Here is a 57,671-nt window from a genome sequence, read left to right as displayed (position 1 = left end):
AAGCGTTGCGGTCCGGCTCGGTTTCGGCACCGTTTGGAAGTGCTACCCCGTAATCGTCAAAATCCAAGCCGTTTTTGGTGGTAAGCAGATTCCACGTCGTATGATTCCCGTAATCTCCGCCGACTCTTTGATCATGGAGATAGTAGAGCTTGTACTCTCCCTGGTCATAGAACGGGATTACGTCTCCGATCCATCCGTCTTTCGGTTTGTAAAATACTTTTTTCATCTTGTCATCTCCATTTAGTAAAACGTTTTACAAGAATTATGATAAACACCTTCTTTTGTTTTGTCAACGATTACATAGGCCTTAAATGGCGATTATCTAAACCAAATATAAGAAAATAAAAAACCATATGGTAAAACGTTTATCAAAAAGGTAAAATAATAGTGGAAACACTTACAATTCAGGAGGGATCCACATGAGAATCGGTGCGATTGAAGCAGGAGGCACGAAGTTTATATGCGGCATCGGCAATGATAAGGGGGAAATTCTGGACCGGATCAGCTTTCCGACGGAGGCGCCGGAACAAACGTTGGAGCAAGCGGTTGCGTTTTTTGGGGACAAGGGCGTTGAGGCGATCGGAATCGGGTCCTTTGGGCCGATCAACCTGGATCGTTCCAATCCCGCTTACGGGCGGGTGACCACGACGCCGAAACCGGGATGGGCGGGGTTTGACTTCGTCGGGTATATGAAGCGCTTTTTTCCAGTACCAGTCGGTTTCGATACCGACGTGAACGCAGCGGTTTTCGGCGAGGCGAAGTGGGGCGCGGCCAAAGGACTGGATAGCTGCGTTTATTATACAATCGGGACGGGCGTCGGCGTCGGGGTGTACGCGGAAGGCAAACTGGTGCATGGTCTGGTCCATCCGGAAGGGGGACATATTTTAACCCGGCGGCATCCGGAGGACAATTTCATAGGGGCGTGTCCTTTTCATGGCGACTGTTTGGAGGGCATGGCCAGCGGACCCGCGATCGAGAAACGCTGGGGAGTGAAAGGAAGTGAATTGCCGGGCGATCATAAAGCATGGGAGATGGAAGCTTATTATCTTGCCCAGGCCCTTTCGGGGGTGATTTTGTTGTTATCACCGAAAAAAGTTATTCTCGGAGGCGGGGTCATGCATCAGAAGCAGTTGTTCCCGTTCGTCCGCAAGGAAGTTGCCCGAAACTTAAACGGATATGTTGCATCCCCGGCAATCCTGGACGATATGGACAACTATATCGTGCCGCCTGGCTTGGGCGATAACGCCGGATTATGCGGCGCCCTTGCGTTGGGAATCGAGGCGAGCAGCGCTTCGGCATGAGTTCATGTTGTGACAGGTTAGCATGAGGGCTAACCATCCACCTTAGTATAAAGAAGGGGCTTTTTCGGGGAGCTTTTATCCCTTAGGCGGGACTGCCCCTTTGGCTTATACTTTGGGTGTTTAACCAGACCTCGCGAACTTGACTGCGGAAGGGGAGGAGAATGATGTACCACGTGCTTGTAGCGGACGATGAGCCACGGCATCGCCGCGGCATCGCGGAGATGATCAAGATGTTCCGACCGGATTATCGTTTATTTATGGCCAAGGACGGGGTGGAAGCCCTGCGTATCGCTACGGACACCCGGATTGATATTATGTTCACGGATATTCATATGCCCAATATGGATGGTCTTACGTTGATCGAGCATTTAAGGGAACGCAGCGAATCGATGAAAATCGTCATCCTGAGCGTATACGGGCACTTCGATTATGCCAGGCAGGCGCTTAAGCTCGGCGCGTTCGATTACTTGCTCAAACCGCTGGAATCCAAAGATATCGCGGAGATGCTGAACAAACTGGACATGGCCATCGAGAAAGAGCGGGTGCGCCTTCAGGTTGGAGCAAGTCTCAAGGAAAAGCTGAATTCGGCCATTCCCGTCTATGAGCAACACCTGTTAAGCCGTTGGTTACGGTCGGCCGCGAATGAAGACGAGCTTCGGGAAATCGAAGGCCTGGTACCGAAGAAACAGGCCGGATTTGTATGGATCTCGAAGTTTTCCAAGTCCGAGGTTGACAAGGCATACCTTGCCGAGGAATTCGCAGAAGTCATAACCAGCATCAAGAGCTGGATGCTTCAAGTTACTGAACCGGTAGGTCCGGCTATTACCTTTTACCTGGAGGGGGACGAGTCTATGCTTGTTTCCGTCATTGCGCCATCGCATTCTTTGGAATGGCTGATGAAGAAGGACGTAGAACGGCTATCGCAATTCATCGAGCAGGTTCGTCTGGAATTCGGGCTTACCCTATCCATAGGTGTAGGCGACGGCGTAGTCGACCTCTACCGGCAAGCGCCCCGTTCCTTCAAGCAAGCTTTGCATGCGCTGGACTATACCTTTTACTGCGGCAGCGGGAAAGTTGTCGTCAATGATGGAATCGCTTACAACCCGTACAAGCCATCGCTGGAATTGGTTCCCGCCGATACCGGAATCGCGGCCGCTGTGATGAACAGGGACCGGGAGAAGGCGATGGAGGCCTTGAGCTTGTTGATCCGGCAGCTTCTGGATGGCGACTATCCATCTCCCGCCCACTTAAAGCACAGCATTTTGTTCGTCCTGGTGAACCTGGTTAAAGTAAGCGAAGCGTCATTGCGGAGCGAGGAAGCCGGCAATTTCATTTCCGAGATGGAATTTCAGATTCCCGCCTGCGCGACGCTTGATGAAATCCAGAAGAAAGCGGATCATTATTTGAACCGGATCATCGACAGCATCGAAACCCGGAGAAACAACAAAAACGAGCGGATCATTACGATGTGCAAGGCGTATCTTGCAGAACATTACATGGAGGATCTTTCGTTGGAGCTTGTCGCCAAACGGTTCTTTTTTAGCGCTGCTTACTTCAGCAGTTTTTTCAGATCGCATACTTCGATGACGTTTACCGAATATTTGCTGCAGATCAGAATGGATAAAGCCAAGCGAATGTTGGAGGGCGGGAACCGGAAAATTTCGGAGATTGCGTTAAGTGTGGGATTCAGGGACGCGGGTTATTTCACCCGGATTTTCAAGCGGGAAACCGGCCTGTCACCGGAGGAATTTCGCAAGAAAGACCTGCTGTAGGTGACGCTATGAGACTGAAAAACAAGCTGATTTTGTCTTATATCATCTTGATTACGCTACCCCTTGTCATCTTAGGGACAGGATCCTTTTATGCCAGTAAAAATATCATGCTTAAGCTGGCCCGGGATAACGTGACGGAAATCGTGCAAAAAAACAACCAAATCATCGACGAGCGGCTGAAAATTATTCAGGACGATAGTCTTTCCCTTATGGTCGAATGCGACCTGTTTCAAATTTTCGACGGCGCCGCTCCTGCCCAAAGCGAACTGTTGGCGACGAATAAACGGGTTACGGAAATTTTAAACCGTTATTTCTCGCAGTCCCGGGATCTGTATTCGGTGGAGCTCGTAACCCGGGCTTTCGTTTACGGAAGCAAAGCGCGCAATACGTATCCGCCGGATCATTTTTACGATTCCGAACTATACAGGCAGGCCGCCGAACAGAAGGGGCGTTTGGCCTGGGTGCCGACTTATGATTATAGTTTGATGCATCAATTGCCGGAATTGGCCGGAGCCGATATCGAATACCGTTATTTATTTTCCGTCGTTCGTCAAATGAATCCTTCCTGCGTCCGGGGTGACGCGATCGTGCGGGCGAGAGCGGGTTCGGAAAAACCGGTTCTCGTCATGAATTTCCGGGACGGCCTCTATGCCGATCTTTTCCGGAACAGCATTCCGATCGAAGGCGCGGTATTTTTGGTGGCCGGCGCAGACGGCACGATCATTTCCCATGCAAATGCGGAATTCGTCGGCCGGAAACCGTCTTCCCCCTGGCTGGCCGAAGTGCAAAACCGCGGCAGCGGAGCTTCTAACGTTACGGTGGACGGAAAACGGATGATTGCCTGTTATGCGACGTCCGCGATCACGGGTTGGACGTCGGTCGTGCTGATTCCCCCCGGCGCGTTGACCAAAGATATCGGACAAACAATCACCTTCTTTATCCTTACCCTGGGCGCTTCGCTGCTGCTGCTTTCGTTATTGTTCGCCTACCTGATTTCCATGCGGATTACCTCGCCGGTCAGCAAACTGCTGCTCGCTATCAAACGGGTCGGAGGCGGCGACTTTAACGCCAAAATCAAGGTGGAAGGAAAGGACGAACTGGGACATGTACTGATGAAGTTCAACAGCATGAACGATAAAGTGAAGCAACTGATCGATGAAAATTATGTGGCCAAACTCAGGGAGCGCGAAACGGAAATCCTGGCGCTCAACATTCAGCTTAACCCCCATTTTCTCTACAATACGCTGAACATCATCAACTGGATGGCCGTTTACGGTGAGAAGGAGCAGGTCAGCCGAATGTTGGTTAGCTTGTCCCGTATGCTGCATTATACGACGGACAACCGTAAGGATTCGATGCCGCTCTTCGAGGACATCGCTTGGCTGCAGGATTATATCGTCATCATGTCCAACCGGTTCGAGCATCGTTTTCGGGTTGATTTCGACATCGAGCCAGAACTAATGGAAGCCCGCGTGCCCAAGCTGTTTCTTCAACCGCTGGTGGAGAATGCGATCATTCATGGCTTCAGAGATATGGAAAGCGGCGGACTGATTACAATCTACGGGCGCAGGCTGGGGGGCGATATCGCGTTTTGCGTGGAGGACAACGGTTGCGGAATCGAGCTGGAACGCCTAAAGGATGCGCTGGCGGAGAACTCCTCCCACATCGGGATCAATAACGTCGACAAGCGGATCAAGCTGCTTTACGGCGACCGTTACGGCATCGGCATCGAATCCGTTCCGGAGCTTGGCACGCGGGTCAAACTGGTGATCCCTCATGGAAAGCCTTAAGGAAAACGGATTGAGCGAAAAATCGTACAGAAAACGAAAAAACGTCCCATAGGCTTTCACGAGCGGCGATTTTACAATGAAAACAAGCCGCTGCAGCGCTTACATTTAAAATCGGGGGGGAGCAGGACATGACAAAAAGAACGGGAAAATGGAAGGTTTCGTTTATTTTCCTAGCGATCATGGCGCTATTTGTAACCGCTTGCGGAACGGGGGGCGGGGGCTCGCAAACGAACGCGGGTCAAAACGGCGGAACCGATAATGGTAAAAAAGTAATGCTGAAATTCACGTTCTGGGGAAGCCCGGAGGAAAAGAAAGCAGTGGAATCGGCCATTAAAGCCTTCGAGGAGAAGAATCCGAACATCACGATAGACTCGGTGCACATTCCGGGCACGGATTTTCTGCAGAAGCTTAATGCCATGATCGCCGGCAACGAAGCGCCGGACATCAGTTATTCAGCCGCCTGGAAATTGAAAATGGGCGAAGAAGGGCTGATTTACAACTTCTTCGATTTGATGAAAGATGATCCGAGCATTAAGAAGGAGGATTATCTGGAGTATGCCTGGTGGAACTGGGAGCAGGACAAAAGCGCGGGTCCGTATCAGGCGTCCGTTGTTCCCTCCCTAATGTACAATGCGGACATGTTCCAGGAAGCGGGAGTGGCGTTGCCGCCTACGAAGGCGGAGGAAGCATGGACCTGGGAGCAATTCGTGGACGCAGCGAAGAAGCTGACGCTTGACCGTAACGGTAAGCATCCGGACGATCCGGGATTCGATCCGAAAAACATCAAGCAATACGGCGTTAAACTCAGCCTCGGTTGGTCGTCTTATATGCCGATGGTCCTCTCAAACGGCGGGGATTATCTGACGGCGGACGGCAAGGAATTCAGGCTGTCCAAACCGGAAGCGACCGAAGCGCTGCAAAGAATAGCCGATCTGATTAACGTGCACCATGTCTCGCCGTCGCCGGTCCAGGCCAGCAGCATTCCCGCTCCGGCTACTGCCTTGCAGTCCAAAAAAGTGGCGATGATCATCGACGGCAGCTGGAATCACCTCGATTTGAGCAAAACCAACATCAACTGGGGCGTCGGCGTACTTCCAGTCATCAAGGATTACAAAACGTTTTTCCTCGGCGGTTCCCTGATCATTTTCAAAAGCTCGAAGCACCCGAAGGAAGCGTGGGAGTTCTCCAAATTCCTCACTGATCCGCAGAACGTGCTCGATTTGCACCAAGGTTTGTGGATGCCGCAGCTCAATAAATGGTACGAGGATCCGGAATTGATCGACGAGTGGGCTAATGAGGAGCTGCCCGGAAGACCGGCCGGCTTCCAGGATGCCGTGATGCGCTCCACCTATGAACATGCGGAGCCGTCGCCGGAAAACAACGTCAAAAACTTCGTCGAAATCGACGCTGCGGTAGCCGCGGCTTTGGATCAAGTTTGGCTCGGTGAAAAAACGGCCGAACAGGCTATGAAAGAAGTGGAAACGAAAGTGAAGCCGCTGGTACAGGGCACCTATTTGAAATAACGAGCGTTTGTCCGAAGGTGGCGCCGCGTCGCCCTTAAGCGACGCCGTCCTTCGGCAGCGTTTTCGACGGAGGGGAACTTGCTTATGGAAGCCATCTCTTCCCATACCGGGAACCGTATGCGAAAGAAACGCCGCACACAAAGAGAGCTTTACGGTTGGTTGTTTGCTTTGCCGGCAATTTTGGGCTTGCTGATCTTTACGCTCGGCCCGATGATATACAGCCTGTACATGAGCTTTACCGATTACTCCGGATCGAATTCGCCGGGCTTTATCGGGCTCGATAACTATAAGCGAATGCTCGGCGGCGGAGACCCATATTTTTACAAATCGCTGGCTGTTACTTTTTATTTCGTCATCCTTAGCGTGCCGACCGGCATCGTCTATTCCTTTTTACTGGCAATTCTCCTGAATCAGAATGTTAAAGGGAAGTCGATCTTCCGCACGATTTTTTATCTGCCTTCGATCGTGCCGATCATCGCCATTTCGTTTATTTGGCTGTGGCTGCTCAATCCTGATCTCGGCCTTGCCAACGAGTTGCTTAGCACCCTGGGCCTTCCGGGAAGCCAATGGATTTTCGGGGAGAAGTCGGTCGTACCTTCCTTGGCTTTAATGAATCTGTGGACGACGGGCGGAACGATGATTATTTTTCTGGCGGGCTTGCAGGATATTCCCCGTTCGCTGTACGAAGCAATTGAGATGGACGGCGGATCAAGGTTGGCCAAACTGCGGCATATTACGATTCCAATGATGACGCCGACGATCTTTTTTAACCTGATCATGGGCATCATCAATGGCTTTCAGGTGTTCTCGCAGGCTTATGTTATGACGAACGGCGGCCCTAATAACGCCAGCTTGTTCTATGTGTTTTATTTGTACAGGGAAGCCTTTCAGTTCTCGCGGATGGGGAGCGCCAGCGCTATTGCCTGGGTGCTGTTCGCGATCATTATGGTTTTGACGTACATCGTGTTCAAGACATCGAATAAATGGGTTTACTATGAGGGGGATGGCGCGCGATGAAAGCCAAGGCTTGGTTTGAAAAGGGACTGATCTATCTGGTGCTTACGGCCGGGGGAATCTTCAGCCTACTGCCGCTGGTTTGGCTCATCCGCAGTTCCTTGATGAATATGGGGCAAATTTTCGAGTTGCCGCCCGTGTGGATTCCTCGGCCCGTTCAATTTTCCAATTACAGCGAGGCGCTGACCATCCTGCCTTTCGGCCAGTATTTCGTGAATACCGCGATCATCGTCGTCTTTTCGGTACTGGGCGTAATTATCACCAGCTCGATCAGCGCCTACAGCTTCGCCCGGATGAAATGGAGGGGCAGGAACATGGTGTTCGGCTTGCTGCTCTCCAGCATGATGCTACCGTACGCGGTCACGCTAATCCCGACGTTTATCGGCTGGAGCCAAATAGGTTTAACGAATTCCTTCATTCCGCTCATCGCACCGGCCTGGTTTGGGGGAGGCGCATTCAACATCTTCCTGCTGCGCCAGTTCTATCTCAGCATCCCCCGGGATCTGGATGAGGCGGCTTACGTGGACGGCGCCGGTCATTGGCGGATTTTCCGGTCGATCATCCTGCCGCTGACCAAACCCGCGCTGATCGTCGTTGGTTTGTTTTCGTTTTTGGCCGCGTGGAACGATTTTCTTGGTCCGCTCGTTTATTTGAACGACGAAACGAAATATACGCTGGCCCTTGGATTGCAGCAGTTCAAAGGGATGTATTCGGCCGAGTGGCATCTGATGATGGCGGCGGCCACCGTGGTACTGCTTCCGGCCATTATCGTATTTTTCATCGGACAGCGCTATTTCATCGAAGGCATTACGTTAACGGGCATCAAAGCTTGATTTGGAAAAAGAGGGGAAGGGTGGAACAGGCATGAATCCGTTGTACTTGCGTAAAGAGGGAACGTCCCGGCGGCAATCGAGCTGGGATCAAACCGGAGGCAACAGAGACTTCATCTCAATCAAAGCGGGCCAAACCGCGGTGATTGCAGAAATCGCCGGCCCGGGCGTGATCCAGCATATTTGGATGACCATCGCGGCCAGGAACAAATACGCGTTCCGCAAAGTATTGATCCGCATGTTTTGGGATGACGAACGGGAACCAAGCGTGGACTCGCCGGTCGGCGACTTTTTCGGCGTCGGGCATGGCGTGGCCAGCCATTATGTCTCCATGCCGCTCAACATGATTACGACCCAGGGCGTGATCGAAGACAAGGCCGCCATGAACTGTTTTTTTGAAATGCCGTTCCGCTTGGGAGCACGGATCGAAATCGTCAATGAGTGTGAGGACGAAATCGTTTTATACTATTACGTGGATTATGTAGAAAAAGCGGTGCCGGTCGACAGCTTTTACTTCCACGCCTCCTGGCGCAGGGAGAATCCGACGAAGGGACTGGCGGATCTTTCCGTGCTGAAAGTGGAACAAGATAAGCAGGATAATGCCAATTATGCCGATCAGAAAGTATACGAGTTAAAAAATCTGACCGGAGACGACAATTACATTCTGCTCGATGCGGTGGGCGAAGGCCATTATGTGGGCTGCAACCTAAGCATCGACCATCTGAATCCGATGCCCGGCTTCAGTTGGCCGGGCGAGGGGGACGACATGTTCTTCATCGACGGCGAACCGTGGCCGCCTCGCTTACACGGGACGGGGACGGAAGATTATTTCTGCGCCGCCTGGGGGTATCCCGCCGGAAAATACGATGCGCCGTACCACGGATTGTCGCTGTACGCCCCGATCCGGGAAAACGGCGATGCCTGGAAAGAGAGCAACACGATTTCGTTTAACGATTATTCCGGGAAAATGACGCAATACCGGTTTCATATCGTCGACCCTATCATCTTCCGCAAGTCGATCCGCTTCAGCATTGAGCACGGGCACGGAAACGCCCAATCGAACGACTACGCATCGGTCGCCTACTGGTATCAGCGCGAGCCGCACAAGGCATTCCCGCAGATGCTGCCCGTCTTGCAGCGGCTACCGATTCCGGAGAAGGAAAGCGCAAGATTGTTCTATCGGACGTTCTAGCGGAATGGTTCAGAAATTAACGCGGTCAAAGCGGTTGAACTTTTCAACGCGCCGAGGACGCTTAGATTTCCGCAATGTTCCCGTTGCCTCCGTCAAGCGCCGATTTCGGTTTTGAGTCATTTTTTACCCTAAGATGTTCGCGGATTGAAAACAGCGGCAAGCCGGAAATTCCGGACTTGCCGCTGTTTTTTGGGGGTCGCGTCTGCTGCCGCAAAGAAAGGGTTAGCTTCGGCACCCCGCCCCCTTTATTTGCAAGGAGCGTAGGCGATAATGATAAAGGATTTGCTTTCTCCGGGCTGCAGCGTTTCTTGAAAGATGACGGTTGTACAGCCGTTGTAATAACCGTTGTCCACGCGGCCGCCGGCGGGCTTGCCGTTTACGAACGTGCGGGGGCTGGCGCCTTGTTCGCAGGGGAGTTCCACCAGCACGGTCACTAGCTTGGCGCCAAAGTTCGCCGCAACCGCTTCGACGATGCAGTCCTCTCGGCGGAAAGAAAGGTTAAATACGCCGCTGCCAAGTCTGGCGCCTTCCCAGGCGAAGGAACCGGCGGCGCGCAAAGGGCGGAAGGACAACTGGCGCGCGGGAGCGTCATAAGCGATCCCTAGAATCCGGGAGGTGAACAGGCCGGAAAATACCCCCGACGCCCAGCCGCATTTGCCGCAATTGTGGTGCCGGACTACGTCTCCGTAACTTGCGCCGTTAAGGTAAGGCCACCACCAAAGCGAGCCGTCGGCGTCGGTCAGCTTGCGGATTTCCGTCAAATAGCCATCCGTCCCGGACATGGATGCGAAATCCGTAAGCATGCCCATGCCGCTCATATAACCCGGAAACGTACAGGCGGCGTGTTCCCCCCATTGAATGCCTCTGGATTCCGGATTATAGGTCGGATTCGCGGGGCTTAACGAGAACTGCATGTAGTGCCGGTAAGCCGTATCGTCATAAGAGGCGTATCCGTATAAAGGCATGAGAATCGTATCGGATTCTTCTCCGTCACGGTGGAACAGGTCGATCGAGCCGTCTTTCATCAGATGGCCGATGAACTGCATGCCGAAATCGTCGTAGTTCCCCTTGTATTTGCTTGAATCGCCTTTCAGCGCATCGCCTCCGGCGCTTGTTCCTTCCGTATATTGAAGACCAAAAGGACCCTCCACAGTATTGTGCCGCTGCAAATCTTCCCTGATGCTTGCGGCGACGGTCCGATAATGTTCGGCGGTTTCCATATCCCCGAATACCTCGCGGACGATGCGGGCGTAATGGTGGAAAGCGGCCCAGGCCACTACGTTGGAGCCCGTGTGATAATCACCGAGCGAATACGCGTCGGACAGCCAATCCGAGGGGAAGAGCCATGGGCCGTCTTGATTGCGGGTCCGCAGCGTTTCCTCCAGCAGCTTGCGAATGCTTATATCGATATCCGGCCATTCCAGGAAAAACCGCTTGTCACCGGTGCTTCGGTAGTACAGGCCGGCCATCACTACGGAAGACAGGGAGTTGCTGAGCGAGTGGGAAATGCCGCCGGAGTAGCGGTTGCCGGCCGGCCGGACCCCATGCTTCAGAAACCACAGCACCCCTTGCTTGAACAACTCCGGTTCGGCCGTGTGGAAGGGGAGGAGAGAAAAGTACATATCCTTGTTCCAGGTGAACTCCGTCGTCGGATACGTTCCCCAGTTCGACCCGACGACGGCGCCTTGGCGATCCATGGCGATCGAACCTAGGGACTGCAGCATCGCCCGTTCATAGAATTCTGCCGCGAACGGGTCGTCTCTCATCTGAAGCCGCCCGAGCATGCCGCGGTAATAAGCCCAAGTTTCGTTGAGCCAATAAAGCGTGCCCTTTTCGCCGATAAGTAGGGCCGTCTCTTCCCCGGGCGGGCAGATCACAACCGGCACCCAGACGCTCTGTCCCGGAGCAAGATGAAAGGGGACCGCTCCGCCTGCCGCATACCCATCTTCTCTTTCCACGGGATAAATGCAGACATCGGGTCCGGAGAATAACCGATCCGCTTCGGTATCCGGGCGCGGAAGCAGCACTTCACCATCAACCTCCTGCCCGGACCGGTTCTCGACATGCAGGCCGTATACCGCTCCCCGCAGTCGCGCCGTACCATCGGCGGAGATGGGCGTATAGATGAGCAGCGTAGCCTTCACGTCACCGAGCCGATATTCGGTCACGGGAAACAAATTATCCAGCAGGGAGGTGGTGTAAGGAAGATCGTCCAGGCCCAGGTCATACCGCCACTCGCCTAACTTCAACGCAAAAGCGTACGGCCCCGATTTGCGGAAGTCTTTGCACATCCAGACGCCGGGAATGTTGTCGCTGGCATATTGGCCGTTATAAACCGTAATGTACTTGATCAATCCGTTCATATTCACGTTGACGAGTGTTTTGTTGTTTGAGATATCGAAAGTCAACTCGGGATCAGGCAACTTGTGCCTGAAGAAACTCACCTCGTCGTTTGCGGCGTACCGTCCGTTCTCGTAGCCGACGCCAAAGAAACGGCTTTTAGGCTGCGACAATGCTTCACTGATGGTATTAAAGGATAACGTCATCATGTCATTCTCCTTTGCAAGTAAACTGAGCGGCCTGCGGCGCTTTCCTTCATTATTCGGGAGACGGGCCGCCGAAAGATATAGGAGAATTTTGGGAAAATGGGATTTTTTATAGCGCTTTCATGATTCGGATTTAAAAATTTCTGTAAAAATATTAATGTTTGCACAATTTTCACGAATCTTCAACATGTTCAGGGGGGATGAAGATGAAAAAAGTAATGTCCGGAATGCTTGCAATGATAATGCTGATCACGTTATTGTCGGCTTGTGGAAGTGCCAAAAATGAAAGCGCTACGAACGCGGGGAATGGAAGTCAGAGGAATTAAAGGAAAAGATGCATACCGGAGTATTCAATATAAATATTTTTGGTGCAGACAAAGCTGCGCCCCGTCTATCTCTTTAATTTTGATGATAAGGAAATGGTACAATTGTACTTGAATGACCCAAGTCTGGCAGTAGATATTTTTTCAAACAATGGTGCAGATTCTTCTCCATACGGGATGTTTATGGAATCTGGCAATACAGATATCCTGCGGGAAGGAGATATGGAAGAAAAAAAATATTTATATGGGTTGTTATGGATTGACAAAGACGGAAAATCAAATGAGAACGAGTTTAGGATGGTCGGCAAGAACTTGGGGTACAACTCAGGGGATATAATATGCCAGTATCTTGTTTCAACAAAAGAGGCAGGGCACGAATACTGTGATTTTTTTAAAGCATGGCTGAAAGTGAGGGACAAGAACTTGAGCCCATTCAAAGTCGCTATTTTAGCGGCTTTTTTGTTTTATCGGTACAAGTTCTTGTCCCGAGGGGAGGCCAAAAACTTGTACCGATTGCCGGAAAGGAAAGGAACATGTTCCCATTATCGATTAGACATGTGGCTAATCAATAATGGATCGTTACCTCATTAAGCTACGAGCAGGTTAGTTTAAGAAAATATAATATCAGCCGAATTTGAATGGTTGCAAATTTTAACTCGTCCTAATGAAAGTGCTGCTAGAAATAAAGATCTTCAATAAATCAGGTAGGAACCCTATAAAAATGCAAGGGGTTAAAGAAATATTGAATAAGCATCAAGGAGTTACTCAGATAAAAGAGATTATTGGTAAGCAATAGATGAATATCATGTGGATACACGATACACTGACGTTGACTTACATTTCAATACACAAGATATTGAAAGTAAATTAAGAAAGATAGATCCACTTAAAAAGAGTGGATAGGCCAAACCAAATTAAGTATTGGTTCGACAGTTCAATCTCCCAAAATGGATACAACTCTGCGGCTACTCATGGTAGCACTGCATGGAATGGAGTCCCTGGTGTGAACTTAAAAATTAATGCGACTGCTACAACGTCAGCATCTTCTGCCGATGTTAAATGGTATGCAGCTAGTGCAAATAATGACCTTGGACAGTTTTACGCGCATTGTGAGTGGTCGGGCGGTTTGGCTTCAAGATCAGTAATTAGTATCAATACTGCAAGATTTAAGAATTTAGATTCTGACAAACAAAAGGAAACTACCGCCCATGAAATGGGGCATGCTCTAGGCTTAGACCACGAAGATGATGTTCCTGCAATAATGGTCTCATCCGGATGGGAAAATAGTATTTATCCTGTACAAGATGATAAAGATGGTATTTATCATATATATTGATTAAGGAGGTAAACTAATGAAACAGCACAATATATTTCTTGCTATAAGCTTAATCACCATAGTAGCTATTTCATCAATTGGGCTTATAAATAATAAGGATGAGAAAGCCCATGATAGGGTGAAATATATTAACTCTTCAGCTAAAATCATCAGTTACAGCGATTTTAATAATTTAGATACTACTGCAGAGCTAATTATCAAAGGAACCAAGGATCGTGTGATAGAAACAATCCTTGATAAGGACTCTATGGGAGATGTTATAAGTTACGGAACTAAATCAGCTATAAAAGTAAATAAGGTTTTTAAAACTAATAATGAAAATATTACTGAGGATTCAGAAATCGTTATTCAAGAAAATGGAGCAACTGAAAAAACAGAAGACGGTATAGCTATATATGGTATAGAAGGATACCAATTGATGAATGAAAACGAGGAATATTTACTCTTTTTAGACAAGAGTCTAACTGACCCCAATATTTACTTTGTTAAAGGTGTTTACTATGGGAAGGTACCTCTTGAAGAGCCAAATAAGAGTAAGATACAAAACAACAATGAAGCCAATTCATTTGATTTACAGTATCAAGGTGAACCGACTGATAAACTAAAGCAAATCTTCAAAGATGCATTAAATAAATATGGAGATAAATAACCAATAGACAATGAGACCGTGCCCGAAAATGAAGGCACGGTCTTTTATAAGGACAAGCAGTTATTTATTACTGAATCTGTGCCACCATGTATCCGATGATCAGAACCACGGCCAGACAGAACAGCACGAAAGATGTGATCTTCCACGGGCTGCGCGGGACGGTGCCGGACACAACTAACCAGTTGCGTACGGATCCACCTGGCCATAAACAAAGCTGCAGCTGCTCTTCCGGATCGATCGTGTTTTTTTAAGAGAAACATGGAAATGAGAAAAACAACGACAAATAATAAAACACATGATTGTGACACAATCCATTGTCGGATGACAAGAACATAATCCCATAAGATTCCGCGCCCAGCGCGGGTTTTCTGTTTTAAGGGATCAAGTTCTTGTCCTTTGTCCGGGACAAGAACTTGATCCCTTTGCCTACTATTGCCGATTTGATATCTATCTATATAAATGTACTTATTTTATCTAGCCGCTAGACGCACCAGATGGCTTAGTGATTGGAACTCTCACATAAGCTACTTTTTCTTGCTTTGATTCAGAATGGTAGGACTAACCACTACAAAAACAATTACATAATGGCAAGCCTAGTTGTGTTAATCAAATCCACACCACCTCTCATACTCAATTCAGTATTAAGTGCATTTGTATAACATCATATACTTATTGTATATTATTGTTTACATTTTGCAATAAATTATTTACAATCCAAATATGGAGGTGGAGAGTTTGAGCAAATTAGTTAACCGTGTCCGTGAATTAAGGGCGAGGGATCAATTATCACAAGAAGAACTGGCAAAACGAGTGGGGGCTTCTCGACAGACTATTGCGTTAATCGAACGGGGGGACTATTCCCCCTCTGTGCTACTGAGTCTGAAGATAGCCGCAGAGTTTGCTGTGCAGGTTGAAGACGTTTTTTCTATTCAAGATGAGTAATAAAAGGAGCGTGTCATAATTGATGAATAAATCAAATAAAAACTTGAAAACAAAAAAAATATGGAGAATCATTTTTTGGGCCTTAATTGGGGCAGTTTGGGGCTATTTGTTGGCCTCAGGAATGATTACACTTCCCCAGGATGCCGACATCAGAATTTACCTTGTTTATGAATATGATCTCATGTTTGCTTTGTTGGCGTTGATTGTTCTTGTCCTGCTGGTCTGGAATGTGAAAGGTCTCTTTCGCTTAAATGCCATGAGTGGTGATCTTCAGAATTTAGATATGCCTGTGACACCGAAAGAGAAACTACTCAATACCATTCTTAAGGTAAGCACCTATAACACCATTGTTAGTCTCATTTGGTTGGTGCTTGCTTTAGGCTACGCTTTGGGAGCAGGTAATTCAAAAGACAGCATTAGTACTTATATGGTGGTTAATTTGGTCAGCAGTTGTGTCATGTTCCTTATAGCTATCTTCCTCCAAAACCGTACTCTTGTAGCCTTCAACAAGGTTTATCCAAATCGAATGTTAAACCTTAACCAAAGCAGCCAGAAAGAAGTAGAACGTGAAATGTTTGCTGATATGGATGAAGGTGAGCGGTGGATCGTCTACCGTTCTGCTTATTCCGCCTATAAGACTACCAATAAGATGCTAATCATAGGCATCGTACTTTTTGTATTATATTCCGTGATATTCGGCTTTACTCCGCTACCTATTATTGTTTTGGGCATCACTTTGCTGGTGCAACAAATGGCTTATCACCGGGAAGTAAGTAGACATTATAATTAAATACTCTTAGTAAATGGAGTGATTCTAGGGAATCTGGAAATGTTTCGTAAGCGCACTCGTCTTTGGAAAAAGACATCCATTGTCGCAATTCTAATTCTCACAATAGTGAACTCAACGGTGCAGGCATCTGACATTTCATCTGTTTCTGCTTCTGGGCAGGCCAAGCAACTGACGGCGGAAAACGCGAAGGCATTTCTCCAACAATTTTTCACCAGAGAAGAGATGAAAGCTCAACTCTCGGTGCCGTTGTCATTATGGTCAAGGATGGAAAGACAGTGGTTAAAGAAGGATTCGGCTATGCAGACAAATCCCGAAATACTGTGGTGGATCCTGATGAAACAGTCTTTCGAATGGCTTCAGTATCTGAGATATTTCTACATAACTAGTATTCAAGAAAAACTGATGTTGAGTATACAATGTGCATAAGAGCAGGTCACTAACTTCCAAACCGTTTTTTGATTCGGAAAGGGAATGCTGAGTTCTTCTGGTTGAAATTGTCGGTGGACAAGAACATAGGGCTATTGCCGATTAGATAAGTGACTAATTAATAACAAACGGGGTATGGTGGATAGGGGACAAGGATGTTTTCAACATGCAAGGCATGATTAACAATCCACATTGTTCATTACAAGGGAGTGTTACATGCTGGTTTTCGCTTTTGACCGTGCCTAAGCCGGGGGAAATTGTAGCGTGGGGAAAATGAGAGTTTGGAAAATTGAGAATGTAAATTGGGGAAATTCTTAGTATAATGGGTTGCAAGCGGATTCTTAGGAGGTGGTTGTATGAGTGAAAGCGATATTAGTGATATTACCCTGATTATAATACCAAAAATTAAAAGGAGATGCTTTTATGAGTTACAACCCCGAAATTCCAAGAAGCCGGTATGATAACTATGGTGACCGTGAATGGACACGTCTTGAAAAAGATGGGCATGGCGAACTTTTATATCAGGTACATCTTGATATTTTGAAGCGTTATATTAAACTAACCGATAAAGTTTTAGAGATTGGTGCGGGTTCAGGAAGATATACAAAGGATATTGTTACTATGTGTGCAGAATTGACCGTTGCAGATATATCTAGTCATCAAATTGAGTTCAATAAGTCCAAAATGCGCGAGCTATCACTGATTGACAGAATAGAGGCATACCATGTTTTAGATGTTCTTGATATGAGTGTTTTTAATGATTCTTCTTTCGATTGCGTTGTCTGTATAGGTGGTGTAATCAATTATCTTTTGGACAAAGAGAAAGATGGAATACAAGAAATTCTAAGAGTATTAAAATCGGATGGCGTATTGATTGTTGGGTCCATGAGTTTCATTGGCGCTTCGCTTTATTATCTTGAAGGTATAAGGTATGAAAAAGACCAATTCGGGCTTGAAGCTACAAGGTGGATTTTTGATACAGGTGTTCAAGACGAAGAGCATTATCCAGTTGAAAGCAAGCATTACGTCCATATGATGAGAAGCACCGAAATGGATGCTTTATTTGCTCAGTTTCCTGTAAGAGTTCAAGAGAGAAGCTCCGCTGGTTTATTTACGCAAGCAGGAGATTCTGCTTTAGAAAATGCTTGCAACGATAAAGAATTTTGGAAGCTAATTGTCGAAAAAGAAATTGCGTTTACCAAATTACAGGGCACTCTGGATTGTGGAATGAATATCATCTATGTTGTGCAAAAGTTGTAATTTCCGCCACTAATTTCAAAACAGAAACAAGGAGCCAAGATCCACGATAATCTTGCTCCTTGTTCTACATGAGGGATAGAAAAAGAATCCTTGGCTGCGACGGGGGAAACTCATAAGAAAAACAACTTAATATTTCAAGTAAGGTAAAAATAACCTATATAATATAAATATGGCGGCAATCTTATATAAGCAAGAAAAATGCCTGACATACATATGTACAAAATACGAGTTTTGTGAACATATATATAATAAACCAAATTATTAAAAGAAAAAACTGTTGAGAAATTTTACTCAACAGTTTTTCTCAATTAAGATGCTGCAAGTTCCGTGTCGAACGTATCCATCGTCTTCCCGACGCAGCTCGATGTAGTTCAGTTCAAATTTCCGATCGGCGATTCACGTTGAGAGAATATTAGACTGATTTTACTCCGATTTGCTCAAGCGTGCTTCATCATTTGAAATTACCGTGCGCTTGTCAAATAAGTGCCTTTGTTGCCTACAGCGATATAGCGTGTTCCATCCCAAACTATGCCGTTCAAATATTCGGAAGTGCCTGATTTCACACTTGCCCACGTCTTTCCATCCGTTGAACGCAATATGGTTCCTCCCGCTCCCACTGCCATAAACTCCCCGTTCCCATAAATTACAGTACTAAGGGTATCCCCTCGCTTGGAATGGTGATCCTCATGCTTGAAATAAGTCTTCTCATAATCCGACCAGACCGGGAAATTCGCTTTAATCCACTTCCCATTTTGCAAATAGTACAGTGCTGCGCCTCCATTGTCCGAATACTCATACTTCACGGTCGTATCGTCACCTTTGACAACGATGGGCTCATTTTTGAGCTCGACAGGGCTTGCAGAAGTGATATCCTTCCAATTCGTCAAGCCGCTGGCAAGCTGATATTTTTTACCAAAGTAAGTTCGTCCAATAAAGGACTGCCCATCCCACTTTACATCAATTGGATGATCGAGATCACTCAGAGACTTGCTTACCGGCTCCGCCCCTTCACTACGAACTGCTGTAAAGCTATAGCTGCTTCTCATCGACTTCCAGTACCAGTCTTCCTCCTGGGTAACCAAAGCAAAATCCTGCCCATGACATGCAACGCTCACCACGTTATCATATTTGGATACATCGAATGTTTGCTTCCATTTGTGAGCGTCAGTGGAGGTAAGAAATCTTCCGTTGGAGCCATATAAATAGTAAGCTCCCTCTGTAAAGCCAACCCCATACAAATCCGTACCGACAGGCGCAGCGTTCTGTAGGGTGCTTTTTCCAAAATTCTTCAAGTCAGTAGAAGTATATATCCCCCCAAATGAACTGACAGTAATGTATTGATGTCCGTCCCATATCGTCTTATAGAGGATCATTCGTTCAGCGTTAATGTCCTGAAGAGAAAATGCAGACGAATCAGCTTCCTTTGCATCCTCTCTGAGCTGGTCGAATAGGTTGATTGCTTTCCAGGTGCTGCCGTCGTCAGAGACTGTCAGATAACCTCCCGCAGCATTCATTACATATTGATTATGTACGTAATCAATGGATGAGGCTCCTGTGGAATCTCCCCAATCCAGCAAATCCTTGGAACTGGCGGACTTGATCCCCTGAAAGCTGCCGGCCTTTAGTACAGCCGGTCTTGGCCGGGCAGTATCTATCCGGTCGAATGCCACCACAAACCCGCTTGATCCAAAGGCGGCGTCAATGTAAGACTTTTCAACAGAAGACCAATTTACCAGATTTTTACTAGTCATGACCTTGTAATCCGAGAACAGATAGTAGGCTCCGTTCAAATATTTAAGCTTGCTTGCATGATACAAATAAGGCGCTACCTGTGTTGTTTTCCAGCCCTGGCCATTCTTGGAGGTGGATACGAACACATACCCCGTGCTACTCATTTTTTTATACGTATCAATGGCATAGGCATCCATTTGCGTCAGAACGACGAATTGCTTGCCATCCCATATTACACTCGTATTGGACTGGACCCGATTCTTAGCAAAGTCCCCCTTTTTTGCTTCCTTCATATTAGTGACTGATTTGGTCGAGAAGGTCAAGGATTGCTTCTTCCAGGTGTTGCCGTCGGCAGAGGTCAGAATGGTGTTGTTGTTGCCCACTGCAACAAATACGCCATTTCCGAAGGCGACAGCGTGGATTTTTGTAGATGTGCCGGAGGGAATGATGGTCCATGATTTCGCATCCATCGAACGTACAATCGCCCCATCGCTGCCCACTGCTATGTATATATTATTTCCATAGGTAATATCATAAAGGTCGCTGGCAAAGAAATCAGTCTGCTTGGTAAAGACCGGAAGTGCCCCCGCTGCTGCCCTGTTTGGTAGGGAGGGAACAAGCAAAAATAAGCATAATAGAACAATTGCACCTTTTACCATTTTCATCAGTATTCATTCTCCTTTAAATACGTTTTATAGCTAAGTAGATTTGAATCCATACCAACGAGGGAAACAGTTCGGATGTTGGTTTGGTTGGTAATGACTCCCCTTACGATCTTTGTTTAAATCAAAGCAACATATCATTCGGTGAGAAGAATTCTCCATCACGACTTTCAAAGCATGTTCTTGTCCAAAATCGACAAACGATATATGTTCTTGTCATTGACTTTTGACAAGAACATATATCGTTAAAACAAAGAAGGCCGCAGTGATGTGACTTTTAAGCGTATATGTTCTTGTCATCCGACAGCGCTTGATAAAAGCTGTATTTCTTACGGATCAAATCAGATGAATCAAGCTACTTCTCCAACGAAATGTTAAATGAAGAGCCAGCCTTGCCAGCAAATACAATCGTTCCGTTCTCAGGGAGAACAACTTCGTTACTGCCGCTGACTATGGTGTAGTTCACACATGTTCCGTTTCCGTCGTATACCGCATAAGCTCCTTGTTCAGGCATCGCTACTATCATTTTCTTACCAGCAACTGCTTGGGGTACGCTATACCATCTGGCATGGCCATCAGTTTGCACTGTAACCATTGAATTTTTCCCTTGATACAGAGGTATTACTTTATCCTCACTGACATACAAACTTCCAGCCGACTCAAAGTATTCAATACCTTCTTTCATATAAAAACGAAATTCAGCCGTATCTCGGCTTCCCGTTACAGGGACTTGATGTTGGCTCACTGCAGTATTCGGTCCAGTAATTTTCTTATCCCCTAAATAATCCTTTAATTCTGCGGTACGGGAAATCTTGAGGGTTGGATTAACCATGTAAACAAGTGAACTAAACTTCTCACTCACAGGATAATACGTTTTGCCTTCTCTCTTTGCCCATACATCTTCACTCTCTTTAGATAGGGCCTGAGTTTCCAGCTTCTCGGCTACGTACAGAGATATTGCCAATTGTCCCAACCCGGGAACGGTTACATATTCTCTATTCCACAGGTAGGTGCGCCCATTTTTTTCGGTTACAATATTGATCTTCGAACTTCCTTCTTGGTTAACAAAAGACCCTTCCGATGTATATACATATTTCTGCTCTGGATACTCAGGGACACTCGGCACTGATAATGATAGCTCTCCATCCTTAATAGCAATTTTAATTTGCTGACCTGTAGCACCATAATAGCCCGAGTATTTGGTGATGTCGATTGGCATGTCAGCCTTAACAGGTGTGCCGAATGATTTCTCCGGTTTAATATCTTTGATTTCACCCTTCTCTTTCAATGCCTGAAGAAGAAGTTCGTGCGCCAGAAGTTCGTTTGTCGAACTACTTCCGCCTGAGGATAGAACTGCAGCAGCCATGTTCTGCTCTGGAAGCACCACGAGAGAGGCGTGGTAAAAAATCGTGTCTCCGCCCTTGCTGAGACCCTTTATTTTATAATCGCTGAACGGAAATAATCTTACACTATCCCAACCCAGCCCGTAGTCAACTATACTATCCGCTTCTTTGGGCCAGATTCCCTTGTTGTACTCCTCTTGCTCCATTGCTAGTACCGATCTGTCCGAGAGAACATCTTTTTCACGCCCCATAAATATTTGCGAAAATTGTACCATGTCCTCTGCTGTGGAATAAATTCCGCCCGTTCCAATCACGTTGACAGTTTCATTTGGAAGCTGCTGCTTTGGATATGTTGGATAATAAAGACCCGGAAGTTTACTTAATTCTAATACGTCTTGCGACGTCTTCGTATGCTTCAATCCTAACGGTTCGGTAATATGTTGATGAATGAATGTGGTGAATTTCATACCACTGACTCTTTCAACAAGAATCTCAGCCAGTGTAAATCCGTCGTTGCAATAAACAGAGAATGCCCCCGGATCAGCTTTTAAACGCTGTGTAGACAATTGCTCTAGCAGATTATCATGTGCATACGTGTCATTATCATTGAACAGAAATGCACTACCCAGGCTCGACCCTTGGAGTCCGGAAGAATGGTTCAGCAGCATACGCGGCGTAATTTGCTTATAACGTTCATCTATCATTTTGAAATCAGTTAAGTACTCCACTAAAGGGGTATCTAGATTGACTTTCCCTTCATCTACCAATTTCATGACGGCAACAGTCGTAAACATTTTGCTCGTTGATCCGATACCATACATGGTTTCTTCGGTCAAAGGGATTTTCCCTTCTATATCGTTCAATCCCGACTGTCCTGTCACAGTAATCTTGCCATTGTCGATCAGTGCATACTGTACGCTGGTCGTACCGTTCTGTTCGGTAAGCAACGCCGCTTTCTCAGAAGCGATAATCGCCAGTGTCTGATTTGAAGGTGCAATGTTCTCGTTAGACGCTATTGCTGCAGTCGGGACAAGCGGTGTTAGTGCAATTGCAGCACTCAGAATCCATAGCAACCTTTTTTTCATTAAAAAACCTCCTTAAATATAAAACTATGATGTATTACGTTTCATACGGTTAAATGGTTCATATTTCCACAGGAAAAATCTTACTCCGACTCATATACCAAGACGGGCTAAGCCTTGAGCCTCTCATTTCTCAATTCGATACTCACTTTAAATCGTCCAGCAATCAGCTTTCATAGATTGCTGGACTTTTTATGTAATCTTCATACTGCAGGATTTATTTATCTTTAAGTTTATTAATTAATGCTAGTGTTCGGTTAATCTTTGTTTCTTCCTTTTTAGCAATTTCAATATAATTTATCTGCTCTCGCTTAATGTAATCTGGCTGAATTAGAAAGGTATTCAGAATGTGGTGATCTTCAAGTTTTTTTGTAATGTAATCCGGCAAAACAATATTACGATTTTTCTCACATTTTTTAACAATTACATGGATTTTGTCACCGAGCTCTTTATGTACTGCTCTTCGAATAAATTCATTATAAACAAAATAATGCCCCTTTTTTGACGGCAACAATGTATGGTCAAACTCGTGCCCGTCAACGATGATTTGAATAGGTACTTTACCATTAGTATTGAATATTTCCCTTACTGAGTATGGGAAATAAACTACTTTCCATTTCATTTTACCATCCAGCATCTTTATCTCACTATCGAATTCATAAACCATATTGAATAACACTCCTCATTGTAAAGAAGCTGATTTGGGTCACTCACGTTATCAAACCCACTTTACTGCTTCTAGGTGATTCGAATTCAGTATGTTGTTGCAATAACCTATATGATGTTGAACATGTCGGATCTGCATTAGGATTACATCAGTTTTAGTTATTTCTTCGTATAGTACACAGGGTTCCAATAATCTGTCGTCAGTAAGTTCATCAATAAACTTATAAGCCACATTTAATATATCCTCAGCGTACTTCGTCATTTCCTCTTTAGTAGGGTAGTCAGAGCACTCCTCATCTAGGGCTTCTGTTATATCCTTACCAAAGTCAGGTATATTGAATTGTTCATCCTTCTGCTGCCTAAACCAAAATTTCATACTGGTTGTAGCATGAAATATATGCTTCCAGTATTTTTGCTTCGCATCATTCCAAAAATCATCAGGACATACTTCGATAAGATGCTTCAACATTTCTAATGTCGGTTCAAACTGTCTTCTTAAGACAGCTACCATCTTGTCACTCATGCTCATCAACTCAATTCTCATAATTTAGAATTGTGACTATATTCTTGATCTAAACAATCAAAACCTTCTCATTCTCAGCAGTGCTATTGGCAAATTTGTGAACCCCCAAGCTAGTAAAGCCACGTGACTACATATAAAAAACGGGAGAATGATTGGTAAAAGTAACGCATCGAGTCGTTTGATTCGATGCGTTAAATTTATGATCTGGAGGTTGCCTGCGATGTCAAGTATGAACACTATCTTCCGGCACATTCCTATTGACAACGGCCCCCGCTGCAACGACAGCGTTGTCTCCGAGGGTCACACCCGGGAGATCACATAAGGAAGCCTGCTGCACAACCAACAAGCGTTAAAAGTTGCTTTACCAGAATTCTATATCATAGCCAATCAAAACAAAAAACCACCATAGTTGGTGGCTTTTTGTTCAAAGAGGCCTAATTTCGAATCAAATAATCGAAAGCGCCCAAGGCTGCGGTTGCGCCGGAGCCCATCGAAATGATGATTTGTTTATAAGGGCTATTGGTGCAGTCCCCTGCCGCAAACACGCCAGGCAAAGTCGTTGCACCTTGGCGGTCGACGATGATTTCACCCATTGGGGTCCGTTCAACCGTACCGGCGAGCCAATCGGTGTTAGGTACTAGACCGATCTGCACGAACACGCCTTGCAATTCTACATGCTGTTCTTCCCCGGTGTCGCGTTGGACGTAGGTAATCCCGTTGACCTTGTCGGTACCGGTAATTTCCTTGGTCTGAACATTTTTGAGCACCGTTACGTTTGGAAGGCTGTAAAGACGATCTTGCAACACAGAATCCGCCTTCAGTTCCGGCGCAAATTCAAGAACTGTTACATGGCTGACGATTCCGGCGAGGTCGATCGCCGCCTCGATCCCGGAATTGCCACCGCCGACCACCGCAACATGCTTGCCGGCAAACAACGGACCGTCACAATGCGGGCAATAGGCAACGCCCTTGTTCTTGAATTCGGCTTCACCCGGAACGCCGACGTTACGCCAACGCGCCCCCGTAGACAGGATAACGGTCTTGCTTTTCAGCACGGCTCCGTTTTCAAGTTCCACTTCGATGAGTTCCTTTTTCTCGAGCCGTTTAGCGCGCTGAAGCTTCATGATATCCACGTTGTAATCCTTGACATGCTCTTCCAAGCTTGCCGCGAGCTTGGCACCCTCGGTATGTTTTACGCTAATGAAGTTTTCAATACCTACCGTATCCAGCACCTGACCACCGAAGCGTTCAGCGACAATCCCCGTGCGGATGCCTTTACGTGCTGTATAGATAGCGGAGCTGGCTCCAGCCGGACCGCCTCCGATAACAAGTACGTCAAAAGGCTCTTTATCATTGAATGCCGAAGCGTCCGGAGTATCGACTAGTTTTGCGACAATCTCTTCAATGGACAAGCGGCCGCTGCCGAAAAACTCTCCATTCAGGAATACCGACGGAACGGCCATGATATCTTTGCGCTCAACTTCTTCCTGGAATGCCGCACCGTCAATCATTGTATGCGTAATACCTGGATTCAGAATACTCATGAGGTTCAGCGCTTGAACCACATCCGGACAGTTATGGCAGCTCAAACTGATATAGGATTCAAAGGCATAATTCCCTTGAATGCCCTTGATTTGATCAATCACGCTTTGTTCAACCTTCGGTGCCCGTCCGCTAACCTGCAACAAGGCCAGAACTAGCGAAGTGAACTCATGCCCAAGAGGAATACCGGCGAAAACAACACCAGTGTCTTCACCAGTCCGATTTACGCTAAAACTCGGAGTTCTATCCAATTGAACCTGTTCCATCGTAATCCGGGAAGACATGCCGGCCAACTCGTCCAAGAAGACCAGCATATCTTTGGATACGGCGTCGGAGCCTGCGCTAACTTTAATTCGCACATCTCCTTCAAGGAGCTGAAGGTATTGGTTTAATTGTTGCTTGATATCAGCATCCAACACCAGTAATCGCCTCCTTAGATTTTACCTACAAGGTCAAGGCTTGGTTTCAAGGTTTGCGAACCTTCTTGCCATTTTGCCGGGCAAACTTCACCTGGATTGTTGCGAACGTATTGAGCGGCTTTGATCTTGTTGATCAACGAGCTGGCATCGCGGCCAATGCCACCTGCGTTAATTTCCACCGTCTGGATTACTCCGTCAGGATCGATGATGAACGTACCGCGGTCAGCCACGCCCTCTGCTTCAATCAGAACGTCAAAGTTGCGGGAAACCGTATGGGAAGGATCGCCGATCATAATGTAAGTAACTTTGCCGATCGTTTCGGAAGAGTCATGCCATGCTTTATGCGTAAAATGGGAATCGGTCGATACGGAATAAACTTCGACGCCAAGCGATTTCAGCGTTTCGTATTGATCTTGAAGGTCTCCCAGCTCCGTTGGGCATACAAACGTGAAATCTCCCGGATAGAAGCACACCACGCTCCATTTTCCTTTGAAATTAGCATCGGTTACTTCGAAGAATTTCCCGTTTTGGTAAGCCTGTGCTTTAAAAGGTAGTACTTCAGTTCCAATCAGTGACATGTTAAAATTCCTCCTATTTAATTTAATTTTTAATTAACTGAGAACCATTAGCAGTTAATAATGATTATTATCTGCTGCTAATTTAAATAATATCATTAGTTACCCTATTTTGCATGAAGAATACATGAAGACAGTTTGACCATTATGTGAACAAAAGAACACACAGTGACAAATAAAAAAAGCCTGCATCTATAGCAGGCATAAAATTAATACCGGTATTAAGTGCCAATCTCCTAGCCCAAAGCCACATCAAGAATCATCATTAAAATAAAACCGAACATTAAACTCATGGACGCCAAATCTTTATTGCCCTTTTCTTGAGAGCTGGGAATCACTTCTTCAACAACGACGAAGATCATGGCCCCAGCCGCAAAACTTAGCGCGTAAGGTAATAAGGGTTCGACATAGGCAACAGCAAATGCGCCAATGACCGCAGCAACCGGTTCAACCATACCTGAAAATTGTCCGTAAAAAAAGCTTTTTCTGCGCGACATTCCCTCTCCTCTTAGGGGCATGGACACGGCAACTCCTTCGGGGAAGTTCTGAATGCCGATTCCAAGCGCCAAAGTTAGGGCCCCGATTAGCGCCCCTTCGGTTCCGCCGTTAGCAAGTGCGCCAAAAGCAATCCCTACCGCCAAGCCTTCCGGGATATTATGAAGCGTAATGGCAAGCACCAGCAGCGTGCTTCTTTTTCTTTTATTCGGATAAAATCCTTCCGCTTTACCGATCGACGTGTTCGGATGAAGGTGAGGCAATATTTTATCGATCCCCCATATAAAGATGCCTCCAAACAAAAATCCGAGAGCTGCCGGGAACCAGGTTCCAATGGCATTGTTCTCCGACAATTCAATGGCAGGGGCCAATAATGACCAGTAACTGGCGGCAATCATGACCCCCCCGGCGAAACCCAACATACTATCCAGTAGTCTCTGGTTTAAGGTTTTCGTGGCAAACACGAGAGCTGCGCCCAGGGCCGTCATTCCCCATGTAAACAAAGTTGCCAGTAAGGCTTGTAAAATTGGATCAACATTCTGAAAAAAATCTACCAAAATAGAAAAACTCCTTTTGCCGAAAAGATGAAGTTAGAGAAAATTGTTTCTCCCAGTAAACATTTTAGCTTATTCTAAAGAACCGTCAATTACTTTTCGCTTCAGCCTAATTATCGGAAACTCCACAAAAAGCTCCGTACAAGACTTTCAGCAAACTTATGGACTTCAAATCAACAGAGTAAGTGGTCCCCAATCATGGCAGAAACTAAAATAACTCTCTCTAAATCAGAGCTTATCTACTACGACATGGAATTAAACCAGTTGCATAGTGGTGATACAAGTGTTATCGCCTTCGAATGTCGATATTTCGGAATTGGCCGTTTTTCCGTCATGACTGATCTTAACTTTATAGGTTTTGTCCCTCGGCAGCCATAAATCTACAAAGCCGTTACCATAAGTTTTCATTTTTTGATTCAAAACCGTATTTCCCTCGTCGTCAACAATGTTGACTTCAAACTCCTGATCTGCCATTTCCCCTTGACAGCCGGTCAAACTATGGATTTCACAAGGATGCGTACTTTCGACGAACGGAGCGATAGATACGAAAAACTCATCTTGGGGCAAATCATAAGTAGAAGTGCCCTCTCCCTCGTCGGACACGGTAAGTTTATGCGACGTAATCGAAGCGGAATCGGCCACCTTCATTCTTGTGCTGTAATCCTGAACCAATTGTTTGATATCCTGGGTGCTTGCAATCTTTGCTTCTTTGTTGTAGCCATTCGAGAAGATAAAGGCACCCCAGGCTATGGCTATCAATCCAATCGATATTACTAGAGTTTTTCGTTTCATGTTTGGCACCTTTCCTATCAATTTTATTAAATTATTATTCACTATACCATATTATGTAAGCCATTCGAAAGACGGGATTGTTTTATAGGCTTTGCCCAAGCAAAACCAGACACAACAAAGCCCCAGACCTTATGGCCTGGAGCTTTGTATTTTTACAACGATTCCTTGATAACGCGCTTATAGAAAAGCACTGACAGAAGGCCGAAGATGGAATATAGCACCGTGTATAGCAACATGACCAGAATCATCGGGGTCCACAGTTCGGCTCCGAACAAGAACCAGCCGGATTTAACGGCAAAATAACTATGGCACAATCCAACGACAAGCGGGATACCGAAATTAAACAATTGCTTGAATTGAATCCCGCGAAGCAAATTCCCTTGCGTGAATCCGAGCTTCCGCAAAATCGTATAGTTCGGACGCTCCTCTTCCCCTTCGTCCATTTGCTTGAAATACAGGATGCAGCCGGAAGTAATCAGGAAAGTCAGGCCCAAAAAAGCAACGATAAACATGATCAAGCCCATGTTGCTTTTTTGATTGTCAATGAGATCTTGTTGGGAGAAATAGCCGCGTTCATCTTTATAATCCATTTTCATAAACAAATCGTTTGCTTGTTCAAGCAAAGCCGGATCCAGAATGTCGATCCCTAAATAAGTCCGGCTTTTTCTTTGAAGATCCGGATTCAAATCTTTGGCCAACTTGTCATATACCGTTTGATCGACAATGGCAGTCGGCATATTGACCGAGTAATACAAGGAGATTACAGCCTCTTTGTTCGACCCGATCAGATTTTGTTTCAAGGACCCATGCAACCCTTTAAACGCAATCTCGCCTTTTTCCCGGATATCCATAAATTGCATCATCGCATCATTGGATCCGGTAAACAAGGTCTCTTCCGGAGTTACATCCACACCATCAAGAGAAGAGTCGCTGACTACGGAAATGGTCATAAAGTCATAATCTTCCCCCTTCAAACTGGCCCCTATGATCTTAGACATATCGACGTCCGCTATAATAACATCGCGGCGGGTTTCCTTGAATTCAATATGATGATCGCGGAGCGCTTGGGTAAATTTGGAGAGGTCCTTTTCATACAGGACGGAAAAATGGTTCGGCACGCTTTGTTGCGCGGATTTTTCCGCGGAATAGTATGAAATGTAACTTAACGATAACAGGCCGATGGCAAGCGCCGAGACCGTAGTAATAATGGTCAACAGCAACGCGTTCGATTTCATCCGGAACATAATGGACGAAAGCGACAATACTTCGTTTAGCGATAAATAACCGCCCTTGCTTTTACGTATCACATTGAAAAAAAAGCTGACGGAGCCCTTATAGAACAGATAAGTCCCGAGAATGACGGAGCCTAGAATCAGAATCATTGCCATAAATAGCTGTGTCATATCGGTAAAATCACCGCCGAACAGCTTTGTCGACACAAAGTAGCCCAGCAGGATAAGACCGATCCCGAGCAGGCCGATCAGCATTTCGGAAAGAGGCATTTTCTTGATTCTGTTCTCGGTTGTGGATACAACCCTAAAGAGAGACAGGATGCTCTGCCGTTTGATAAACGTGTAATTCATGATCATAATGAGCAAATAAATGGCTGCAAACACGATCATCGTTTGAATCAATGCCTGATAAGAGAAATTCAGAGAAGCCTCGGTGTCCACGTCGATGATTTTGAACAGAATCATCAGAAGAAGCCGCGAACACGAAAAGCCGATGAAAATGCCGATCAACATGGACCCGAAATACAAAATCAGGTTTTCGCTGCTTAAAATCCTGAAGATTTTCCCTTTTGTTAATCCGATTAATTGAAACAAGCCAATCTCCTTGCCCCGCCGTTTAATAAAGATCGTGTTGGCATACAGCAGGAATATCGCAACGATGGCGACGAGAAGCACGGATGCGGCGGCAAGACCGGCAGCTCCTTTCATCGATCCTTTGATCTCGTTCAGCGAAGGATCATATTGCAGGGTAACAAAGGCAAAATATAGCGCAACGCTAAAAATCAACGCAAAGACATACAGGTAATAGTTTTTGATGTTCTTTTTCAGATTACGGTAAATCAGATAATTCATGTTCATCCCTGAACACCGCCCAGCACGCCTTGGGTCTTCATAATGTCATTAAAGAACGCTTGTCTCGATTGCTCGCCTTTATTTAACTGCGTATAGATTTGACCATCCTTGATAAAAACGACTCTGCTGCAAAAGCTTGCAGCGACCTGGTCATGCGTTACCATAATGATCGTCGCGGCAATCTTCTGATTGAGTTCGCTTAGCTTGTTCAACAGATCGGAAGCCGATTTGGAATCCAACGCTCCTGTCGGCTCATCCGCAAAGATAATGCTGGGGTCATGAATAAACGCGCGCGCAGCAGAGGTCCGTTGTTTTTGCCCGCCGGATATTTCATTCGGATACTTATCCTTGATTTCATAGATCCCCAGCTCAGTTGCCACCCGTTGAAATTTCCGGTCCGCTTCGCTTTTGGACACTTTCTTGATGGATAGCGGCAGAAGCACGTTCTCTTTAACGGTCAGCGTATCCAGCAGATTGTATTCCTGAAAAATAAAACCCAGATGATGCTTCCGGAATTCGGCCAAATCTTTCTCTTTCAGACCGGTAAATTCTTTCCCTTCGATCTTGATGCTGCCCAGGCTAACCTTATCAATCGAGGAAAGCACGTTCAGCAAGGTTGTTTTCCCGGAACCGGACGCCCCCATGATGCTGACGAATTCCCCTTTTTCTACGCTAAGGTCGATTCCTTTCAGTACCTCTTGTTTATTGAACTTGTTCCCATAGGTCTTATGAATTTTATTTGCTTCCAGTATCGCCAATTTCAATCACTCCTTTAAGTATGTTCCTATCATAACCGCACAAGGCTACCTTTTTCCTTCGTTTTCCCGAACAAAGTACAAAAGCATGTGACGATGTTGTCACATGCCTGTCAGGTTTAAAAAGCCGTTCTTTTTCGGAAACGTGAGCGTGAAGGTTGTTCCTTCGCCAAGCTGGGATATGACATCTATCGTGATGGATAAGGAGTCGGCTACCTTTTGCGCCAAATAAAGCCCCATACCGGTAGCGGCGCTGTCCTGGTGTGCCGTCGTCGACGTAAAACCTTTGTCAAAGATACGGGGAAGATCCTTGGGATCGATACCTCGCCCGGAATCTTGAATTCCGAGCCAGGATTGCCCGTCCTTCATGCCGCTTTTGATTACGATATCCGAAGCCCCGCTGTATTTCACCGCATTCGTCAACAGCTGTCTGAGGATAAAGCCGAACCATTTGGCATCCGTAAGCACCTCGGCTACCGGAAGAGATACATCAAAGCCGATCCCCTTTTGCAGGCACCATGATTTTAATGCCCTGATCTCCCCGTAAATGAGCGGTTCCAACGCTGTTACCTCGATAAATACGTCGTTCTGGATAAAAGGGATTCGCTTCTGATGAAGCTGCTGGTCCAGCAATAAATGAATGCGAAGCCATTCATACATCATTTGTCCTTTCAGCGTTTCATCGTTCAGTCGCTCGATCATTAATTGCAGCGTCGTGAGCGGCGTTTTCACTTCGTGAATCCAAGACAGGAGCTCGTCCTTCTCTTGCTCCAGCTCAATCCGATGCATGGACGACTCCTGCATGTAGCGCTCCGTCTGCATGTTCAGCACATTCATCGCCATATCCTCGAACGGACTTTCCGGTTCCCGGATGGAGGATAAATCATACGTATTATCCCAGGATTCCAGGTCCTTATAGAATTTGGTCTCCTTCTGATATCTCACCAGCAAAAACCCCAGAAAAATAAGGACGGACAAAAACACGATATACAAGATCGACTTAAAAGGGATTGTGGCATCCAATGCAGCAATAGACAGGAACAGCAGTTGTAGGGCCAGAAATAGCAAGATCCAACTCAGCCGTTCCCTGAGATATTTTGCAATCATAAGGAATCCGCCTCCTCCGTTGCCATATATCCCTGCCCCACCTTCGTTTCAATGAAGGGCTCCAGCCCGATCTGCTCCAGCTTTTTGCGTAGCCGGTTAACGTTAACGGTCAGTGTATTGTCGCTGACGAAATGTTCGTTGTCCCAGAGGCTCTTGATTAGTTCTTCCCGGCTCAAAATCTGATTTTTTCGCTCAATGAGCATTTTCAGAATAAACATCTCGTTCTTGGTCAGTTCCACGGAACCTTGTTGTGCTGTAATGGTATTCTTTACGTATTCAACGGTCGCTCCGCGCCAGGTGCGGAGCTCTATACGCTCTGTGTTGTAATTATACACCCGGCGGAGCGTAGCCTGTATCTTTGCGATCAGCACCTCAAAGTGAAATGGCTTCTGAATAAAGTCGTCTGCGCCTAGCTGCATGGACATCACCATGTCGGTCGGATGATCGCGGGAAGACAAGAAGATGATCGGGACATTGGAATGGGACCGGATCATACGGCACCAATGAAAGCCGTCGAACTTCGGTAACTGGATATCGATGATGACAAGATCAGGCTTGAAATCCGTAAATTCCTGAAGGACTTTGCTGAAATCCTTAACGCCGTATACGTCATAGGACCATTGCACAAGCCGTTCTTTAATCTCATGAAATAAAGTAATATCGTCTTCGATCAGCATAATTTTAAACAAGGAAGTCACCACGCTTTATATAATCGGGAAAGTCTACATTCCCTTTCCAAGTTTATAGTAAAACTTTCACATATGCCATCAAAGGGTTAAAGTTTACATAATATTTATTATGATAACATTGTAATTCAGGCCTTACATTTCTGTATAAAAAGTATCTCTGACCAATTGCATCAGGCGTGTTGAGCCAGGATCATCCGCCATCAATTTCAATAGCTCATTCATATTAGTGGTCAGCCTTTTTTCCATCGTTTTGATCTGTTCTGCCTGATCGTCCGATAAATCTACACTGTAATCATCGTTGCCGATGACTTTATTTTTGGCGGCGGTTTGCAGTTCTTTTTTGAAGTCCTTCCACTCACTTTGAAGCCAACTATAAGTGTCATACTCCTCATCCGTTTTCAAGGTTTCATTCGAGACATAACGATTCAGCTCAATCTGCAAATCCAATCCCTTATAAGCATTAAAGGTGTTCCACATGGAGCCGCCTTCATATTTAATACCATTAAACATTTCGGCATCCTCCAGAATTTGAGACAGCAGCTTCTCATATTGCCGAACTTGGCCGGCCAATGATTTTTTTCCCGAGAGCGTATCTTTTCTATAATCGGCAAAGTGTTGTCCGGCCAATCCGGCCAAAGTAATCTCGTCAGCCGCCGAGTTCTGCGAGAAAATTAAAAGAGATTCCCCTAAAGCAGCATAATCCAGATCTCCGGTGTGAAGGAACTTCTCGTTACAGATCAGAGATGCCAAGGCCTCGATTTCCTTCTCAATCTCCGTATTATCCGAATTCGGAGAGATCTGTCCCTGTATCCTGCGGCCTTCCTTCACCAAGTTAATAATCGTATCGTTATGGCCGGAGTCATCCAACAAATCATTGTACCACGGCAAAACCGTATAGTATTCCCAAGTCGAAAAATAGACGGCTGCCCGACTGGTATGAACGCCGCTTTCCGCGGATTCATAATCGCTCAGGATCTGGATGTCCTTTTTGCCGTCTGCATTCATATCCTTGAAAGCAATGGCGTTGATGCCCGCGAATGTATCATTCCCGGTGTCCACGACAGGCAACGTATACGTTACGGTTTGGTCCGAATTCAGGATATGATATACGGATTGTTTTACTCCATTCTCGTTATAATATCCCGAAACAAAAGTGATTTTGCCCCAAGGCTGCAATTCAGTCTCGAAAGATTGGTCTTCAATCATCTGGTAGCCCCGATCCGCCAGTTGCTCCAGCGTTGCATCCGCATCTTGCATGGCGTAGTTCGTCATCTCTGCCGTCTCCACAGATACGGCATCCGCTACTTCATCCGAAGCCTTGATCTCCCCTTCTTCAGTAACCTCTTTCGTAAAGGGCTCGACGTGGATCAAGCACAGGGCTGGGACAAGCCCTCCCGGTTTGGTAACCTCATACTCCATGGTTCCGTCACCTTGAAATCCGACAAAAGAATCGTCAAGTTTGCCATCAAGCTTATACCCCTTCTCCAGAATCAGTGGAGTTACAAGCTCTTCCAGCGCAGAAACATACGCTTCTCCATTCAGATCATTTAAATTGGGCGACTTCACCAATACGTTAATCAAAGGCGAACCACTAACTGCATCCACTACGGTGCCTGTTCTTGCATTCAGGTGATAACGAACTGCGTCGGTCCCTTCGGGGACATCGGCGTAAAACACCAGCATCTCATCCGAAGATCCTTTAACCGATTCTTTTCCCCGGTACTTCAGGTTTTTGTCGATATGGGTCTGCATCAGCTTGGTCAACCGTTCCAGATCCGATTCACTCTGATTCTGATTCTGTTGATTCTTTTGCTTGCCGGATTCCGCGTTCCCAATCGACTCATTTGATGTGCAAGCGGATAAATTCATGGTCAACAACAGTAATGCAATGATTCCCCAATACCCCATCCGTCTCTTTCTAAACATGTCTTCCTCCTTCTTGAACTGTTCGACAGCCCGACCGTTTTCCACATTTTTCCGCAAAATTCCTCTTCTATTATTTCGTCCAGAATTTTGTTATTCCTCCATGACATAACCCGGTAGAAACAAAAAAATCCCGCCTCCAAGACTATTGTCTCAGGAACGGGATTCAAGTCACGAGGATGGCCTGTCTTTTTTGCTGTTTCTAAAATTCTTCGCGCTCGACAGCGTAGTTCCTTGGGGGATCGAAATCCAATGGCTCTTGGAGATGCCGATCTGTTGCGACGTATAAATGCCGGTATGTCCGGAGAATAAGTAGCTTACGATGCATGCGATAAACAGGTAAATGGCTCCTTCCGAGCCAAACAGTTCAATTCCCATCAAAAAGCAAGCAATCGGTGTGTTGGTGGCACCGCAGAATACGGCGATAAAGCCGAGACCGGCCAAAAAAGGCGCATACAGATGGAGAAACCCGGAAAGGGCGTTGCCCAACGTCGACCCAATCACGAATAACGGCGTCACTTCCCCTCCCTGAAAACCTGCGCCGAGCGTAAGCGACGTAAACACGAGCTTGAACAAAAAGGACAATGGAGACACCAATTCCGAAAACGAACTTTGAATTAAGGGGATGCCTAAACCCAAATAATCACGGCTGCCCACAACATAGACCAACCCGATTATGACCAAGCCCCCGACGGCACTTTTAATTACAGGATTTTTGAACAGCCGTGCGTAACCTTTTTTCAACGCATGAGTCAATTCGCTGAATGCCCGGCTAGTCAGGCCGAACAGGATGGAAGCTAACACGACTTTAAGCACAACCAACCAATCCAACTCGGGGATTACGCCCATCGAATAATGAATATGGGAGACCCCCCAGAAAGTAGATGTAACCAGATTGCCGACAAAAGCGGCAATGAAAGCCGGAATAATCGCTTCGTGGCTAATGAGTCCGATCGCCAGCACTTCCAGGCCAAATACGGTTCCTGCCAAAGGAGTGCCGAAGATCGATCCGAATCCGCCGCTAATGCCGCATATAAGCAAAATTTTACGGTCGACCGGTCCGACCCGCAGCATTTTTCCGAACCATTCGGCCAAGCTGCCGCCCATTTGTACGGCCGTGCCTTCCCTGCCGGCCGAACCGCCGAACAGATGCGTCACAATCGTACCGAACAAAACAAGCGGCGCCATACGGAGCGGTATCGTTTCGTGCCCGTCATGGATTTGTTCGAGGATGAGATTATTGCCCTTGGCGCTATTCTTCCCGAATTTCAAATACAGATAACTGACCAGAGCCCCGCCTGCAGGCAGAAAAAATAATAACCAGGGATGGTCCAGCCGCAGATTACTCGCTATATCCAGGCTTCGCAAAAAGAATGCGGACGCCGTGCCCGCCAGGATCCCCACTCCGCTTCCAAGGAGGATCCACTTGAGCAAGGTGCCCGTCAGGGCAAGCATGTCCCATTTTTCCGACCGTTTGGACCAGATTTGTCTAAATTGTCTCATCTCTTCTTGTTCCTTTCCATTCCTGAAAGAGCAAAAAAATAGACTCCTACCAGAGAAATGTTCAAAAGCTCTGGTAGGAGTCATCAGCTCTTCAGCGGTTATGGCGAACTCCATCGCCTATAATAGATAATTGCATTTTAATATAGCCAAGTGGTTCAGTCAACCGAAAATTAAAGTACAACCAGTCGGAATGACGCCATAGGTTATGGCTACTCTCTGTTCTCCAAGTATTGGCTTTTCAACAGGGAAAATATTACGGCGTCCACGAATTGATTTTTTTCATAAAAGCACTGTTTCAAATAACCTTCTTCATGGAATCCTGTCTTCTCCAGCAAAAATCTGGAACGGATATTGTCCGGGTCGATAAAGGCTTCAATCCGGTTGAGCCCGAGATCTTCAAAACCGAACCGCATGATTTCCTGCAGAACTTCAGTCATGACGCCCTGACCCCAGTAGGCGGGATTCAATTCGTAACCAATTTCCGCTTTGTAATGAAGTTTGGCCCAATTATGATATCCGCACGTTCCGATCACCTTGTTGTCCGGTTTCACCGTGATCGCCCAGCGGAATCCTTTTTTCTCCATGTAACGACTATTCCAGGATTGAATCAGGTCCTCAGCCTGCCGAAGTTCCACAAAGCTGTCCACGTCATAATACTTGGTTACTTCATCATTGGAAAAATAATGAAACAAATCGTCGGCATCTTCCGAGGTCAGTTTGCGCAATATGAATCTTTCCGTCTCCAATTGAGGGAACAGCTGCATGGCATTCGGTCCTTTCGTACTGAATTGGTAATCTATATTATAGGCGAAAGGACGAAGCGGAGAAAGCCCTTTCTGAGGGCTTAAGATTCTGTTTACAACCGTAACACGTTCATCGTACGACAATCTTCATCCCGATCCCGAAAGGATCGGTGAGCGAAATACCGTCGGCTCGACGTTCAAATGCTATGCCCTCAGCGCTAATTCGCTGTTCTATCTCAGCAAGGGCATCCCGGTCGGGAAGCGTAATCGTGAAGTAGCGTAGACCCACGGCGTCTTCAGGCGCAGCCGGGGCTCCGGCTCCGGCCCATAGATTCAAGCCGATATGGTGATGATAGCCTCCTGCGGAGATGAACATCGCTGCGTTGCCATAATGTGCGACGATATCGAATCCGAGTATATCGACATAAAAATCCTTGGCGGTTTGCAAGTTTCCGACATGGAAATGCACGTGGCCGATTTTCGTGCCAGACGGTAAGCCGTTCCACTCCGCCCCTTCCGAAATCGCCAGCAGGCCATCGATATCCACCGGATCGGTGGTCATCATAATTTCACCCTGATCGTCTCTTTTCCACGTATCACGGGGCCGATCCGCGTACACCTCGATCCCGTTTCCGTCGGGATCATTCAAATAAAGTGCTTCACTGACCAGGTGATCCCCTTGCCCAAGCGGGATTTTATGATGGGCCATATTGCGCAGAGCTAACCCAAGGGTTAGGCGATCCGGCACCAGTATGGCAAAATGGTACAGACCTGATACGGAGCGCTCCGGCAACCGCCGATACTGCGGGTCTTCCTCAAGAATGAGCAGCGGACTCTGGCCGTCTGCGGTAAGCTCCGCAACCGATCCCTGCCGGTTTAAAATCCGTAAGCCGATCACTTCCTGGTAAAACGCGAGCGATTGGTCCATATTCGTAATTTTCAAGCGCACAGCGCCAAGTTCGGTTTTCGGATGAATACTTTTAGACACAGTTTCATCCTCCTTTATCCAATATTATAGTTTTAACAAAATATGTGTAACCAAATTAGTTACAGTTTGTCGATGTAACAAGTATAGTTACACTTGCCTTTCATGTCAACCAAATTTAGTATGAAGTGATTTCCTCAAAAATATAAGGAAAACAAAAAATGCCCCCTAGGGAGCATTTTATAGTTCATCAGGTTAATTATATCTTCATTTGGCCTTATCCGCAGGAACCTTCGCTATCCGTCGACTGAATCGAACCGACAATTTCTTCAAGCGTTACCCTCTCCAGCGTAAGCTCCAATGCGGCTTGAGCCGATGAAAAAACCGGTTCGATCGACGCCTGAATGTTGCGTCCGACCGGACATTTCGGATTTGGTTTATCATGGATCGAAAACAATGCATCTTCTTCCACGACATGCACCGCGCGATAGATTTCAAGCAGCGTGATTTCCGACACCGGGCGTTGCAGCTTACTCCCGGCAATCCCGGACCGGACCTTTACCAGACCGGCTTTATTCAACATACCGAGGATCCGCCGGATGACCACCGGGTTCGTATTCACGCTTTCTGCAATATACTCCGAGGTATTGACGCCTTCCTTGTTCAGTTCAAGCAGGGACAAAACATGAATGGCAACGGAAAATCGCGAGCTGATCGTCATGGCTATCCCCCTTTTCCTTTTTACTGTAACTATAATAGTTACACAGAGGGTTAATGTCAATCCCTCTTAATCGTTGCTTCTTAAGCTTAACGTTCAAACAAATTCCCGAGGCCTCCAAGCAGACTGCCTTCATCTTTTCCTCCATGACGTGCAGCGGAAAGCACCTTATCCGCCAAGCGGCTGAACGGAAGCGACTGTACCCATACCTTGCCCGGGCCGCGGAGCGTGGCGAAGAATAAGCCTTCGCCGCCAAACAGCGCGGTTTTTACGCCCTTGACGAACTCGATGTTGTAATCTACCGAAGCGGTCATCGCCACGAGGCAGCCGGTATCCAAACGAATAACTTCCCCAGGGGCAAGATCCCGTTCAAGTACTAACCCGCCGGAATGCACAAAAGCGAGGCCGTCCCCTTCGATTTTTTGCATAATAAATCCTTCACCGCCAAAAAAACCGGTCCCCAGCCGACGCTGGAACTCAATTCCGACGGATACGCCTTTAGCCGCGCAAAGAAAGGAATCCTTTTGGCAAATCACTTTGCCGCCCAGCATTTGCATATCCAGCGGAATGATTTTACCGGGATAAGGAGAAGCAAACGTCACGCCCTGACGCTGATAACCGGCATTGGTGAACACGGTCATAAACAGACCTTCGCCGGTAATGAGGCGTTTTCCGGCTCCCATCAGTTTGCCCATCAGCCCCCCGCCCTGGTTGCTGCCGTCTCCAAAAATGGTCTCCATCCGAATGTCGGGATCCATCATCATGAAGCTGCCGGCTTCCGCCACAACGCTCTCCCCCTGATCAAGATGAACCTCGACGCACTGCATTTCTTCACCGATAATCCGATAATCGATTTCATGAGCATTCATTAGTTTGGCCTCCCGCTAATAATTAATTATATTAATTATGTAAAATAGTTACCGTTAGCATTAAAGTCTTTCCAGCATAATCAGCATATGATCCAGCATTTGTGGCAAGTCTGAGGCAACCTCTTCCCCAAACCTTCTATTGAATTGAACAATGATTTCGTCCAGCGGAAGAGCTTGTGTATCGCCGTAAACCGAGACGATTCTCTGGATCTGATGGATATGGCTGCCCCAAATTTCCGTAGTCAGCCTCTCAATGACCGGACACTCGTCAGCGGGATCTTTCAAATGTTTGTAAAAGACCGGCTGCATCTGGCAGCCAAGCGTGACGGAATTCAGCTCCAGAATTTCGCCCGCCAGATCCTCCGTATCGGCCCACAGCCTAAGTTCGGCCCAGGGCTCCGGTTTATCGGGCAAACTAAACTGGATCGCATAATACCGGGACATCGTCGATAACTCCACCCGGTCGGTCCTCCCGCTAATGCGAAGCAGACCGCGCAGATCCAAATCGTACACGGCGCCTTCAAGAACGACCTTCAGATTGTCAAAAACCGTAGGATCAAACATGCCGATACTCCTTTTCCAGGATAGACATGATATACAGCGAAACATATCCGTTACCGCTCTCATCACGGAAACGGTCGCGAAGCAATCCTTCCTCAACGAAACCCTCAGACTCATAAAGCCGCTTAGCTCTTGAATTGATACTTTTCACATCAAGCTGAAGCCGATGCGCCCCTGCATTATTGAAAGCCCAATCCTTCACGAGTCTCAGGGTTTCGCGTCCGTAACCTAGGCCTTTGGCAGCAATGACAAGGCGTTTCAAATCTATGCAACCGCTTTTTAACAAGATTCCTTCCAACAGCATATAGCCGACATGTTCTTTTGTTTCCTTGTTTTCGATGACTAAATGGAGATGGTCTTTCCCGAGTTTGAACTCTTCGTGCTGCTCCCGTAGCCAGGGGCTTATGAAACGCCGGTTCTCCTCATGATCCTCCAACTCAAGCACGAAATCCATGTCCGCGCCGGGACAGGTTGGCCTGATCCGCAAATGCGTCCCCTCAAGAACAAATTCCCGCTGCTTCATGCTTTCTTCTCCTTACCGCTTCAGCATGGAAGCTATCACGGAATAGGAGATGAGCGGGCGAGCCTCGACTACGGATTGAACCGCATTAGGATGCTCGCCTAATATTCCATTCTGCAATATGGCCGCGCCGAATCCTCTTTCGCGGGCTCCATTGTAGGTAAAGGTCACGCAGTGCTCCGCAGCGAAGCCGCAAACAACCACAAAATCAACGCCTTGATCAAGCAGCAACTCCTCTAAAGGAGTTTTCCAAAACGAGTTGGACCACTCTTTTTCAACTCGCAAATCGGTTTCCTGCACAACGACTTCGGGAATCAGTTCATAGCCTTCACTCTCTTTGCCGCATTCGGTGTCTTGCACGATCACGACCGGAAGACCGGCATTCCGAAATAACTCGGAGGTTGCATTAATGTACTCGCATGCCTCTTCAATTTCCCCGCGTCTCCGCGGTCCGGATACAAAACCTGTTTGCAGGTCGATAATCAATAAAGCCGGTTTCATTTGGTTCCTCCTCCATATGAATTGGCGAATTCACAACTCCTGTGCCGTCAAGCTGACCTTCATTCGCTCATTTCATTATACACGGTTCGGATGCTTGAGAAAAATAGATTGACCCTAACACTAATGTCAGGGTTTATAATGTGATTATGTTACCGAAACCGCAATAAAGGCAGGTGAAACGTAAGCTATGAAAATCGGCGAATTGTCTAAAGCTACGGGGGCCAGCATCCGCTCGCTGCGTTATTATGAGCAACAAGGATTGATTGCCTCGCGGCGAATGGATAACGGATATCGGGACTATAACAACTTATCTGTAGAGCAAGTCAAGACGATTCAGTTTTATCTCCAACTGGGGCTGACCACCGAGCAGATTTCCGGTTTTCTAAACTGCGTCATGGCTAGCAAGGAAGCGTTTTGCGAACAGATTATGCCCGTTTATGTCAGCAAGCTGAGAGAAATCGAAGAGCAAATCGCTTTGCTGTCCTCGATAAAGTCCAATTTGCAGGAAAGGATCGCCTATCTGCTGGAAGAAAATCCGAATTTAAAGGAGAGAAATGAAGCATGAGCGTAAAAAGAATAACGACACCCACGGAATTTAACCAGGAACTACTGTCTCAAGGAGTGACTCTCGTAGATTTCGATGCCCCGTGGTGCCCGCCCTGTAAAGTGCTCGGTCCCATCCTCGAACAACTTCATGAAGATTATGAGGGAAACGTCAATTTGATGAAAGTGAATGTCGATGAATCCCCTGAACTAGCGTCAACCTATGGAATTATGTCCTTACCGACCGTGATCTTCTTTCACAATGGTGAGCCCGTAGAGAAGCTGGTCGGATTAAGACCTAGAGAAGTCTATGACGGCATCATCGGGAAATATCACTGAGCATCCCGTATATTTTAATAAGAAAAACAGCCCCTTATTGGGCTGTTTTCTCTTGTTCGGGACAAACCGGAAGGATCTGCTTTAAGGCTTTAAAATCACTTTAATGCAGTTTTCTTCTTTATCGTTAAATATTTGATATGCATGCTCTCCCTGGTCGAGGGGAAGACGGTGCGTGATAATATCCGTTGGGTCAAAGCGTCCCGTCCGGATTTGCTCATACAGTTCGGGAATCAGATGGATCACCGGAGCCTGCCCGGTTTTGATATTGATGTTCCGTTCAAACAGGTCGCCAAACGGGAACAGATTATACTTCAGGCCATATACGCCGGTCACTTGAATCGTCCCCGCTTTTCGAACCACCTTGGATGCCAGGTTAAATGCGCTGAGGGAACCTCCTTGCAGCATTAAAGCGGTCTCCACTTTTTCGGCAACCGACTTTTTGGCGTCCAGACCGACACAGTCGATTACAACATCCGCGCCGCCCTGCGTAATTTCTTTCAAGTGTTCCTCCAAATTATCCGATTTCTCAAAATTAAACACCTCCGCCCCATTGCTCCGTTTGGCGTGTTCAAGGCGATAGTGTAGGTAATCCACGGCAATGACACGTTTGGCACCTTTCTGCCAGGCAAACTTTTGCGTAAGCAATCCAACCGGGCCGCAACCGAGGACGATGACCGTATCCCCGGCCTTTACGCCTCCATTGATGACGCTCCAATATGCGGTCGGTACAATGTCGGACAGAAACAACAGTTTCTCGTCCTCCATTTCCGCATTCTCCGGAATGACGAAAGGCACGAAATTACCAAAAGGAACCCGAAGCAGTTCCGCCTGACCCCCTGCATAATCGCCATATCGGGTGGAATAGCCGAAATATCCACCGGTATCCCGGTTATCGTTGGCATTGTCGCATTGGCTCTCCAACTGATGCTTGCAAAAATAACATTCACCGCACGCCACATTGAACGGGATGATTACACGATCCCCTTTCTTTACCCGGGTCACCTCGGGCCCGACCTCTTCCACAATCCCCATCGGCTCGTGACCAATTACGTAATCGTCGTACATCCCGGGAATTTCTCCGTTATAAATATGCAGATCGGAACCGCAAACGGCCGTCGAAGTGACGCGTACGACGATGTCGTCTTTTTTTTCCAGTTTGGCATCTTTCACGTCTTTAACGCGGATACTCTTCTTTCCTTGATAAGTAACTGCTTTCATGACATCGCTCCCTTCATTCATGTTCATTTTGCGTAAGTGGACAGCAAACTATGATTCATTAAGCGAAGGCATCTTCTTCCGACCATCAATACAAAATTAAGAAAGGCTTCCCGCGTATTTACGCAGGAAGCCTTTTGACATTAATAACTTGCTTATTCGTATACCGTCATGCCTCTGACTTGCTTAGCCAATTCAATGTATGGCCCATCGGCCAGATTGTTGAACGCCAGATGCGTAGCTCTCAAACTAAGCAGCTTGTCGCCAGGGTTCACGCCGAATTCCGCCCATGTTTGCAGCGGCAGTTGAATGTAGTGATTACTGCCTAGATACGTCCAGCAAAACACTCGTTCTTTGAAGGAAATCGTTTCTCCCTCCGGAATCGAGAAGCTTCGCAACTGCGGTAAGCTTGCGAACACCTTGGCGAGCGGAGAATTATCGATCAGCTCCTTGCACACGACGCTGAATCCTTTGGCGGTATTGCGCCCTGACATCAAAATGACTTTCGAATCGGTCCGGATATGATATTCCTGCAGGGCTTGATCCGGCAGGTAAAAGGATCCATCGGGAAGTATCTTGCTCCAAGCATAAAAGTACTTCCCGTTTTTGGCGGTTACTGCCATTTCATATCATCCCCCGAGAATTTTTGATAACCATTTTATTAGGTTAATCATCTCGCAAGGAGTGGAACTGGTGATATGATATTCGTCACCAAATGATTTGGAAATGGAAATATTTTGGATTACGTATTCAGTTCCTCTACCTTCTCGGACAAATAGATTTGATACACGCGAACCACGAATATTTTCACCATCATATACACCGGAATCGCCAAAATCATTCCTAAAATTCCGACGAAGTCACCGGCGATCAACAACAACACGATGGTGGTCAACGGATGTATATTAATCGTTTTTCCATAGATGTAAGGCGAAATCAGATTTCCTTCGACTTGTTGTGCGATGACTACAATAATGATAACCCATACCACCATGGAAGGAGATTCGGTAAAAGCGACGATCACGCAAGGAATCGCTCCAAGCAGCGAACCGAAATACGGAATGAAGTTGAATAGTGCTCCGACAATAGCCAGCAATAACGGGTATGGCAACCCGATCAGCCAAAAGCCGAGGAAGCACATTACGGCAAGCACCACGGCGCTGATCATTCTTCCCGCAATGAATCCTTTCAGCATCGTATCGATGTCATGAACGACATGTTCGCCTTCCCGCCGAAAACGCTTAGGTACCATGCGCACCAGTGAAGGCGTTACCCGGTGATCTTCCTTGAGCATGTAATACAGCATGATCGGTACCGTACCGACGACAATAAAGAAGTCGTTCAGGAAACTGAATATATGGGAAATATAACCCGTTGCGCTCTGGATTCCCGCATTCACGTACTCCGTGATTTTGTCCATCAGTTGGGTATCCTTGTTGTCGAACATCGAAAAATAACGATTGTTCTTGATTTCATTCATTTGGCTTTGCAAGCCGTCGATCAATTTAGGCACGTTGTTGATGAACTCGGTAATCTGTCTCTGAAGCGGTGGCCATACCACCATCAGAAATATGGTGACAACGCCTGCAAACAACAGGTATATGAACAAAATAGACAGCACCCTGCTCATCTTTTTATCTTCCAGAAATTGTACGATCGGCCGCAGCAAATAATACAAAAACCCGGAGATCGTTAATGGAACGATCAGTATCTTGATCAGCGTCACCAGTGGATTAAAAATAAAATGAACCTTGTGAATCAAAAAAATGATAGTGAGGATCATGATGACTCCAAGACACCTTCTGTAAAAAGGTTTTTCCATCAATGACGCTTCCCCCTTTCTTTGCATTATGTAATGTTATTACCCATCCTGGCCATCTCGACTGAGGCTAAGTAATGATGTTGGTGCCCGGCCCGGGCCAACCTTATTCCGATTCCGGGAGCTTGCTCATAGCAGCATCCAGCAATTCGTCAAACTGGTCATCGTCCTGCTCGACCATTTCGTCCACTTTGACAAATTCCGCTTCAAGCCCGGACTCATGGGCATAATTTAAACTATAGTCCCACTCCTTGCCCTTTTTACTGAAAAACGTAATTTCATAAGCGGCCTTATGACCTTCTACTTCAAATATGGTTTTACCCAAAAAAGCCCCTTCTTCATCCTTATGCATGTCCGCTTGCACAATGTTCAGCTTCATGACTGCCCTGACTCCTTTTTCTGTAATTTCTCGTCAAATATCGATCAAATCCGATGTTTCTACTATAATAAGATGATTGAGGAACATTATTGTCATCCTTATTGAAATATCCTACCATGTTTTACGTCAATAGCAAGATCATGTATGAGGTGAAAACACATTGTTTAAAAAGCGCAGCAAGAACAAAAAGAAAATAAAAATCCATCCTTTGACTCCGGCCAAAACATTGTCTTACGGCTTCGGTCTCATCATTATTTTGGGTACCTTCCTGCTGTCTCTGGGTCCGGCTTCCGCAGACGGAAAGCCGATGAAATTGATCGACGCCTTCTTTATGGCAACTTCCGCCACCTGCGTAACCGGGTTGGCCGTGGTCGATACGGGAAATCATTTTTCCCTGTTCGGGGAAATCGTGATTCTCGCGCTGACCCAGATTGGCGGCCTCGGATTCATGACCTTCGGCACGCTGATTGCACTCGCGTTTAACCGGCGGATTTCACTACGGGACAGACTCTTGCTGCAAGAAGCCATGAATCATAACTCTATGGAAGGACTGCTTACGCTGATCCGGCGGGTTATTACTTACGCACTAGTAATTGAAGGCACAGGAGCGCTGCTTCTGGCTGCAAGATGGACGGTGGACATGCCCTGGCATCAAGCGCTCTATTTTGGCGTCTTCCACAGCGTTTCGATTTTTAACAATGCCGGCTTCGATTTGTTCGGATCGATCCACGGCAAGTTTAGCGGCCTTGCGGAATATGCCGGTGATCCGTTCGTCAATATCGTCGTTATGATTCTGATCGTGTTGGGGGGAATCGGATTTATCGTCATTTCCGACTTGCTGCATTACTCCCGTACCCGGAAGTTGTCCCTGCATACTAAAGTGGTCCTGAGTATGTCCGCATTCCTTATCTTAGGCGGCGCGCTAATGATGTTTGCCCTTGAATCGAACAACCCCGAAACCCTGAAGCCGCTTGGCTGGGGAGATCGGGCCATGAGTTCGTTCTTTCATTCGATCAGTTCCAGATCAGGCGGCGTTACTACGCTAAGTATGGCCGACATGGAACTCTCTACTCAATTCTTGTTCATCTTGCTTATGTTTATCGGGGCTGCCCCAGGATCCACGGGGGGCGGGATCAAAGTAACCGTGTTCGCCATCCTGCTGGGCGCCATGTATGCAATGATCCGGGGCCGCGAGGATATTGTCTTCTTCCGCAGACGGCTGTCCAAAGGATCGATTATGCGGGCGATTACCCAGACCTGGCTGGCGCTGTTCCTCGTCATCTTCACGGCGATGATCATGTCCGTCATTGAAGACAGGGAGTTCCTCCTCCTGTTGTTTGAAACCACTTCGGCTTTCGCCACGGCTGGACTTAGCCTTGACTTGACCCCGCGGCTAACGGACATAAGCAAAGCCGTTCTATGTATAGTCATGTTCCTGGGAAGAGTTGGTCCCGTGACCTTGGCCTATGCATTGGCTCCGAAATCGGAAAAAGAATTATTCAAATATCCTGAGGGAAAAATAACCATTGGTTAATTGGATAGAATATCTAATTCGTAGTATGATATATCAATAACCATTTTTCTATCTGGAGGAACGAATATGTCTGATTTTCAAGAGAAGCTGCAGAAATATGCGGAATTGGCCGTCAAAATAGGTGCCAATGTACAGCCAGGACAAAACCTGATCGTGGTCGCTACCGTAGATTCGGCTGAACTCGTACGATTAATTGTAAAAAAAGCCTATGAAGCAGGAGCAAGATTCGTCAAAGTAAACTGGAGCGACGACACTGTCACCCGGCTTCGTTATGAGCTGGCAGCGGATGAATCCTTCCTGGACGATCCGAAATGGTATGCGGGAGAAATGCTCGAATACGTGGAGAACGGCGCAGCCGTACTGCATGTCATCTCTTCGGATCCGGACTTGCTGACCGGCGTCGATCCGGAGCGGATCACCAACCATCAAAAAACTTATGGCAAGGCTATGAGTAAATACCGCGAGATGCAGATGTCCGACAAATTCAGTTGGTCGATCGTTGCCGTTCCTTCGAAGACCTGGGCGGCTAAAGTGTTCCCTGACGTTCCGGAAGCTCAGCAAGTGGATGCATTATGGGAAGCGATTTTCCGGACCGTACGAATCGATCAGCCCGATCCGATCGCCGCTTGGCGGGAGCATATTGCCAATCTGACCGAAAAGTCGGAATACCTGAATTCCAAACGATACAAAAAGCTTCATTATGTCGCGCCTGGAACGGATTTAACGATCGAACTGCCGAAGGGGCATCTGTGGGTCGCCGCAGAGAGCATCAACGCTCAAGGCAATACGTTCCTGGCGAATCTTCCGACGGAAGAAGTGTTCACCGCCCCGCTCAAAACCGGCGTCAACGGCACCGTGTCCAGCACAAAACCGTTAAGCTATAACGGGAACATCATCGACCGGTTCAAGCTGACGTTTGAAAACGGCCGAATCGTGGGCTACGCTGCGGAAGTCGGAGAAGCAACCCTCAAGCAGCTCGTCGAGCTGGACGAAGGCTCGCACTATTTGGGCGAGGTCGCCCTCGTGCCGCACGGCTCCCCGATTTCACAGTCGGGAATCTTGTTCTATAACACGCTGTTTGACGAAAATGCATCCAATCATTTGGCGATCGGCAATGCTTATGCCTTTAACCTGGAAGGCGGCAAGTCGATGAACAGCGAAGAATTGAAGCAGCATGGACTCAACGCAAGCTTCGCCCATGAAGACTTTATGGTCGGCTCGGCGGAGATGGACATTTTCGGCATCACGGAAGACGGCAAAGAAGAGCAAATTTTCTCTAAAGGCAACTGGGCGTTCTAAGCAGTTTAATTGAACTTCTGCGCTAAGTATAATTACCACCCCGCCGGGAATCTACGGCGGGGTGGTTTTTCTTAAGAGGCTAATTTACGAGGACAGGTCCAGCAGGCCTACCAGCAGCAAAGCGATCACCAGGATAGAGCCGCCATAAATGAGCGTCAGTTTGACGAGATTCTTTTTTGTCCGCTGGTCATAATCCGGGTTACCTGTACGATTCTCCTTGGAATTTCCGATGATTAACGTGCCGACCGCGGCAATGACCACGAGCGCAATGATCACGACATACAGCCACATTTCATTATCCCCCCCTTGTGCGAGTTTGACTCGTTTGACTACCTTACCCCCATTGTAAGATAAAGCTGCCGTTGCGTCACCCTCCTTCATTCCCGGGTAAAACATAAATAGGCTGGATCACAGGACATGGCCTTATTTTTAGAGGAGGGAAAGTTCATGAGCCATCTGACTAAAACACAGCTTCAGCATTTGAATGAATCTCTTCAGGAAGAAAAGCAAGAGCTCGAAAATCATTTTAACACGGAGCCGTCCGCTTCCCCTTCCAAGGAGTCGCTTCGGGTATCCACAGGAGAATTATCCACCTATGACAATCATCCGGCCGACGTCGGAACGGAAACCTTTGAGCGTAGCCGCGATATGGCGGTTGACGATAATTTGGCAAGGAACCTTGAGGAAATTAACCGGGCCTTGGACCGGATCAAGGATGCCAGCTATGGAACCTGCTCCGTCTGCGGGAATGAAATCCCATATGAGCGTCTTGAAACGGTTCCTTATACCGAGTTTTGTGTGGAGCATACCCCCGGACGGAATGTCGGCGACTACAGGCCTGTTGAAGAAAATCTGATCACTCCCCCTCCAAAAGGAGCAGGAGAAAACAGACAGCGTGACGCCGGAAAATTCGACGACTCGAACGCATGGCATTCGCTGGCGCAATACGGTAATTCCGATTCCCCAGCCCTGGCCGCCAAACGAAATGTCAAAGATTACGATTCCTTATCGGTGGATGAAGACTAGTACCCCGCTTACTCCAAATGGGATTTTATCCTCGGTTCAAAGGCACTCTTTAGGAGAAAACTGCCTTTGAACCTTTTTTCTTTGGAAAAACATTCCTTTCGAGTCCGCGTTATAGTAAAATCGAGGTATTGGTTTTTTTATAGATTGACTTGCCTTAACGGCTAGAGAGGGGAGTACCATGCCGGAACGGTTGGAATGGCTGCTCGGAGCCGACTTTGATAATTTGTCAGTCAGCATTCAAGAAGAAGTCTATTATGCTTTTTATGATCTTGTATATGGGACCATCTTCTATCTCGTGAAAGATCATCAGGCTGCCGAGGATATAATTCAAGAGTCATTTATCAAAGTTGTAACGAAGAAGCCATATTTCGAAAATGAATGCGTTATGAAATCATGGCTAAAAACCGTGGCGCGGAATACGACCATTAATTATTTTAGAAAAAATAAAAAATTCCGTAACCACTTGGACATAGAGCGTGTTTATATGGATATAGATCCTATTAGTCCTAATGTCCCATCCGTTGAACAAACGGTCGAAGCCAAAATGATGGAGGAAGCGATCCACGCTCATTTGAGCAAGCTGAAACCGGAATACCGCCAATTGATCGAATTGCGCTGGAAGCAGGGGTTAAGCTATAAAGAAATAGCCGAGCGGCTGAATCTCTGCGAGAATATCGTCAGACAGCGGCTTTTTCGTACCCGGGAAGGAATCAAGAAAATGCTGTACAGAGAGTGGGGTGGCGAATATCAAAAACGAGAAGATGGAAAATCAAGAGTATCCCGCTGAGTTTGAGTCCTTGTTTAATGATGCCTTTCAAAAAGCGATCGACACCCTACCTACCTATTCTGAAGCAGAACGCCGCAAATCCTGGGAACGGATTCAAAAGAAATTGAACCGGCGCAGAAACTTCGGCAAACGACGACGCCACGCCAAGCTGTTCGGTATTGTGGCCGCCTCTATGATTCTGGGAGCCGTCATGTTCAGTCCTCCTTTAGTAACCAAAGCGATCTCCCCCATTTTTCAGGAACTCAAAAACCTGGGCAGCGGGATGTCACAAATCGTATTCGGTAATGTTCAGCAGCAGGCTGATTCTTCCAAAGCCAAGACGACGCCACCGCCGGACGGATTTACGGAAGAAGAACTCCAGGAAATGAGTAAATCGGTGCATCTCGTCGACTCGGGAACTTATTCCTATGTTAAGATGAACATGGATGAAGCCAGGGATACGTTGGCGTTCTCCCTCCCCCGGATCAGTTATATTCCGGACCGGTTCACCTTGCATTCGCTGGAGGTTGTCATTCCGGCGGGTACGTCCGATGATCCGAATTCATTCGGGAAGAGCGCGCATTTGCTCTACATCTCGCAGAATAACCAATCGCTTAGACTGATTTTCGATTTGTTGATGACTAACGAGGTTCTTTCCACCATAAGCAATGAAAACACGGAAGAAGTTGAGATAAATAACGGCAGCATTGCTTATATCAGCACCGGAAACGTAACGGAAATTAACATGATGCTGGGTAATGTCTACTTTAACGCTTTCGGCGATGTCGACAAAGAAGAAATGCTCGCGATCGCCAACGGATTGAATCAATAAGAAACGGCGGGCAGTCCTTATAGGGCTGCCCGCCGTTTCTTCATGTATGTTATGCGCCTGCTTCCTCGATCGGAATATACTGCTGCTTAAGCAGCTTGACGCGCGAAATTCTCTTGTTGTCGGTTTCCTCCACCAAATAAATGTAACCTTCGTATTCCACGGTTTGGCCGATTTGCGGCGGAAGGATTTCAATCCTGGAGTACAACCAGCCACCGATCGTGTCGTAATCCTCGGAATCCAGCTCGAAACCGAACCGGTCGTTGATCGATTCGATCAGCATCAGGCCGTCTATGGAAAAGACATCTTCATCCAATTGCTCAATGCCGGGCCGCTCCTCATCAAATTCATCCTGAATTTCTCCGACGATTTCTTCGACGATATCTTCCAGCGTAACCATCCCGGAAGTGCCTCCGTATTCATCGATAAGGATGGCGATTTGCGTTTTACCGCGCTGCATGCGTTTCATGAGATCGCTGATCTGAATCGATTCGGGCACAGCCATAATCGGGCGCAGCAAATCGCGATAATCCTGGGTATTCGAGCGGATTAAGTCTTTAATATGAATAAATCCGATAATATGGTCCTTATCGATGTTGCAGACAGGATAACGTGTACGCGTGCCATCCAACGCAATCGTCAGATTTTCATCCAGCGTATTTTGCGTATACAAGCAAATCATTTCCGTCCGGGGAATCATGATTTCCCTGGCAGTCGTTTCGGCAAATTCGAAAATATTGTCGACGAGCGACATTTCCGCACTATCGATCAGTCCGCTCTCCGTGCTCTCCTTCATCATCACCCGGATTTCTTCCTCGGTATGCAGCGAATCTAACTCCGAAACGGGAGCGATCCCGAACAATCTCAGCAATCCGGAAGACAGGCGATTCAGCATCCAGATGAAAGGAAACATCAGCTTGTAGAAAAAACGCATAGGACGAGCCGAAATAAGCGTGATTTGCTCCGCTTTACGCACGGCGATCGTTTTGGGGGCAAGTTCCCCGAGAACAATATGCAGTACGGCAATCAGTAAAAAGGAAACCAGCAGCGATACGATATTCACAGGTTTTTCACTAAAACCAGCAAGTTCAAATAACGGGCTAAGCATCCGGGCCACCACCGGTTCGCCAAGCCATCCAAGGCCCAGGGAACAAAGCGTGATTCCCACCTGACAAGCGGATAAGTATCCGTCAAGGTGATTTAATAAGCTTCTCACAATAACGGCGTTTTTACGTCCTTCTTCGACCAAAGCATCAATCCGGCCGCTTCTGATTTTTACGATTGCAAATTCCGCAGATACGAAAAATCCGTTAAGCAGGACCAATAACAACATCAGTCCAATTGAAAAAAGACTCGGTAAAGGGTCAGTCAATACGTTTCCTATTCCCGCCATCCGTGCGGTGAATAGGTGCACCTCCTTCGCGGTTTGAAATGATATTGATGTTTAAAATCGGCATATATCGTCAACTTCCCAATGGATTCATCTCCCCTGCTTTGAACATTTAAAACCGGTTACAATAAACTAAATGAATTACTATTAATTATATAATTATACACTACACAGTCAAACCCCGGTGTATGCCATGGAAACAGGCTTAATGCCGCGCTATTTTTTGCGATGACGCAAAGAGGACCTCCCCAGAGGAGGTCCAAAGGCTATAAGCATGGTTTATCTCCGGGTCGTCGGCGGGTTGCCGATCGTTCCGGGATATTGATAAACAAGCGGCTGATCGAACGTGGCGTAATCCAGGTTTACCATCAACAAGATCGTACGCATTCCCGTATTCGGGTCGCTGATAATGATGTGATCCCGGCCGGCGGCTTCGAGCACCCCTTTAAAAATTTTCGCATTCCATTGGGAATTGTTCTCGTAAGTCATATAGAACGTACCGACTTTCCCCAAGTTTAAGCGTAGAATATTCTCAATGTAGGATTGCTCGTAAGTAGGGATTTGTACGGGCATTACGGTTCCGGACGGCGTCATCGGGCTGCCGCTGGGCACTTGCGGCGGCTGATAACCGGCAGGGCCGGTTCCTGTTCCCGCTGCGGATGGATATGCACCGGTAGGGTTTCCTCCGATTTTGTAAGTCACCGGCCGATAAGGTTGATTAAACATGGAAATGATTCCTCCTCAAATGTTCTTGCTCATGGTTTGATCCCTTGCATGTAATGAAAAATCCCAAAGACGAGCCTTGCCGTCGTTTCAAGTCAATATACAGCCGGGCAGTTTTCGGCGGTCGGGGCGAAGAAGCAATGCGCCTTGAATCTGCCGGTGTTCGACTGGTTATACCAGGTCCCCGGGCAAGCGCCAGCCGGTCTGAAGAACCAGAGCGCGTTGGATGCGGGCCTTATTTTTTCTCCGTTAATGACACGCTGGGCCAGCCTGATATCCCGGTCGCGGGCTTTTTGATAAAAATAGCCCTTTTGCGTGGCCTCGAATCCTCCTGGCGATTGAAATACCATATCGTTCATGCTGCGTATATTTCGAAAGTCCAGGCATCCCCCGAGAATCCGGTTAACCCCGACGTTACCGACCATCAGCATCCCTTGTTCGCCTTCTCCCTCGGCTTCCGCCCGCATGAGCCTTCCGAGGAGCTTTACATCCTCAGAATTGGTTTTGATCACAGCCAAATCCCGTTTCCCCCTTTCCTCACTTCTCAACGCTATATCCTATGTGCGGATGCCTATCATGGTGCAAATGCCTAACAAAATAACTTGCCATGCGGCTAATGCGGCAAAAGTCCCAGCGGCTTCATTGTGAAGGACTTAAGGTGACGGCTAAATTAGAAGAGCGCTAGCCTGTCAAGGAAAAAATTACTTACCATCCATGAATGCGATTACAATTTTGAATATTTAGTGTCCGTTTCTATGGACGCGCTTACATGAATAGCATATACTGATAGAAGAATACGGTTTTGCACAATTGGATTTCTATCCTAAAGAAACTTTTTTCATTCAAAACCTTTTAGGAGGTTCTCTCATGAAAATCGCAATCATTGGTGGCGGTCTGGCCGGTTTGACGGCTGCCGCATATTTGTCCGACAGTCCGGACACCGAAGGCACGGTGTTCGAACGCAGTCCGCAGTTGGGCGGACGTGCATTTACCTATGAAAAATCCGGCTTTACGTTAAATTACGGCGCCCATGCGGTTTACGGCATCGACAGACACACACTGCAGCACATGGAAGAAGAGTTACAGCTCAAATTCCAAAGCAAACAAGTGGATAAGCGGAAAGTCGTATATGCCAAGCACGGCAATTTGACGCCCGCTCCCCTCGATTTCGTCAACATCATGAAGACCGACGTGTTAACCACGCTGGAAAAAGTGAGATTTGTGGCGGAAATCGCCGCGGTGATGGGGAACATCCATCACTTGAAGCGCTACCGGACGTTAGGAGAATATTTGGACCAATCCAATGCCGCTCCGGACGTCAAGGAATTATGGGAGCACTTGGTCAGTTCCAATTTTTTCATCACTCCTGAGGATGCCCGCAAAGTTTCCGGTGAAGTCATCGCAGAGTATTATCATAATTTGTTCCTTTCCTCTAAACCGGTCAACTACATTCTTGGCAGCTGGGCGACGATCACGGATCAACTTGTGCAAAAAATCGGCGGGAATGAGAAGTGGGATATCGCGGTTAAAGAACCGGTGGAATCGATCGTCATGGACAACGGCAAATTTATTCTGAACACCAAAGCCCGCGAAGCGTTGGAATTTGATCAGGTTATTTTTGCAATGCCGGTACAGCAAGTCTCAAAATTACTGGAATCTTCTCCTTGGGCAAGGCCGCTCGATCCTTATAAAGACAATAGTTGTACCGAAGTGCTGGTATACGACGTCGGATTCTCGAAAGTGGTAGCCCGCCCTTTCCATTACATCAGCGATATGGATAACAAGGTATTTATCAGCGATGTCTCGGCGACGGATTATACGGTAGTGCCGGTTGGCGGTCAACTTCTTCAAGGCATCGCTTATCTGAATGACGATTTCAGTGATGAGGACCAGAAGAAGCAATACCTGGAGAGCAAAACACAGCAAATGGAAGCATTGTTCGACACCTACTATCCGGACTGGCGCGAACATACGGCTGTGAAGCGGATTTCCAAAAAAGCCATGGTATCCAGCGTGAAGAACATCCATTCCAACAAACTGCTTCCGAACAAATTGCAAGGTGTCCCGTTCCACTTTTGCGGCGATGGTTGTGAAGGCAAAGGTGAACTCGCCGAGCGGGCTTTCTCCAGCGGCAGGGCAGCCGCACAAATGCTGCTGAGCGAAAAGGTGAGAACCAAAGCGTTGGCGCATTAGCATTAATGCATGAGAATAGGCGAGCGGCAGTTAATCAAATTGAAACAAAAAGAGCTGTCCGTCGGACAGCTCTTCATTATTTGATCAGCAAAGGTCATTCTAATAGTGACGATACTCTTGAAGCGCAGCATGATAAGTTTTGCTAAGCCGCTCGAATCCGAAATACCGGCTTCCTTGAAAAGTCAGCTTCCCTTCATCTCCTTCCGAGCATTGACCGTATTCCTGTCCGCTCACCAGGAATTCCATCCGGTCCCCACTCTCCACCTCAAACGTCAAATAATATTTGCTGTCCGAACGGTTAATGGAGAGCTCCGTATCATGCCTATGGGTCACTTCCGTCCGTTTGGAGACAATGACGGACGAAACGATAAGCACCGGCTGCCGGTTGTTCGACAGATGCCTTTTTAAGCCGCCAGCCGCTGTTAGAACGATGATACCGAGAATGACGACGATGAAGATCGGGAAAGCCGTATTCATCACCCCGAACATTTCCATCCAAGATTGCACGCTTCTCCCTCCTTATCTGGCGCCGGCCAATGCAGCAGCCTGCTCGCCCTCTCCTTCTCTCCTATGTATATGCCGTCCAATACAAAACTTGTTATTCCGGCACTTATGAAAATATGCCACCCTTGTCCGATTATTTTGTTATTCTGTCTGCCAAGCCTGCTAAAGAAAAAGTCAACAAAAAAACCTTCGGTTCCTGGGCCAAGAACCGAAGGTTATTTGGAAGAAGAGGTTAATGAATTAAGCATAATAGAATTGCAGAAATTCACGAGTTTCATCCGCACCGTCAGCTTGTTGTTCACACAGACCATTTTCCGCCCAGCAAGCTTGGCAAGTCTCCTCGGTTGTGCACAGATGGGCGTCTTCGCAAGTATAGCAGAATTGGAGGAAGTTACGGGTAATTGTTTCTTGGTTAGCTGTTTTCATTTTGACTCACTCCTATAATTTTAATTAAAATCTTGTCTTTCGGTGTCTTTCATTTTCTGTTTCCTTCTTACAAGTTAAATATATCACAAAGTCTGAACAGTGCACGTGATAATTTTCACAAATTAATGAACATCACAATTTTAGGTTTTTTCTTTCCTATTTTGCTTTGAGCAGAAAAAATTGGCGCTACCGGTTAAAGTACGCGCCAACTGATTCCGCCGTCCTGCGTTTGCATGAGCAAGGACCGCTTTTTGTCACTCTTTTCAACAAGCAGCCAGCCTGTCTTGGAGGAATAAAACTGGATTTTAACCACAACAGGATAATCGTCAAGTACTTCGTTCAGCTTCTTGCTCTCCGGGAGCAAGGTCCAGCTATTGCCCTGATCCAGCGTATGATATAAGCCGGACCCCTGAAGGGACCAACCTTCCTTGGTATTAATAAACGTAGTTGTCATGTTCCCGTGGGAACCGGCTTGCCATGGCAAGCCAAAAGGAGCCAGGGTCCAGCTTTTTCCGGCAGAGGCAGTAAAGTAGCCGTTGTACTTTAGCGCATTCTCCCTTCCGCATCCGAAAGAGATCCATCCCGTGTTACCGCTATTAAAAAAGCTTGGCTCTCCCACTGTGAAACGTTCGCAGGTAGTGAATTTATCTTGCTCGAAAAACCGGTTGCTCTTCACCCAATGCCTGCCTCCGCTTTTAGTCACATACAATGCGGGAAGCCCGGCTTCAACCATCGTGATATATCCGTTTTTATCATCCGTAAACACCATTCCAACAGGATCCCCCAGCTTCGGAAGCGTTTGATCCACGACCGAAGTATCCGTTGGAAGAATCGGCGTACTCATTATTTTTTCCCAGGTTGCTCCACTGTTTGTCGTTTTGTATAACGCTTTTGCTTCACTGCTGTCCGGTCCCTGGCCCTTCGTCAGTATCCATCCTAGGCTCTGATCCAAAAAGTAAATAGAAGCAACATCATCCGCCTCCGGCAGCGATGTCATTTTCCAGGTTGCTCCACCGTCTCCGGTCCGAAGGACAATAGCTTCACCCGAACCGAGCGAATCGCGAACGATCCAGCCATGGTCCGTATCCACGAAGTACAAATCCTTGCCGTATTGCGGATTATTCGGAAATTGGACCGACGCGGCCGGCGAAATGTTGATCCACGTCTTTCCGTTATCCTGGGTCACGTAGAGTCGCAATTCGCTTCGGGTTGAGCCCCAGGCTAGCCCCTTGGAAGCGCTCAACAGCCGAAAATCGGTAAGCCTTGTTTGGATCTGATATTCCTTCCCTTCTTCCGTGGATGGAGGGTTCGAGGAATTGCTCAAGGATGATTCAGGATTGATGACAGTCAGCGTCTGTCCTTCTTCCTGCATTTCTTCTTCCTGACTGACAGAACTATTTTGGGCCGGCGGTTGCTGCGAAGAACAAGCAGTCAGCAGCAGACAGGCCGCAATAGCGTATCCGGCTGCTTTGTGCCACCATCTCACCAGGAAACCACCTCTCCTTCAAAAATCTCGCGGGTGCATTAATTATAGCATAGGCAGAATGGTAGATTACAAACGCTCGTCTTTTGCAAAGTTTACGGGGAAATGCTGATCCGGTTTATAGACGGCGAAAGAGTATCCCTTTTTCTTCAAATATTTGATGATTCCCGGCAGGGCCTGTACGGTCTGGGATTTTTCATGCATGAGAATCACTTCGGTATCCCGAT

58 protein-coding genes and 1 riboswitch (2 of these 59 running past the window's edge) are annotated in these 57,671 nt (G+C 47.0%); of the genes, 22 read left to right on the top strand and 36 right to left on the bottom strand.

The window, feature by feature from the left end; all coding sequences use genetic code 11:
• Nucleotides 1-226: the beginning of a glycoside hydrolase family 32 protein gene (locus tag DFP94_RS06215; protein WP_114495509.1), read on the bottom strand. It extends 1,238 nt beyond the left edge of the window; the window shows 226 of its 1,464 coding nt (coding positions 1-226); the start codon lies at nt 224-226; the stop codon falls past the left edge of the window.
• Nucleotides 227-419: 193 nt separating this feature from the next.
• Here DFP94_RS06215 and DFP94_RS06210 point away from each other — a divergent pair, with 193 nt between their 5' ends.
• The 7 genes from DFP94_RS06210 (at nt 420) to DFP94_RS06180 (ending at nt 9,422) form a co-directional block, all read left to right on the top strand.
• Nucleotides 420-1,301, top strand: a complete 882-nt coding sequence (locus tag DFP94_RS06210; RefSeq protein WP_114495508.1) for an ROK family protein — start codon at nt 420-422, stop codon at nt 1,299-1,301.
• A gap of 161 nt (nt 1,302-1,462) precedes the next feature.
• A complete protein-coding gene (locus DFP94_RS06205) occupies nt 1,463-3,073 on the top strand; it encodes a response regulator (RefSeq protein ID WP_245954514.1) in 1,611 nt (536 codons plus the stop codon).
• 8 nt (nt 3,074-3,081) lie between these two features.
• Nucleotides 3,082-4,863 (top strand): sensor histidine kinase, encoded by a 1,782-nt coding sequence (locus DFP94_RS06200; RefSeq protein WP_114495506.1) that lies wholly within the window; start codon nt 3,082-3,084, stop codon nt 4,861-4,863.
• 128 nt (nt 4,864-4,991) lie between these two features.
• Nucleotides 4,992-6,386 (top strand): ABC transporter substrate-binding protein, encoded by a 1,395-nt coding sequence (locus DFP94_RS06195; RefSeq protein ID WP_114495505.1) that lies wholly within the window; start codon nt 4,992-4,994, stop codon nt 6,384-6,386.
• Between the two features lie 84 nt (nt 6,387-6,470).
• The gene (locus DFP94_RS06190; RefSeq protein WP_114495504.1) at nt 6,471-7,403 is read left to right on the top strand and encodes a carbohydrate ABC transporter permease; all 933 of its coding nucleotides are present in this window, start codon (nt 6,471-6,473) and stop codon (nt 7,401-7,403) included.
• A complete protein-coding gene (locus DFP94_RS06185; RefSeq protein ID WP_114495503.1) occupies nt 7,400-8,233 on the top strand; it encodes a carbohydrate ABC transporter permease in 834 nt (277 codons plus the stop codon). Before DFP94_RS06190 ends, DFP94_RS06185 begins: the two co-directional genes overlap by 4 nt.
• A gap of 31 nt (nt 8,234-8,264) precedes the next feature.
• Complete coding sequence (locus DFP94_RS06180) at nt 8,265-9,422, top strand: glycoside hydrolase family 172 protein (protein WP_114495502.1); 1,158 nt, start codon at nt 8,265-8,267, stop codon at nt 9,420-9,422.
• Nucleotides 9,423-9,483: 61 nt separating this feature from the next.
• On the opposite strand, the gene DFP94_RS25405 is transcribed toward DFP94_RS06180, so the two are convergent.
• Together DFP94_RS25405 and DFP94_RS06175 are read right to left on the bottom strand one after the other, a co-directional pair.
• The gene (locus DFP94_RS25405; protein ID WP_181873033.1) at nt 9,484-9,657 is read right to left on the bottom strand and encodes a hypothetical protein; all 174 of its coding nucleotides are present in this window, start codon (nt 9,655-9,657) and stop codon (nt 9,484-9,486) included.
• 10 nt (nt 9,658-9,667) lie between these two features.
• On the bottom strand, nt 9,668-11,971 hold the full coding sequence (locus DFP94_RS06175; RefSeq protein ID WP_147273840.1) for a hypothetical protein: 2,304 nt from the start codon (nt 11,969-11,971) through the stop codon (nt 9,668-9,670).
• A gap of 425 nt (nt 11,972-12,396) precedes the next feature.
• Between DFP94_RS06175 and DFP94_RS06170 the strand changes: the two genes are divergently transcribed.
• The 7 genes from DFP94_RS06170 to DFP94_RS06140 all read left to right on the top strand — a co-directional run bounded on the left by DFP94_RS06170 (nt 12,397) and on the right by DFP94_RS06140 (nt 17,694).
• Nucleotides 12,397-12,882: a hypothetical protein gene (locus tag DFP94_RS06170; protein WP_147273839.1), complete on the top strand. Its 486-nt coding sequence runs from the start codon at nt 12,397-12,399 to the stop codon at nt 12,880-12,882.
• A 412-nt stretch (nt 12,883-13,294) separates the two neighbouring features.
• Complete coding sequence (locus DFP94_RS06165; protein ID WP_181873032.1) at nt 13,295-13,627, top strand: matrixin family metalloprotease; 333 nt, start codon at nt 13,295-13,297, stop codon at nt 13,625-13,627.
• Nucleotides 13,628-13,643: 16 nt separating this feature from the next.
• Nucleotides 13,644-14,276 (top strand): hypothetical protein, encoded by a 633-nt coding sequence (locus DFP94_RS06160; RefSeq protein ID WP_114495498.1) that lies wholly within the window; start codon nt 13,644-13,646, stop codon nt 14,274-14,276.
• A 735-nt stretch (nt 14,277-15,011) separates the two neighbouring features.
• A complete protein-coding gene (locus tag DFP94_RS06155; RefSeq protein ID WP_245954512.1) occupies nt 15,012-15,218 on the top strand; it encodes a helix-turn-helix transcriptional regulator in 207 nt (68 codons plus the stop codon).
• 22 nt (nt 15,219-15,240) lie between these two features.
• Nucleotides 15,241-16,008 carry a DUF3169 family protein gene (locus DFP94_RS06150; protein WP_114495496.1) on the top strand — a complete coding sequence of 256 codons (768 nt, stop codon included), beginning with the start codon at nt 15,241-15,243 and terminating at the stop codon, nt 16,006-16,008.
• A 39-nt stretch (nt 16,009-16,047) separates the two neighbouring features.
• Nucleotides 16,048-16,434: a hypothetical protein gene (locus tag DFP94_RS25920; protein WP_245954510.1), complete on the top strand. Its 387-nt coding sequence runs from the start codon at nt 16,048-16,050 to the stop codon at nt 16,432-16,434.
• 423 nt (nt 16,435-16,857) lie between these two features.
• Complete coding sequence (locus DFP94_RS06140; RefSeq protein ID WP_114495494.1) at nt 16,858-17,694, top strand: class I SAM-dependent methyltransferase; 837 nt, start codon at nt 16,858-16,860, stop codon at nt 17,692-17,694.
• A gap of 461 nt (nt 17,695-18,155) precedes the next feature.
• Here the strand turns inward: DFP94_RS06140 and DFP94_RS06135 are convergent, their stop codons facing one another.
• The 21 genes from DFP94_RS06135 to DFP94_RS06030 all read right to left on the bottom strand — a co-directional run bounded on the left by DFP94_RS06135 (nt 18,156) and on the right by DFP94_RS06030 (nt 40,976).
• A complete protein-coding gene (locus DFP94_RS06135; protein WP_114495493.1) occupies nt 18,156-20,090 on the bottom strand; it encodes a beta propeller repeat protein in 1,935 nt (644 codons plus the stop codon).
• A 352-nt stretch (nt 20,091-20,442) separates the two neighbouring features.
• Nucleotides 20,443-22,515 (bottom strand): serine hydrolase domain-containing protein, encoded by a 2,073-nt coding sequence (locus DFP94_RS06130; RefSeq protein ID WP_114495492.1) that lies wholly within the window; start codon nt 22,513-22,515, stop codon nt 20,443-20,445.
• Between the two features lie 214 nt (nt 22,516-22,729).
• On the bottom strand, nt 22,730-23,179 hold the full coding sequence (locus tag DFP94_RS06125; RefSeq protein WP_114495491.1) for a YdeI/OmpD-associated family protein: 450 nt from the start codon (nt 23,177-23,179) through the stop codon (nt 22,730-22,732).
• 51 nt (nt 23,180-23,230) lie between these two features.
• On the bottom strand, nt 23,231-23,701 hold the full coding sequence (locus DFP94_RS06120) for a DinB family protein (protein WP_181873031.1): 471 nt from the start codon (nt 23,699-23,701) through the stop codon (nt 23,231-23,233).
• 434 nt (nt 23,702-24,135) lie between these two features.
• Nucleotides 24,136-25,665, bottom strand: a complete 1,530-nt coding sequence (ahpF, locus tag DFP94_RS06110) for an alkyl hydroperoxide reductase subunit F (protein ID WP_114495489.1) — start codon at nt 25,663-25,665, stop codon at nt 24,136-24,138.
• A gap of 11 nt (nt 25,666-25,676) precedes the next feature.
• Entirely contained in the window at nt 25,677-26,240 is a 564-nt protein-coding gene (ahpC, locus tag DFP94_RS06105; protein ID WP_114495488.1) for an alkyl hydroperoxide reductase subunit C, read from the bottom strand.
• 233 nt (nt 26,241-26,473) lie between these two features.
• Complete coding sequence (locus tag DFP94_RS06100) at nt 26,474-27,289, bottom strand: ZIP family metal transporter (protein WP_114495487.1); 816 nt, start codon at nt 27,287-27,289, stop codon at nt 26,474-26,476.
• Between the two features lie 252 nt (nt 27,290-27,541).
• Nucleotides 27,542-28,078, bottom strand: coding sequence for a CueP family metal-binding protein (locus tag DFP94_RS06095; RefSeq protein WP_114495486.1), 537 nt, complete (start codon nt 28,076-28,078; stop codon nt 27,542-27,544).
• Nucleotides 28,079-28,230: 152 nt separating this feature from the next.
• Entirely contained in the window at nt 28,231-30,168 is a 1,938-nt protein-coding gene (locus DFP94_RS06090) for an FtsX-like permease family protein (RefSeq protein ID WP_114495485.1), read from the bottom strand.
• Nucleotides 30,165-30,920 carry an ABC transporter ATP-binding protein gene (locus DFP94_RS06085; RefSeq protein ID WP_114495484.1) on the bottom strand — a complete coding sequence of 252 codons (756 nt, stop codon included), beginning with the start codon at nt 30,918-30,920 and terminating at the stop codon, nt 30,165-30,167. Before DFP94_RS06085 ends, DFP94_RS06090 begins: the two co-directional genes overlap by 4 nt.
• 99 nt (nt 30,921-31,019) lie before the next feature.
• Nucleotides 31,020-32,024, bottom strand: a complete 1,005-nt coding sequence (locus DFP94_RS06080) for a sensor histidine kinase (RefSeq protein ID WP_114495483.1) — start codon at nt 32,022-32,024, stop codon at nt 31,020-31,022.
• Nucleotides 32,021-32,713 (bottom strand): response regulator transcription factor, encoded by a 693-nt coding sequence (locus DFP94_RS06075; RefSeq protein ID WP_114495482.1) that lies wholly within the window; start codon nt 32,711-32,713, stop codon nt 32,021-32,023. Before DFP94_RS06075 ends, DFP94_RS06080 begins: the two co-directional genes overlap by 4 nt.
• A 132-nt stretch (nt 32,714-32,845) precedes the next feature.
• A complete protein-coding gene (locus DFP94_RS06070) occupies nt 32,846-34,639 on the bottom strand; it encodes a hypothetical protein (protein WP_147273837.1) in 1,794 nt (597 codons plus the stop codon).
• A 168-nt stretch (nt 34,640-34,807) separates the two neighbouring features.
• Nucleotides 34,808-36,139, bottom strand: a complete 1,332-nt coding sequence (locus DFP94_RS06065) for a voltage-gated chloride channel family protein (RefSeq protein WP_114495480.1) — start codon at nt 36,137-36,139, stop codon at nt 34,808-34,810.
• Between the two features lie 67 nt (nt 36,140-36,206).
• A riboswitch (Fluoride riboswitch) is annotated at nt 36,207-36,266 on the bottom strand.
• Nucleotides 36,267-36,348: 82 nt separating this feature from the next.
• Entirely contained in the window at nt 36,349-36,903 is a 555-nt protein-coding gene (locus DFP94_RS06060) for a GNAT family N-acetyltransferase (protein ID WP_114495807.1), read from the bottom strand.
• Between the two features lie 109 nt (nt 36,904-37,012).
• Nucleotides 37,013-37,870, bottom strand: a complete 858-nt coding sequence (locus tag DFP94_RS06055) for a VOC family protein (protein ID WP_114495479.1) — start codon at nt 37,868-37,870, stop codon at nt 37,013-37,015.
• 214 nt (nt 37,871-38,084) lie between these two features.
• Nucleotides 38,085-38,528 (bottom strand): Rrf2 family transcriptional regulator, encoded by a 444-nt coding sequence (locus DFP94_RS06050; protein WP_114495478.1) that lies wholly within the window; start codon nt 38,526-38,528, stop codon nt 38,085-38,087.
• An 86-nt stretch (nt 38,529-38,614) separates the two neighbouring features.
• Entirely contained in the window at nt 38,615-39,394 is a 780-nt protein-coding gene (locus tag DFP94_RS06045) for a TIGR00266 family protein (protein WP_114495477.1), read from the bottom strand.
• A 60-nt stretch (nt 39,395-39,454) separates the two neighbouring features.
• The gene (locus DFP94_RS06040) at nt 39,455-39,958 is read right to left on the bottom strand and encodes a hypothetical protein (protein WP_114495476.1); all 504 of its coding nucleotides are present in this window, start codon (nt 39,956-39,958) and stop codon (nt 39,455-39,457) included.
• Nucleotides 39,951-40,478 (bottom strand): GNAT family N-acetyltransferase, encoded by a 528-nt coding sequence (locus DFP94_RS06035; protein WP_114495475.1) that lies wholly within the window; start codon nt 40,476-40,478, stop codon nt 39,951-39,953. The genes DFP94_RS06040 and DFP94_RS06035 overlap by 8 nt, the downstream gene beginning before the upstream one ends.
• A gap of 12 nt (nt 40,479-40,490) precedes the next feature.
• Nucleotides 40,491-40,976: a cysteine hydrolase family protein gene (locus tag DFP94_RS06030; protein WP_114495474.1), complete on the bottom strand. Its 486-nt coding sequence runs from the start codon at nt 40,974-40,976 to the stop codon at nt 40,491-40,493.
• A 187-nt stretch (nt 40,977-41,163) separates the two neighbouring features.
• Here DFP94_RS06030 and DFP94_RS06025 point away from each other — a divergent pair, with 187 nt between their 5' ends.
• On the top strand, nt 41,164-41,541 hold the full coding sequence (locus DFP94_RS06025; RefSeq protein ID WP_114495473.1) for a MerR family transcriptional regulator: 378 nt from the start codon (nt 41,164-41,166) through the stop codon (nt 41,539-41,541).
• The gene (trxA, locus tag DFP94_RS06020) at nt 41,538-41,858 is read left to right on the top strand and encodes a thioredoxin (protein WP_114495472.1); all 321 of its coding nucleotides are present in this window, start codon (nt 41,538-41,540) and stop codon (nt 41,856-41,858) included. The genes DFP94_RS06025 and trxA overlap by 4 nt, the downstream gene beginning before the upstream one ends.
• 81 nt (nt 41,859-41,939) lie before the next feature.
• Here trxA and DFP94_RS06015 read toward each other — a convergent pair whose 3' ends face one another.
• The 4 genes from DFP94_RS06015 to DFP94_RS06000 form a co-directional block, all read right to left on the bottom strand.
• Nucleotides 41,940-43,076, bottom strand: a complete 1,137-nt coding sequence (locus DFP94_RS06015) for a zinc-dependent alcohol dehydrogenase (RefSeq protein WP_114495471.1) — start codon at nt 43,074-43,076, stop codon at nt 41,940-41,942.
• 152 nt (nt 43,077-43,228) lie between these two features.
• Nucleotides 43,229-43,696: a hypothetical protein gene (locus tag DFP94_RS06010; RefSeq protein ID WP_114495470.1), complete on the bottom strand. Its 468-nt coding sequence runs from the start codon at nt 43,694-43,696 to the stop codon at nt 43,229-43,231.
• A gap of 119 nt (nt 43,697-43,815) precedes the next feature.
• The gene (locus DFP94_RS06005) at nt 43,816-44,895 is read right to left on the bottom strand and encodes an AI-2E family transporter (protein ID WP_245954508.1); all 1,080 of its coding nucleotides are present in this window, start codon (nt 44,893-44,895) and stop codon (nt 43,816-43,818) included.
• A 103-nt stretch (nt 44,896-44,998) separates the two neighbouring features.
• A complete protein-coding gene (locus tag DFP94_RS06000) occupies nt 44,999-45,271 on the bottom strand; it encodes a hypothetical protein (protein ID WP_245954506.1) in 273 nt (90 codons plus the stop codon).
• 160 nt (nt 45,272-45,431) lie between these two features.
• Between DFP94_RS06000 and DFP94_RS05995 the strand changes: the two genes are divergently transcribed.
• Entirely contained in the window at nt 45,432-46,805 is a 1,374-nt protein-coding gene (locus DFP94_RS05995; RefSeq protein WP_114495467.1) for a TrkH family potassium uptake protein, read from the top strand.
• Nucleotides 46,806-46,871: 66 nt separating this feature from the next.
• Nucleotides 46,872-48,104 carry an aminopeptidase gene (locus DFP94_RS05990; protein WP_114495466.1) on the top strand — a complete coding sequence of 411 codons (1,233 nt, stop codon included), beginning with the start codon at nt 46,872-46,874 and terminating at the stop codon, nt 48,102-48,104.
• 84 nt (nt 48,105-48,188) lie between these two features.
• Here DFP94_RS05990 and DFP94_RS05985 read toward each other — a convergent pair whose 3' ends face one another.
• Nucleotides 48,189-48,395 (bottom strand): hypothetical protein, encoded by a 207-nt coding sequence (locus DFP94_RS05985; RefSeq protein ID WP_114495465.1) that lies wholly within the window; start codon nt 48,393-48,395, stop codon nt 48,189-48,191.
• 156 nt (nt 48,396-48,551) lie between these two features.
• On the opposite strand from DFP94_RS05985, the gene DFP94_RS05980 reads away from it, so the two are divergent.
• The 3 genes from DFP94_RS05980 (at nt 48,552) to DFP94_RS05970 (ending at nt 50,728) form a co-directional block, all read left to right on the top strand.
• Nucleotides 48,552-49,130 carry a TraR/DksA C4-type zinc finger protein gene (locus DFP94_RS05980; RefSeq protein WP_114495464.1) on the top strand — a complete coding sequence of 193 codons (579 nt, stop codon included), beginning with the start codon at nt 48,552-48,554 and terminating at the stop codon, nt 49,128-49,130.
• A gap of 178 nt (nt 49,131-49,308) precedes the next feature.
• Nucleotides 49,309-49,917, top strand: a complete 609-nt coding sequence (locus DFP94_RS05975; protein WP_114495463.1) for an RNA polymerase sigma factor — start codon at nt 49,309-49,311, stop codon at nt 49,915-49,917.
• Entirely contained in the window at nt 49,868-50,728 is an 861-nt protein-coding gene (locus tag DFP94_RS05970; RefSeq protein WP_181873029.1) for a hypothetical protein, read from the top strand. The genes DFP94_RS05975 and DFP94_RS05970 overlap by 50 nt, the downstream gene beginning before the upstream one ends.
• A gap of 49 nt (nt 50,729-50,777) precedes the next feature.
• On the opposite strand, the gene DFP94_RS05965 is transcribed toward DFP94_RS05970, so the two are convergent.
• The 3 genes from DFP94_RS05965 to DFP94_RS05955 all read right to left on the bottom strand — a co-directional run bounded on the left by DFP94_RS05965 (nt 50,778) and on the right by DFP94_RS05955 (nt 53,356).
• A complete protein-coding gene (locus DFP94_RS05965) occupies nt 50,778-52,097 on the bottom strand; it encodes a hemolysin family protein (RefSeq protein WP_114495806.1) in 1,320 nt (439 codons plus the stop codon).
• Nucleotides 52,098-52,394: 297 nt separating this feature from the next.
• A complete protein-coding gene (gene gerQ, locus DFP94_RS05960) occupies nt 52,395-52,841 on the bottom strand; it encodes a spore coat protein GerQ (RefSeq protein ID WP_114495461.1) in 447 nt (148 codons plus the stop codon).
• Between the two features lie 92 nt (nt 52,842-52,933).
• Entirely contained in the window at nt 52,934-53,356 is a 423-nt protein-coding gene (locus DFP94_RS05955) for a cell wall hydrolase (RefSeq protein WP_114495460.1), read from the bottom strand.
• Nucleotides 53,357-53,705: 349 nt separating this feature from the next.
• Between DFP94_RS05955 and DFP94_RS05950 the strand changes: the two genes are divergently transcribed.
• Nucleotides 53,706-55,031 carry an FAD-dependent oxidoreductase gene (locus tag DFP94_RS05950; RefSeq protein WP_114495459.1) on the top strand — a complete coding sequence of 442 codons (1,326 nt, stop codon included), beginning with the start codon at nt 53,706-53,708 and terminating at the stop codon, nt 55,029-55,031.
• Nucleotides 55,032-55,130: 99 nt separating this feature from the next.
• Here DFP94_RS05950 and DFP94_RS05945 read toward each other — a convergent pair whose 3' ends face one another.
• From DFP94_RS05945 to DFP94_RS05930, 4 genes are all read right to left on the bottom strand, one after another.
• Nucleotides 55,131-55,526 (bottom strand): DUF2500 domain-containing protein, encoded by a 396-nt coding sequence (locus tag DFP94_RS05945; protein WP_114495805.1) that lies wholly within the window; start codon nt 55,524-55,526, stop codon nt 55,131-55,133.
• A 249-nt stretch (nt 55,527-55,775) separates the two neighbouring features.
• A complete protein-coding gene (locus tag DFP94_RS05940) occupies nt 55,776-55,961 on the bottom strand; it encodes a hypothetical protein (protein WP_114495458.1) in 186 nt (61 codons plus the stop codon).
• 193 nt (nt 55,962-56,154) lie between these two features.
• Nucleotides 56,155-57,447 carry a WD40/YVTN/BNR-like repeat-containing protein gene (locus tag DFP94_RS05935; RefSeq protein WP_245954503.1) on the bottom strand — a complete coding sequence of 431 codons (1,293 nt, stop codon included), beginning with the start codon at nt 57,445-57,447 and terminating at the stop codon, nt 56,155-56,157.
• A 66-nt stretch (nt 57,448-57,513) separates the two neighbouring features.
• Nucleotides 57,514-57,671 carry the final stretch of a polysaccharide deacetylase family protein gene (locus DFP94_RS05930; protein ID WP_245954501.1) on the bottom strand. The gene runs 766 nt beyond the window's last position, so the window shows 158 of its 924 coding nt (coding positions 767-924); its start codon lies off the right edge, out of view — the gene reads right to left on this strand; it ends in the stop codon at nt 57,514-57,516.

It is taken from the genome of Fontibacillus phaseoli (genome assembly GCF_003337355.1).
Classification (GTDB): Bacteria; Bacillota; Bacilli; order Paenibacillales; family Paenibacillaceae; genus Fontibacillus; species Fontibacillus phaseoli.
Note: the sequence above shows the minus strand (reverse complement) of the source record. Positions and strands in the feature narration are given on the sequence as shown.

Excerpts from the sequence above, each read along its gene's own strand:
- DFP94_RS06210 (WP_114495508.1), top strand. The coding sequence starts at position 420 with ATGAGAATCGGTGCGATTGAAGCAGGAGGCACGAAGTTTATATGCGGC.
- DFP94_RS06205 (WP_245954514.1), top strand. The coding sequence starts at position 1,463 with ATGATGTACCACGTGCTTGTAGCGGACGATGAGCCACGGCATCGCCGC.
- DFP94_RS06200 (WP_114495506.1), top strand. The coding sequence starts at position 3,082 with ATGAGACTGAAAAACAAGCTGATTTTGTCTTATATCATCTTGATTACG.
- DFP94_RS06195 (WP_114495505.1), top strand. The coding sequence starts at position 4,992 with ATGACAAAAAGAACGGGAAAATGGAAGGTTTCGTTTATTTTCCTAGCG.
- DFP94_RS06190 (WP_114495504.1), top strand. The coding sequence starts at position 6,471 with ATGGAAGCCATCTCTTCCCATACCGGGAACCGTATGCGAAAGAAACGC.
- DFP94_RS06185 (WP_114495503.1), top strand. The coding sequence starts at position 7,400 with ATGAAAGCCAAGGCTTGGTTTGAAAAGGGACTGATCTATCTGGTGCTT.
- DFP94_RS06180 (WP_114495502.1), top strand. The coding sequence starts at position 8,265 with ATGAATCCGTTGTACTTGCGTAAAGAGGGAACGTCCCGGCGGCAATCG.
- DFP94_RS06175 (WP_147273840.1), bottom strand. The coding sequence starts at position 11,971 with ATGATGACGTTATCCTTTAATACCATCAGTGAAGCATTGTCGCAGCCT.
- DFP94_RS06160 (WP_114495498.1), top strand. The coding sequence starts at position 13,644 with ATGAAACAGCACAATATATTTCTTGCTATAAGCTTAATCACCATAGTA.
- DFP94_RS06150 (WP_114495496.1), top strand. The coding sequence starts at position 15,241 with ATGAATAAATCAAATAAAAACTTGAAAACAAAAAAAATATGGAGAATC.
- DFP94_RS25920 (WP_245954510.1), top strand. The coding sequence starts at position 16,048 with ATGTTTCGTAAGCGCACTCGTCTTTGGAAAAAGACATCCATTGTCGCA.
- DFP94_RS06140 (WP_114495494.1), top strand. The coding sequence starts at position 16,858 with ATGAGTTACAACCCCGAAATTCCAAGAAGCCGGTATGATAACTATGGT.
- DFP94_RS06135 (WP_114495493.1), bottom strand. The coding sequence starts at position 20,090 with ATGAAAATGGTAAAAGGTGCAATTGTTCTATTATGCTTATTTTTGCTT.
- DFP94_RS06130 (WP_114495492.1), bottom strand. The coding sequence starts at position 22,515 with ATGAAAAAAAGGTTGCTATGGATTCTGAGTGCTGCAATTGCACTAACA.
- DFP94_RS06125 (WP_114495491.1), bottom strand. The coding sequence starts at position 23,179 with ATGGTTTATGAATTCGATAGTGAGATAAAGATGCTGGATGGTAAAATG.
- DFP94_RS06120 (WP_181873031.1), bottom strand. The coding sequence starts at position 23,701 with ATGAGTGACAAGATGGTAGCTGTCTTAAGAAGACAGTTTGAACCGACA.
- ahpC (WP_114495488.1), bottom strand. The coding sequence starts at position 26,240 with ATGTCACTGATTGGAACTGAAGTACTACCTTTTAAAGCACAGGCTTAC.
- DFP94_RS06095 (WP_114495486.1), bottom strand. The coding sequence starts at position 28,078 with ATGAAACGAAAAACTCTAGTAATATCGATTGGATTGATAGCCATAGCC.
- DFP94_RS06090 (WP_114495485.1), bottom strand. The coding sequence starts at position 30,168 with ATGAACATGAATTATCTGATTTACCGTAATCTGAAAAAGAACATCAAA.
- DFP94_RS06080 (WP_114495483.1), bottom strand. The coding sequence starts at position 32,024 with ATGATTGCAAAATATCTCAGGGAACGGCTGAGTTGGATCTTGCTATTT.
- DFP94_RS06070 (WP_147273837.1), bottom strand. The coding sequence starts at position 34,639 with ATGTTTAGAAAGAGACGGATGGGGTATTGGGGAATCATTGCATTACTG.
- DFP94_RS06065 (WP_114495480.1), bottom strand. The coding sequence starts at position 36,139 with ATGAGACAATTTAGACAAATCTGGTCCAAACGGTCGGAAAAATGGGAC.
- DFP94_RS06060 (WP_114495807.1), bottom strand. The coding sequence starts at position 36,903 with ATGCAGCTGTTCCCTCAATTGGAGACGGAAAGATTCATATTGCGCAAA.
- DFP94_RS06050 (WP_114495478.1), bottom strand. The coding sequence starts at position 38,528 with ATGACGATCAGCTCGCGATTTTCCGTTGCCATTCATGTTTTGTCCCTG.
- DFP94_RS06045 (WP_114495477.1), bottom strand. The coding sequence starts at position 39,394 with ATGAATGCTCATGAAATCGATTATCGGATTATCGGTGAAGAAATGCAG.
- DFP94_RS06040 (WP_114495476.1), bottom strand. The coding sequence starts at position 39,958 with ATGTTTGATCCTACGGTTTTTGACAATCTGAAGGTCGTTCTTGAAGGC.
- DFP94_RS06035 (WP_114495475.1), bottom strand. The coding sequence starts at position 40,478 with ATGAAGCAGCGGGAATTTGTTCTTGAGGGGACGCATTTGCGGATCAGG.
- DFP94_RS06030 (WP_114495474.1), bottom strand. The coding sequence starts at position 40,976 with ATGAAACCGGCTTTATTGATTATCGACCTGCAAACAGGTTTTGTATCC.
- DFP94_RS06025 (WP_114495473.1), top strand. The coding sequence starts at position 41,164 with ATGAAAATCGGCGAATTGTCTAAAGCTACGGGGGCCAGCATCCGCTCG.
- trxA (WP_114495472.1), top strand. The coding sequence starts at position 41,538 with ATGAGCGTAAAAAGAATAACGACACCCACGGAATTTAACCAGGAACTA.
- DFP94_RS06015 (WP_114495471.1), bottom strand. The coding sequence starts at position 43,076 with ATGAAAGCAGTTACTTATCAAGGAAAGAAGAGTATCCGCGTTAAAGAC.
- DFP94_RS06010 (WP_114495470.1), bottom strand. The coding sequence starts at position 43,696 with ATGGCAGTAACCGCCAAAAACGGGAAGTACTTTTATGCTTGGAGCAAG.
- DFP94_RS06005 (WP_245954508.1), bottom strand. The coding sequence starts at position 44,895 with ATGGAAAAACCTTTTTACAGAAGGTGTCTTGGAGTCATCATGATCCTC.
- DFP94_RS06000 (WP_245954506.1), bottom strand. The coding sequence starts at position 45,271 with ATGAAGCTGAACATTGTGCAAGCGGACATGCATAAGGATGAAGAAGGG.
- DFP94_RS05990 (WP_114495466.1), top strand. The coding sequence starts at position 46,872 with ATGTCTGATTTTCAAGAGAAGCTGCAGAAATATGCGGAATTGGCCGTC.
- DFP94_RS05985 (WP_114495465.1), bottom strand. The coding sequence starts at position 48,395 with ATGTGGCTGTATGTCGTGATCATTGCGCTCGTGGTCATTGCCGCGGTC.
- DFP94_RS05980 (WP_114495464.1), top strand. The coding sequence starts at position 48,552 with ATGAGCCATCTGACTAAAACACAGCTTCAGCATTTGAATGAATCTCTT.
- DFP94_RS05975 (WP_114495463.1), top strand. The coding sequence starts at position 49,309 with ATGCCGGAACGGTTGGAATGGCTGCTCGGAGCCGACTTTGATAATTTG.
- gerQ (WP_114495461.1), bottom strand. The coding sequence starts at position 52,841 with ATGTTTAATCAACCTTATCGGCCGGTGACTTACAAAATCGGAGGAAAC.
- DFP94_RS05950 (WP_114495459.1), top strand. The coding sequence starts at position 53,706 with ATGAAAATCGCAATCATTGGTGGCGGTCTGGCCGGTTTGACGGCTGCC.
- DFP94_RS05945 (WP_114495805.1), bottom strand. The coding sequence starts at position 55,526 with ATGGAAATGTTCGGGGTGATGAATACGGCTTTCCCGATCTTCATCGTC.
- DFP94_RS05940 (WP_114495458.1), bottom strand. The coding sequence starts at position 55,961 with ATGAAAACAGCTAACCAAGAAACAATTACCCGTAACTTCCTCCAATTC.